At 50.9% G+C, this 53,511-nt stretch carries 67 protein-coding genes and 7 pseudogenes (2 of these 74 only partly in view); 28 read left to right on the top strand and 46 right to left on the bottom strand.

What is annotated here, in order from left to right; genetic code table 11:
- Window positions 1-1,198 carry the 3' portion of an MFS transporter gene (locus tag HV302_RS10875; RefSeq protein ID WP_181627328.1) on the top strand. Its footprint begins 176 nt before the window's first position, so 1,198 of the gene's 1,374 nt are visible here — the last part of the coding sequence; its start codon lies beyond the left edge, outside the window; it ends in the stop codon at window positions 1,196-1,198.
- Window positions 1,199-1,247: 49 nt separating this feature from the next.
- Here HV302_RS10875 and icd read toward each other — a convergent pair whose 3' ends face one another.
- Window positions 1,248-2,498, bottom strand: a complete 1,251-nt coding sequence (gene icd / locus HV302_RS10870) for an NADP-dependent isocitrate dehydrogenase (RefSeq protein ID WP_003030769.1) — start codon at window positions 2,496-2,498, stop codon at window positions 1,248-1,250.
- Between the two features lie 202 nt (window positions 2,499-2,700).
- Here icd and rluE point away from each other — a divergent pair, with 202 nt between their 5' ends.
- From rluE to purB, 5 genes are read left to right on the top strand one after another with little or no spacing between them, the layout of a single operon-like run.
- Window positions 2,701-3,324 (top strand): 23S rRNA pseudouridine(2457) synthase RluE, encoded by a 624-nt coding sequence (gene rluE / locus HV302_RS10865; RefSeq protein ID WP_016156800.1) that lies wholly within the window; start codon window positions 2,701-2,703, stop codon window positions 3,322-3,324.
- 13 nt (window positions 3,325-3,337) lie between these two features.
- On the top strand, window positions 3,338-3,799 hold the full coding sequence (locus HV302_RS10860; protein ID WP_016153407.1) for an NUDIX hydrolase: 462 nt from the start codon (window positions 3,338-3,340) through the stop codon (window positions 3,797-3,799).
- 53 nt (window positions 3,800-3,852) lie between these two features.
- Window positions 3,853-4,959, top strand: a complete 1,107-nt coding sequence (gene mnmA, locus HV302_RS10855) for a tRNA 2-thiouridine(34) synthase MnmA (protein ID WP_003832402.1) — start codon at window positions 3,853-3,855, stop codon at window positions 4,957-4,959.
- A 34-nt stretch (window positions 4,960-4,993) separates the two neighbouring features.
- Window positions 4,994-5,635 carry a high frequency lysogenization protein HflD gene (gene hflD, locus HV302_RS10850; RefSeq protein ID WP_016153409.1) on the top strand — a complete coding sequence of 214 codons (642 nt, stop codon included), beginning with the start codon at window positions 4,994-4,996 and terminating at the stop codon, window positions 5,633-5,635.
- 3 nt (window positions 5,636-5,638) lie between these two features.
- On the top strand, window positions 5,639-7,009 hold the full coding sequence (gene purB / locus HV302_RS10845; RefSeq protein WP_016153410.1) for an adenylosuccinate lyase: 1,371 nt from the start codon (window positions 5,639-5,641) through the stop codon (window positions 7,007-7,009).
- Window positions 7,010-7,083: 74 nt separating this feature from the next.
- Here the strand turns inward: purB and ruvB are convergent, their stop codons facing one another.
- From ruvB to aspS, 6 genes are all read right to left on the bottom strand, one after another.
- The gene (gene ruvB, locus HV302_RS10840) at window positions 7,084-8,094 is read right to left on the bottom strand and encodes a Holliday junction branch migration DNA helicase RuvB (protein WP_016153411.1); all 1,011 of its coding nucleotides are present in this window, start codon (window positions 8,092-8,094) and stop codon (window positions 7,084-7,086) included.
- A gap of 8 nt (window positions 8,095-8,102) precedes the next feature.
- On the bottom strand, window positions 8,103-8,714 hold the full coding sequence (ruvA, locus tag HV302_RS10835) for a Holliday junction branch migration protein RuvA (protein WP_181627327.1): 612 nt from the start codon (window positions 8,712-8,714) through the stop codon (window positions 8,103-8,105).
- A gap of 80 nt (window positions 8,715-8,794) precedes the next feature.
- Complete coding sequence (ruvC, locus tag HV302_RS10830; protein WP_003034867.1) at window positions 8,795-9,316, bottom strand: crossover junction endodeoxyribonuclease RuvC; 522 nt, start codon at window positions 9,314-9,316, stop codon at window positions 8,795-8,797.
- Between the two features lie 34 nt (window positions 9,317-9,350).
- Complete coding sequence (locus HV302_RS10825) at window positions 9,351-10,094, bottom strand: YebC/PmpR family DNA-binding transcriptional regulator (protein ID WP_016153413.1); 744 nt, start codon at window positions 10,092-10,094, stop codon at window positions 9,351-9,353.
- A gap of 28 nt (window positions 10,095-10,122) precedes the next feature.
- Window positions 10,123-10,566: a dihydroneopterin triphosphate diphosphatase gene (nudB, locus tag HV302_RS10820; RefSeq protein ID WP_016153414.1), complete on the bottom strand. Its 444-nt coding sequence runs from the start codon at window positions 10,564-10,566 to the stop codon at window positions 10,123-10,125.
- A gap of 1 nt (window position 10,567) precedes the next feature.
- Window positions 10,568-12,340, bottom strand: a complete 1,773-nt coding sequence (aspS, locus tag HV302_RS10815) for an aspartate--tRNA ligase (protein ID WP_016153415.1) — start codon at window positions 12,338-12,340, stop codon at window positions 10,568-10,570.
- Between the two features lie 264 nt (window positions 12,341-12,604).
- Between aspS and HV302_RS10810 the strand changes: the two genes are divergently transcribed.
- From HV302_RS10810 to HV302_RS10805, 3 genes and pseudogenes are all read left to right on the top strand, one after another.
- Window positions 12,605-13,171, top strand: a complete 567-nt coding sequence (locus HV302_RS10810; RefSeq protein ID WP_016153416.1) for a hydrolase — start codon at window positions 12,605-12,607, stop codon at window positions 13,169-13,171.
- Window positions 13,168-13,263 (top strand): annotated as a pseudogene (locus HV302_RS28290) (DUF72 domain-containing protein); the annotation flags it as partial. The gene HV302_RS10810 and the pseudogene HV302_RS28290, both read left to right, overlap by 4 nt.
- Window positions 13,264-13,493: 230 nt before the next feature.
- Window positions 13,494-13,892: pseudogene (locus HV302_RS10805) on the top strand (SOS response-associated peptidase family protein); the annotation flags it as partial.
- A gap of 8 nt (window positions 13,893-13,900) precedes the next feature.
- On the opposite strand, the gene HV302_RS10800 reads toward HV302_RS10805, so the two are convergent.
- A protein-coding gene (locus tag HV302_RS10800; protein ID WP_094461488.1) for an IS3-like element IS911 family transposase occupies window positions 13,901-15,069 on the bottom strand; the annotation gives its coding sequence in 2 pieces (ribosomal slippage) (window positions 13,901-14,820 and window positions 14,820-15,069; 1,170 coding nt in all).
- A gap of 71 nt (window positions 15,070-15,140) precedes the next feature.
- Here HV302_RS10800 and HV302_RS10795 point away from each other — a divergent pair.
- A pseudogene (locus HV302_RS10795) lies at window positions 15,141-15,413 on the top strand (SOS response-associated peptidase family protein); the annotation flags it as partial.
- Here HV302_RS10795 and HV302_RS10790 read toward each other — a convergent pair.
- Together HV302_RS10790 and HV302_RS28570 are read right to left on the bottom strand one after the other, a co-directional pair.
- Window positions 15,414-15,803, bottom strand: coding sequence for a HumD family translesion DNA polymerase (locus HV302_RS10790; RefSeq protein WP_112029012.1), 390 nt, complete (start codon window positions 15,801-15,803; stop codon window positions 15,414-15,416). It lies immediately after the preceding pseudogene.
- A 2-nt stretch (window positions 15,804-15,805) separates the two neighbouring features.
- Window positions 15,806-16,003 carry a DNA polymerase V gene (locus HV302_RS28570; RefSeq protein ID WP_441550365.1) on the bottom strand — a complete coding sequence of 66 codons (198 nt, stop codon included), beginning with the start codon at window positions 16,001-16,003 and terminating at the stop codon, window positions 15,806-15,808.
- Here HV302_RS28570 and HV302_RS28565 point away from each other — a divergent pair.
- Window positions 15,950-16,365, top strand: a pseudogene (locus HV302_RS28565) (DinI family protein). The gene HV302_RS28570 and the pseudogene HV302_RS28565 overlap by 54 nt on opposite strands.
- Window positions 16,366-16,495: 130 nt before the next feature.
- On the opposite strand, the gene HV302_RS10775 reads toward HV302_RS28565, so the two are convergent.
- The 3 genes from HV302_RS10775 to gpJ all read right to left on the bottom strand — a co-directional run bounded on the left by HV302_RS10775 (window position 16,496) and on the right by gpJ (window position 22,423).
- Window positions 16,496-17,773, bottom strand: coding sequence for a tail fiber domain-containing protein (locus HV302_RS10775; RefSeq protein ID WP_181627326.1), 1,278 nt, complete (start codon window positions 17,771-17,773; stop codon window positions 16,496-16,498).
- Between the two features lie 58 nt (window positions 17,774-17,831).
- A complete protein-coding gene (cor, locus tag HV302_RS28285; protein ID WP_191212447.1) occupies window positions 17,832-18,071 on the bottom strand; it encodes a phage exclusion lipoprotein Cor in 240 nt (79 codons plus the stop codon).
- Window positions 18,072-18,763: 692 nt separating this feature from the next.
- On the bottom strand, window positions 18,764-22,423 hold the full coding sequence (gpJ, locus tag HV302_RS10770; RefSeq protein ID WP_181627325.1) for a TipJ family phage tail tip protein: 3,660 nt from the start codon (window positions 22,421-22,423) through the stop codon (window positions 18,764-18,766).
- A 144-nt stretch (window positions 22,424-22,567) separates the two neighbouring features.
- On the opposite strand from gpJ, the gene HV302_RS28280 reads away from it, so the two are divergent.
- On the top strand, window positions 22,568-23,200 hold the full coding sequence (locus tag HV302_RS28280; protein WP_044703935.1) for a hypothetical protein: 633 nt from the start codon (window positions 22,568-22,570) through the stop codon (window positions 23,198-23,200).
- Window positions 23,201-23,246: 46 nt separating this feature from the next.
- Here HV302_RS28280 and HV302_RS10760 read toward each other — a convergent pair whose 3' ends face one another.
- Genes HV302_RS10760 through HV302_RS10740 form a run of 5 tightly spaced genes read right to left on the bottom strand, consistent with a single transcriptional unit; the run spans window position 23,247 to window position 29,107 of the window.
- Window positions 23,247-23,834, bottom strand: coding sequence for a tail assembly protein (locus tag HV302_RS10760; protein ID WP_062779625.1), 588 nt, complete (start codon window positions 23,832-23,834; stop codon window positions 23,247-23,249).
- A complete protein-coding gene (locus HV302_RS10755) occupies window positions 23,834-24,544 on the bottom strand; it encodes a C40 family peptidase (protein ID WP_062779623.1) in 711 nt (236 codons plus the stop codon). The genes HV302_RS10760 and HV302_RS10755 overlap by 1 nt, the downstream gene beginning before the upstream one ends.
- 2 nt (window positions 24,545-24,546) lie before the next feature.
- Complete coding sequence (locus HV302_RS10750) at window positions 24,547-25,305, bottom strand: phage minor tail protein L (RefSeq protein WP_062779621.1); 759 nt, start codon at window positions 25,303-25,305, stop codon at window positions 24,547-24,549.
- Window positions 25,302-25,640 carry a phage tail protein gene (locus HV302_RS10745; protein ID WP_181627324.1) on the bottom strand — a complete coding sequence of 113 codons (339 nt, stop codon included), beginning with the start codon at window positions 25,638-25,640 and terminating at the stop codon, window positions 25,302-25,304. Before HV302_RS10745 ends, HV302_RS10750 begins: the two co-directional genes overlap by 4 nt.
- Before the next feature lie 2 nt (window positions 25,641-25,642).
- Window positions 25,643-29,107, bottom strand: a complete 3,465-nt coding sequence (locus HV302_RS10740; protein ID WP_181627323.1) for a phage tail tape measure protein — start codon at window positions 29,105-29,107, stop codon at window positions 25,643-25,645.
- Between the two features lie 85 nt (window positions 29,108-29,192).
- Here HV302_RS10740 and HV302_RS10735 point away from each other — a divergent pair, with 85 nt between their 5' ends.
- Window positions 29,193-29,612, top strand: coding sequence for a hypothetical protein (locus HV302_RS10735; protein WP_060570048.1), 420 nt, complete (start codon window positions 29,193-29,195; stop codon window positions 29,610-29,612).
- Window positions 29,613-29,632: 20 nt separating this feature from the next.
- Here the strand turns inward: HV302_RS10735 and HV302_RS10730 are convergent, their stop codons facing one another.
- The 15 genes and pseudogenes from HV302_RS10730 to HV302_RS10660 all read right to left on the bottom strand — a co-directional run bounded on the left by HV302_RS10730 (window position 29,633) and on the right by HV302_RS10660 (window position 38,567).
- Window positions 29,633-29,911: a phage tail assembly protein T gene (locus HV302_RS10730; protein ID WP_181627322.1), complete on the bottom strand. Its 279-nt coding sequence runs from the start codon at window positions 29,909-29,911 to the stop codon at window positions 29,633-29,635.
- 8 nt (window positions 29,912-29,919) lie between these two features.
- On the bottom strand, window positions 29,920-30,303 hold the full coding sequence (locus HV302_RS10725; protein WP_181627321.1) for a phage tail assembly chaperone: 384 nt from the start codon (window positions 30,301-30,303) through the stop codon (window positions 29,920-29,922).
- Window positions 30,304-30,335: 32 nt separating this feature from the next.
- Window positions 30,336-30,755, bottom strand: a pseudogene (locus tag HV302_RS10720) (phage tail tube protein); the annotation flags it as partial.
- 59 nt (window positions 30,756-30,814) lie between these two features.
- On the bottom strand, window positions 30,815-31,162 hold the full coding sequence (gp17, locus tag HV302_RS10715) for a tail completion protein gp17 (RefSeq protein WP_181627319.1): 348 nt from the start codon (window positions 31,160-31,162) through the stop codon (window positions 30,815-30,817).
- A complete protein-coding gene (locus HV302_RS10710; protein ID WP_181627318.1) occupies window positions 31,159-31,608 on the bottom strand; it encodes an HK97-gp10 family putative phage morphogenesis protein in 450 nt (149 codons plus the stop codon). The genes gp17 and HV302_RS10710 overlap by 4 nt, the downstream gene beginning before the upstream one ends.
- Complete coding sequence (locus tag HV302_RS10705; protein WP_181627317.1) at window positions 31,605-31,943, bottom strand: phage head closure protein; 339 nt, start codon at window positions 31,941-31,943, stop codon at window positions 31,605-31,607. The genes HV302_RS10710 and HV302_RS10705 overlap by 4 nt, the downstream gene beginning before the upstream one ends.
- An 8-nt stretch (window positions 31,944-31,951) precedes the next feature.
- A complete protein-coding gene (locus HV302_RS10700) occupies window positions 31,952-32,272 on the bottom strand; it encodes a head-tail connector protein (RefSeq protein ID WP_094158645.1) in 321 nt (106 codons plus the stop codon).
- Complete coding sequence (locus tag HV302_RS10695) at window positions 32,269-32,481, bottom strand: hypothetical protein (RefSeq protein WP_136397987.1); 213 nt, start codon at window positions 32,479-32,481, stop codon at window positions 32,269-32,271. Before HV302_RS10695 ends, HV302_RS10700 begins: the two co-directional genes overlap by 4 nt.
- 37 nt (window positions 32,482-32,518) lie before the next feature.
- Window positions 32,519-33,727, bottom strand: a complete 1,209-nt coding sequence (locus HV302_RS10690) for a phage major capsid protein (protein ID WP_181627316.1) — start codon at window positions 33,725-33,727, stop codon at window positions 32,519-32,521.
- Between the two features lie 13 nt (window positions 33,728-33,740).
- The gene (locus HV302_RS10685) at window positions 33,741-34,394 is read right to left on the bottom strand and encodes an HK97 family phage prohead protease (RefSeq protein WP_181626125.1); all 654 of its coding nucleotides are present in this window, start codon (window positions 34,392-34,394) and stop codon (window positions 33,741-33,743) included.
- Complete coding sequence (locus HV302_RS10680) at window positions 34,381-35,610, bottom strand: phage portal protein (protein WP_181627315.1); 1,230 nt, start codon at window positions 35,608-35,610, stop codon at window positions 34,381-34,383. Before HV302_RS10680 ends, HV302_RS10685 begins: the two co-directional genes overlap by 14 nt.
- Window positions 35,610-35,795, bottom strand: a complete 186-nt coding sequence (locus HV302_RS10675; RefSeq protein WP_181627314.1) for a hypothetical protein — start codon at window positions 35,793-35,795, stop codon at window positions 35,610-35,612. Before HV302_RS10675 ends, HV302_RS10680 begins: the two co-directional genes overlap by 1 nt.
- A gap of 10 nt (window positions 35,796-35,805) precedes the next feature.
- Window positions 35,806-37,563: a terminase large subunit gene (locus HV302_RS10670; RefSeq protein WP_181627313.1), complete on the bottom strand. Its 1,758-nt coding sequence runs from the start codon at window positions 37,561-37,563 to the stop codon at window positions 35,806-35,808.
- A complete protein-coding gene (locus HV302_RS10665) occupies window positions 37,563-38,060 on the bottom strand; it encodes a phage terminase small subunit P27 family (RefSeq protein ID WP_181627312.1) in 498 nt (165 codons plus the stop codon). Before HV302_RS10665 ends, HV302_RS10670 begins: the two co-directional genes overlap by 1 nt.
- Window positions 38,061-38,216: 156 nt before the next feature.
- Window positions 38,217-38,567 (bottom strand): HNH endonuclease, encoded by a 351-nt coding sequence (locus HV302_RS10660; RefSeq protein WP_048217952.1) that lies wholly within the window; start codon window positions 38,565-38,567, stop codon window positions 38,217-38,219.
- Between HV302_RS10660 and HV302_RS10655 the strand changes: the two genes are divergently transcribed.
- Window positions 38,543-38,773, top strand: coding sequence for a hypothetical protein (locus tag HV302_RS10655; protein WP_181627311.1), 231 nt, complete (start codon window positions 38,543-38,545; stop codon window positions 38,771-38,773). The genes HV302_RS10660 and HV302_RS10655 overlap by 25 nt on opposite strands.
- A gap of 29 nt (window positions 38,774-38,802) precedes the next feature.
- Here the strand turns inward: HV302_RS10655 and HV302_RS10650 are convergent, their stop codons facing one another.
- The 13 genes from HV302_RS10650 to HV302_RS10595 all read right to left on the bottom strand — a co-directional run bounded on the left by HV302_RS10650 (window position 38,803) and on the right by HV302_RS10595 (window position 47,455).
- On the bottom strand, window positions 38,803-39,477 hold the full coding sequence (locus tag HV302_RS10650; RefSeq protein WP_136398002.1) for a phage tail tip fiber protein: 675 nt from the start codon (window positions 39,475-39,477) through the stop codon (window positions 38,803-38,805).
- An 87-nt stretch (window positions 39,478-39,564) separates the two neighbouring features.
- Window positions 39,565-39,681, bottom strand: a complete 117-nt coding sequence (locus HV302_RS28015; RefSeq protein ID WP_233592382.1) for a YnfU family zinc-binding protein — start codon at window positions 39,679-39,681, stop codon at window positions 39,565-39,567.
- A gap of 183 nt (window positions 39,682-39,864) precedes the next feature.
- The gene (locus tag HV302_RS10645) at window positions 39,865-40,398 is read right to left on the bottom strand and encodes a DUF2514 domain-containing protein (protein WP_136398000.1); all 534 of its coding nucleotides are present in this window, start codon (window positions 40,396-40,398) and stop codon (window positions 39,865-39,867) included.
- Entirely contained in the window at window positions 40,395-40,943 is a 549-nt protein-coding gene (locus tag HV302_RS10640; RefSeq protein WP_136398001.1) for a lysozyme, read from the bottom strand. The genes HV302_RS10645 and HV302_RS10640 overlap by 4 nt, the downstream gene beginning before the upstream one ends.
- Complete coding sequence (locus HV302_RS10635) at window positions 40,915-41,193, bottom strand: phage holin (RefSeq protein WP_003832349.1); 279 nt, start codon at window positions 41,191-41,193, stop codon at window positions 40,915-40,917. Before HV302_RS10635 ends, HV302_RS10640 begins: the two co-directional genes overlap by 29 nt.
- Window positions 41,194-41,237: 44 nt before the next feature.
- Entirely contained in the window at window positions 41,238-41,726 is a 489-nt protein-coding gene (locus HV302_RS10630; RefSeq protein WP_071701194.1) for an HNH endonuclease, read from the bottom strand.
- A 545-nt stretch (window positions 41,727-42,271) separates the two neighbouring features.
- A complete protein-coding gene (locus HV302_RS10625; protein ID WP_000423994.1) occupies window positions 42,272-42,769 on the bottom strand; it encodes a hypothetical protein in 498 nt (165 codons plus the stop codon).
- 206 nt (window positions 42,770-42,975) lie between these two features.
- A complete protein-coding gene (locus tag HV302_RS10620; RefSeq protein WP_181627310.1) occupies window positions 42,976-43,812 on the bottom strand; it encodes an antitermination protein in 837 nt (278 codons plus the stop codon).
- On the bottom strand, window positions 43,809-44,120 hold the full coding sequence (locus HV302_RS10615) for a hypothetical protein (protein ID WP_181627309.1): 312 nt from the start codon (window positions 44,118-44,120) through the stop codon (window positions 43,809-43,811). Before HV302_RS10615 ends, HV302_RS10620 begins: the two co-directional genes overlap by 4 nt.
- Window position 44,121: 1 nt before the next feature.
- Window positions 44,122-45,993 (bottom strand): toprim domain-containing protein, encoded by a 1,872-nt coding sequence (locus HV302_RS10610; protein WP_178317575.1) that lies wholly within the window; start codon window positions 45,991-45,993, stop codon window positions 44,122-44,124.
- Window positions 45,994-46,099: 106 nt separating this feature from the next.
- Window positions 46,100-47,023 (bottom strand): helix-turn-helix domain-containing protein, encoded by a 924-nt coding sequence (locus tag HV302_RS10605; protein WP_080100504.1) that lies wholly within the window; start codon window positions 47,021-47,023, stop codon window positions 46,100-46,102.
- The gene (locus HV302_RS10600; protein WP_080100505.1) at window positions 47,020-47,217 is read right to left on the bottom strand and encodes a DUF4222 domain-containing protein; all 198 of its coding nucleotides are present in this window, start codon (window positions 47,215-47,217) and stop codon (window positions 47,020-47,022) included. Before HV302_RS10600 ends, HV302_RS10605 begins: the two co-directional genes overlap by 4 nt.
- 1 nt (window position 47,218) lies before the next feature.
- Window positions 47,219-47,455 (bottom strand): transcriptional regulator, encoded by a 237-nt coding sequence (locus HV302_RS10595; protein ID WP_220131624.1) that lies wholly within the window; start codon window positions 47,453-47,455, stop codon window positions 47,219-47,221.
- Window positions 47,456-47,551: 96 nt separating this feature from the next.
- Between HV302_RS10595 and HV302_RS10590 the strand changes: the two genes are divergently transcribed.
- The 14 genes and pseudogenes from HV302_RS10590 to HV302_RS10530 form a co-directional block, all read left to right on the top strand.
- Window positions 47,552-48,259, top strand: a complete 708-nt coding sequence (locus HV302_RS10590) for an XRE family transcriptional regulator (RefSeq protein ID WP_016150506.1) — start codon at window positions 47,552-47,554, stop codon at window positions 48,257-48,259.
- A gap of 280 nt (window positions 48,260-48,539) precedes the next feature.
- On the top strand, window positions 48,540-48,743 hold the full coding sequence (locus HV302_RS10585; protein ID WP_016150507.1) for a hypothetical protein: 204 nt from the start codon (window positions 48,540-48,542) through the stop codon (window positions 48,741-48,743).
- A complete protein-coding gene (locus HV302_RS10580; protein WP_094542907.1) occupies window positions 48,740-48,931 on the top strand; it encodes a hypothetical protein in 192 nt (63 codons plus the stop codon). The genes HV302_RS10585 and HV302_RS10580 overlap by 4 nt, the downstream gene beginning before the upstream one ends.
- The gene (locus HV302_RS10575; RefSeq protein ID WP_071701006.1) at window positions 48,928-49,353 is read left to right on the top strand and encodes a hypothetical protein; all 426 of its coding nucleotides are present in this window, start codon (window positions 48,928-48,930) and stop codon (window positions 49,351-49,353) included. The genes HV302_RS10580 and HV302_RS10575 overlap by 4 nt, the downstream gene beginning before the upstream one ends.
- A gap of 61 nt (window positions 49,354-49,414) precedes the next feature.
- Window positions 49,415-49,708 carry a hypothetical protein gene (locus HV302_RS10570; protein ID WP_181627308.1) on the top strand — a complete coding sequence of 98 codons (294 nt, stop codon included), beginning with the start codon at window positions 49,415-49,417 and terminating at the stop codon, window positions 49,706-49,708.
- A 99-nt stretch (window positions 49,709-49,807) separates the two neighbouring features.
- On the top strand, window positions 49,808-50,164 hold the full coding sequence (locus HV302_RS10565; protein ID WP_032948002.1) for a hypothetical protein: 357 nt from the start codon (window positions 49,808-49,810) through the stop codon (window positions 50,162-50,164).
- Window positions 50,164-50,416: pseudogene (locus HV302_RS10560) on the top strand (hypothetical protein). The gene HV302_RS10565 and the pseudogene HV302_RS10560 overlap by 1 nt, the downstream one beginning before the upstream one ends.
- Before the next feature lie 19 nt (window positions 50,417-50,435).
- The gene (locus HV302_RS28275; RefSeq protein WP_420022591.1) at window positions 50,436-50,606 is read left to right on the top strand and encodes a ParE family toxin-like protein; all 171 of its coding nucleotides are present in this window, start codon (window positions 50,436-50,438) and stop codon (window positions 50,604-50,606) included.
- Complete coding sequence (locus HV302_RS10555; protein ID WP_088902159.1) at window positions 50,603-51,109, top strand: hypothetical protein; 507 nt, start codon at window positions 50,603-50,605, stop codon at window positions 51,107-51,109. Before HV302_RS28275 ends, HV302_RS10555 begins: the two co-directional genes overlap by 4 nt.
- A 26-nt stretch (window positions 51,110-51,135) precedes the next feature.
- Window positions 51,136-51,951 carry a BRO-N domain-containing protein gene (locus HV302_RS10550; RefSeq protein WP_407056775.1) on the top strand — a complete coding sequence of 272 codons (816 nt, stop codon included), beginning with the start codon at window positions 51,136-51,138 and terminating at the stop codon, window positions 51,949-51,951.
- Window positions 51,948-52,514 carry a hypothetical protein gene (locus HV302_RS10545; protein WP_181627307.1) on the top strand — a complete coding sequence of 189 codons (567 nt, stop codon included), beginning with the start codon at window positions 51,948-51,950 and terminating at the stop codon, window positions 52,512-52,514. Before HV302_RS10550 ends, HV302_RS10545 begins: the two co-directional genes overlap by 4 nt.
- Window positions 52,511-52,735, top strand: coding sequence for a hypothetical protein (locus HV302_RS10540; protein WP_024262723.1), 225 nt, complete (start codon window positions 52,511-52,513; stop codon window positions 52,733-52,735). The genes HV302_RS10545 and HV302_RS10540 overlap by 4 nt, the downstream gene beginning before the upstream one ends.
- A gap of 467 nt (window positions 52,736-53,202) precedes the next feature.
- Window positions 53,203-53,361 (top strand): annotated as a pseudogene (locus HV302_RS28270) (ATPase); the annotation flags it as partial.
- On the top strand, window positions 53,361-53,511 hold the 5' portion of the coding sequence (locus tag HV302_RS10530; RefSeq protein WP_121540172.1) for a hypothetical protein. It continues 161 nt past the right edge of the window; only the first 151 of its 312 coding nucleotides appear in the window; its start codon is at window positions 53,361-53,363; its stop codon lies off the right edge, out of view. The pseudogene HV302_RS28270 and the gene HV302_RS10530, both read left to right, overlap by 1 nt.

Below are 53,511 nucleotides of genomic sequence, written 5' to 3'. Positions count from 1 at the left end.
CTATCAAATCGCGATCGTCGTTTCGCTCCTGTCCCTCTCTTTTTTAGGCGATATGTTCGGTTACCGGCGCATTTATAAGTGTGGCCTGGTCGTGTTCCTGCTTGCATCGCTATTTTGTGCCTTGTCAGATTCGTTGCACATGCTAACGCTGGCTCGCGTCGCCCAGGGTTTTGGCGGCGCGGCGCTAATGAGCGTGAATACGGCATTGATCCGACTTATTTATCCCCAGCGTCAGCTCGGGCGAGGGATGGGGGTTAACTCTTTTATCGTCGCGGTCTCCTCGGCTGCGGGTCCGACCATTGCCGCAGCAATTCTTTCTATTGCCTCCTGGAAATGGCTGTTTCTGATTAACGTCCCGCTGGGAATAGTCGCCCTGTTGCTGGCGATGCGTTTTTTGCCAGCCAATGCGTCCCGCGGCACTAAACCACGCTTTGACCTGCCCAGTGCGGTAATGAATGCCTTAACGTTTGGCTTGTTAATTACGGCGCTCAGCGGCTTTGCACAAGGACAGTCGCTAAAACTGATTGGTGCCGAGCTTGTGGCGCTTATGGTGGTGGGTTTTTTCTTTATCCGACGCCAGCTCGCGCTGGAGGTGCCGTTACTGCCGGTAGACCTGTTACGCATTCCACTATTTTCACTCTCGATTTGTACCTCGATATGTTCATTCTGCGCACAAATGCTGGCATTGGTTTCCCTGCCCTTCTTTATGCAAACGGTGCTCGGACGCAGCGAGGTCGAAACAGGCCTGCTGTTGACGCCATGGCCACTGGCAACCATGGTGATGGCGCCGCTGGCGGGATATCTGATTGAACGCGTTCACGCCGGGCTGTTGGGCGCACTGGGCATGGCGTTGATGGCCAGCGGGTTGTTTTCGCTGGTGCTGCTGCCCGTTTCCCCCTCCGATTTTAATATCATCTGGCCGATGATTCTGTGCGGCGCAGGCTTTGGCTTGTTCCAGTCCCCAAATAATCACACCATCATCACCTCCGCGCCTCGTGAACGCAGCGGTGGGGCGAGCGGTATGCTGGGGACGGCGCGCTTGCTGGGTCAGAGTACCGGGGCCGCGCTGGTCGCGCTGATGCTAAACCAGTTTGGCGACAGTGGAACGCACGTCTCGCTGATAGCCGCAGGCATTCTGGCCTCGCTGGCAGCAATTGTGAGTGGATTACGCATTACGCAACCGCGAGTTCAGGCATAAAAAAACGGGAACCTCTCGGTTCCCGTTTTCACACAACCCAGTATCTGGATTACATGTTTTCGATGATTGCGTCACCAAACTCAGAACATTTCAGCAGCTTAGCGCCATCCATCAGACGTTCGAAGTCATAGGTTACGGTCTTGGCGTTGATTGCGCCTTCCATACCTTTAACAATCAGGTCAGCCGCTTCTACCCAACCCATGTGGCGCAGCATCATTTCAGCGGACAGAATAATGGAACCTGGGTTCACTTTATCCTGACCTGCATACTTCGGTGCAGTACCGTGGGTTGCTTCGAACAGCGCACATTCGTCACCGATGTTCGCGCCCGGCGCGATACCAATACCACCAACCTGTGCGGCCAGCGCATCAGAGATGTAGTCGCCGTTAAGGTTCATACAGGCAATCACATCATATTCAGCCGGACGCAGCAGGATCTGTTGCAGGAACGCATCGGCGATAACATCCTTAACCACGATCTCTTTACCGGTTTTCGGGTTCTTGATTTTCACCCATGGACCGCCGTCGATCAGTTCACCACCGAATTCTTCACGCGCTAACTGGTAACCCCAGTCTTTGAACGCGCCTTCGGTGAATTTCATGATGTTACCTTTGTGTACCAGGGTAACAGAATCACGATCGTTAGCGATGGCGTATTCGATCGCCGCACGAACCAGACGTTTAGTCCCTTCTTCAGAACACGGTTTGATACCAATACCGCAATGCTCCGGGAAGCGGATTTTCTTCACGCCCATCTCTTCGCGCAGGAATTTAATCACTTTCTCGGCATCTGCAGAGTCCGCTTTCCATTCGATACCTGCGTAGATATCTTCGGAGTTTTCACGGAAGATGACCATGTCGGTCAGTTCAGGGTGCTTAACCGGGCTAGGCGTGCCCTGGTAATAACGCACCGGGCGCAGGCAGACATACAGGTCAAGTTCCTGACGCAGGGCAACGTTCAGAGAGCGAATACCGCCGCCAACTGGGGTGGTCAGTGGGCCTTTGATGGCAACACGATATTCACGAATCAGATCAAGGGTTTCAGCAGGCAGCCAGACGTCCTGGCCATAAACCTGAGTGGATTTCTCGCCGGTGTAGATTTCCATCCAGGAGATTTTACGCTCGCCTTTATAGGCTTTCTCGACAGCAGCATCGACAACTTTGATCATCGGTGGGGTTACATCAACGCCGATACCGTCGCCTTCAATGAACGGGATAATCGGATTTTCAGGAACGTTGAGTTTGCCGTTTTGCAGGGTGATCTTCTTACCTTCCGCCGGAACAACTACTTTGCTTTCCATTCACCTCTCCTTCGAGCGCTTCTGGTTCTGCTCGTCTGTCATCGCGCTGCATGTGCGTTTGCGTCCTGCTGCACGAATGCGTTAGAGCAATTTTTTGTTAATGTTTTGTAATGAGCATGTCAATACTACCCTAATGTTCGTCGCCATGAAAGACACTCGTTCTTAGGCTATAATGCGGCAATTGATATAATCTGAAAATACCATGCAAAAAACTTCTTTTAGAAATCACCGGGTTGAGCGATTCAGCTCACGACAAGTCACCAGGCAGCGTAAAGAAAACCAGCCAAAACGCGTGGTTTTGTTCAATAAACCCTACGATGTTTTGCCACAATTTACTGACGAGGCGGGCAGAAGCACGTTAAAAGATTTTATTCCCGTGCCGGGAATCTATGCTGCGGGCCGACTCGACCGGGACAGCGAAGGACTTTTGGTGCTGACCAATGACGGCGCGCTGCAGGCGCGGTTAACGCAACCCGGCAAGCGTACGGGGAAAATCTATTACGTCCAGGTCGAAGGCGAGCCGACAGCAGAAGCGCTGGATGCGCTGCGTACCGGGGTGACGCTCAATGATGGTCCCACGCTGCCCGCAGGTATTGAAATAGTAGAGGAACCCACCTGGCTGTGGCCGAGAAACCCGCCTATTCGGGAACGGAAAAATATCCCCACCAGTTGGCTGAAAGTTACTTTATATGAAGGCCGTAACCGCCAGGTTCGTCGTATGACAGCGCATGTTGGATTCCCGACGCTGCGCCTCATCCGCTATGCCATGGGAGATTACACGCTGGAAAATCTCGCCAACGGTCAATGGCGGGATGCAACTAACTGAATAAGGAACAGGTATGTTCAAACCGCACGTCACGGTCGCCTGCATTGTGCATGCAGAAGATAAGTTCTTAGTCGTTGAGGAAACAATCAATGGCAAAGCCCTGTGGAATCAACCTGCAGGACATCTGGAAGCGGATGAAACCCTGGTGCAAGCCGCCGCTCGCGAACTGTGGGAAGAGACGGGCATCAAAGCGCAGCCGCAACACTTCATCCGGATGCATCAATGGATTGCGCCGGACAAAACGCCCTTTTTACGTTTTCTGTTTTCTATCGAGCTTGCCAATATGTGCGCTACTGAACCTCATGACAGCGATATAGATTGCTGTCGCTGGGTCAGCGCAGAAGAGGTTCTCTCAGCGCCAAATCTGCGCTCGCCGTTGGTTGCGGAGAGTATTCGTTGCTATCAGAGCGGACAGCGCTACCCGCTGGCGATGATCGGCGAATTTAACTGGCCGTTTACAGAGGGTGTCAAGTAAGGGGCTGCGTGCTAGAATATGCCGCCTTGAAGTTCAATGTCGTGAGTATTCCTATGTCTGAAAGCCCAAAAAAAGTGATCGTCGGCATGTCCGGCGGTGTCGATTCCTCCGTTTCTGCCTGGCTGTTGCAACAACAGGGTTATCAGGTAGAAGGCCTGTTCATGAAGAACTGGGAAGAGGACGATGGCGAGGAATATTGCACAGCGGCCGCCGATCTTGCAGATGCGCAGGCTGTCTGTGACAAACTCGGCATTGAACTGCATACCGTCAACTTTGCTGCAGAATACTGGGACAACGTCTTTGAACTGTTCCTTGAAGAGTACAAAGCGGGCCGTACGCCAAACCCCGATATTCTGTGCAATAAAGAAATCAAGTTTAAAGCCTTCCTCGAGTTTGCCGCCGAAGATTTAGGTGCCGATTATATCGCCACCGGTCACTATGTGCGCCGCGCCGACGTCGACGGCAAAAGCCGCCTGCTGCGTGGACTTGATGGCAATAAAGACCAGAGCTATTTCCTCTACACGCTCGGTCATGAACAAATCGCGCAGAGCCTGTTCCCGGTAGGCGAACTGGAAAAACCGCAGGTGCGTAAAATTGCCGAAGATCTCGGTCTGATTACGGCCAAGAAAAAAGACTCAACCGGTATCTGCTTCATCGGCGAACGTAAGTTCCGCGAGTTTCTCGGTCGTTACCTGCCGGCTCAGCCTGGCAAAATCATCACCGTTGATGGCGAAGAGATTGGCCAGCATCAGGGGCTGATGTACCACACGCTGGGTCAGCGTAAAGGTCTGGGCATTGGCGGGACGAAAGAAGGCACGGAAGATCCGTGGTACGTGGTGGATAAAGATGTCGAGAACAACATTCTGGTTGTTGCTCAGGGTCATGAACACCCGCGTCTGATGTCCGTTGGCCTGGTGGCGCAACAGCTGCACTGGGTCGATCGCGAACCGTTCACCGGCACAATGCGTTGCACGGTGAAAACCCGCTATCGTCAGACCGACATTCCGTGCACCGTTAAGGCGCTGGATGCTGAGCGTATTGAAGTCATTTTCGACGAGCCAGTCGCGGCGGTAACGCCGGGTCAGTCGGCTGTCTTTTACAATGGCGAAGTGTGCCTCGGCGGCGGCATTATCGAACAACGATTGCCTCTGCCGGTATAATTACTTACACATCTAATACAAGGAAGCAGTGAACGTGGCAAAGAATTATTATGACATCACCCTCGCTCTGGCAGGCATTTGTCAGTCGGCACGCCTGGTGCAGGAACTGGCGCACCAGGGGCATTGTGATGCCGATGCATTGCACGTTTCACTGAACAGTGTCATCGACATGAATCCCAGCTCTACGCTGGGCGTGTTTGGCGGCAGCGAGGCCAACCTGCGTTTAGGTCTGGAAACGATGCTCGGCGTGCTCAACGCCAGCAGTCGTCAGGGGCTGAACGCGGAACTCACCCGCTACACGTTAAGCCTGATGGTGCTGGAGCGTAAGCTGTCAGCCGCTAAAGGCGCGATGGACACGCTGGGAGACCGCATCAACGGCTTGCAGCGCCAACTGGACCATTTTGATTTGCAGTCAGAAACGTTGATGAGTGCGATGGCAGGCATTTATGTTGACGTCATCAGCCCACTCGGCCCACGTATTCAGGTTACGGGCTCCCCGGCCATCCTTCAGAGCCCACAGGTTCAGGCTAAAGTACGCGCTTCCCTGCTGGCTGGCATTCGCGCTGCCGTGCTCTGGCATCAGGTTGGTGGAGGCCGTCTGCAACTCATGTTTTCTCGTAATCGCCTGACGACTCAGGCTAAACAAATTCTTGCTCATTTAACCCCGGAGTTGTGATCTATGGAATTATCCTCACTGACCGCCGTTTCCCCTGTCGATGGACGCTACGGCGATAAAGTCAGCGCGCTGCGCGGGATTTTCAGCGAATACGGTTTGCTGAAATTCCGTGTACAAGTTGAAGTACGCTGGCTGCAAAAACTGGCCGCGCACGCAGCGATCAAGGAAGTTCCTGCTTTTGCTGCCGACGCAATCGGTTTCCTTGATGCGATTGTCGCTAACTTCAATGAAGAAGATGCTGCGCGTATTAAAACCATTGAGCGTACGACCAACCATGACGTGAAGGCAGTTGAGTATTTCCTGAAAGAGAAAGTGGCGGATATCCCGGAACTGCACGCTGTTTCCGAGTTCATCCACTTCGCGTGTACCTCAGAAGACATCAACAACCTGTCTCACGCGCTGATGCTGAAAACCGCCCGTGACGAAGTTGTTCTGCCGTACTGGCGCAAGCTTATCGACGCGGTGAAAGATTTGTCCGTACAGTATCGCGATATTCCTCTGCTCTCCCGTACCCACGGTCAGCCAGCAACCCCGTCTACGCTGGGCAAAGAAATGGCTAACGTGGCTTACCGTATGGAGCGTCAGTACCGCCAGCTCAATCAGGTCGAAATTCTCGGCAAAATCAACGGTGCAGTCGGTAACTATAACGCCCACATCGCCGCTTATCCGGAAGTGGACTGGCATCAGTTCAGCGAAGAATTTGTCACCTCGCTGGGCATCCAGTGGAATCCGTACACCACGCAGATTGAGCCGCACGACTACATTGCCGAGCTGTTTGATTGCATCGCCCGTTTCAACACTATCCTGATCGACTTCGACCGCGATGTCTGGGGTTACGTGGCGCTGAACCATTTCAAACAGAAAACCATCGCGGGTGAAATTGGCTCCTCCACCATGCCGCACAAGGTGAACCCAATCGATTTCGAAAACTCCGAGGGTAACCTGGGCCTGTCTAACGCGGTTCTGCAGCATCTGGCGAGCAAACTGCCGGTCTCCCGCTGGCAGCGCGATCTGACGGACTCTACCGTTCTGCGTAACCTGGGCGTGGGGATTGGCTATGCACTGATCGCTTATCAGTCCACGCTGAAAGGTGTGAGCAAACTGGAAGTGAACCGCGATCATCTGCTGGATGAACTGGATCATAACTGGGAAGTGCTGGCAGAGCCGATCCAGACCGTGATGCGTCGCTATGGCATTGAAAAACCATACGAGAAGCTGAAGGAACTGACCCGCGGCAAACGCGTTGACGCCGAAGGTATGAAGCAGTTTATCGACGGTCTGGCGCTGCCTGAAGACGAGAAAACACGCCTGAAAGCAATGACGCCGGCCAATTACATTGGTCGCGCCGTCACCATGGTTGATGAACTGAAGTAATCTGTTTTACGCCTGTCAGGCCTGCATCATATCGTAGGCCTGCCAGGCGTAGCGCCATTAGGGATTATTGGATCTTATGGCATTTCCGGCGGTGTAATGCCAAAGTGGTTCCACGCCCGCACCGTTGCCATACGTCCGCGCGGAGTTCGCTGCAGAAAACCTTGCTGAATCAGATACGGCTCCAGCACGTCCTCAATGGTTTCACGCTCTTCCCCAATCGCCGCCGCCAGGTTATCCAGTCCTACCGGTCCGCCGAAGAATTTATCGATAACCGCCAGCAGCAGCTTACGGTCCATATAATCGAATCCTTCCGCATCCACATTGAGCATATCCAGTGCCTGAGCGGCGATATCTGCTGAAATTGTGCCGTCATGCTTCACTTCGGAGAAGTCGCGTACCCGGCGTAATAAACGGTTGGCGATACGCGGCGTACCACGGGCGCGGCGTGCCACTTCCAATGCGCCTTCATCGCTCATTTCCAGTCCCATAAAGCGGGCGCTGCGTCCAACAATGTGCTGCAGGTCTGCCACCTGATAGAATTCCAGGCGCTGTACAATACCGAAGCGGTCACGCAGCGGAGACGTTAACGAACCGGCGCGCGTCGTCGCCCCGATCAGGGTAAACGGCGGCAGATCGATCTTAATCGAACGTGCGGCTGGTCCTTCGCCAATCATGATATCCAGCTGATAATCTTCCATCGCCGGATACAGCACCTCTTCCACCACCGGTGACAGGCGATGGATTTCATCGATAAACAGCACATCGTGCGGTTCAAGGTTGGTGAGCATTGCCGCCAGATCGCCCGCTTTTTCCAGTACCGGACCGGAAGTGGTGCGCAGATTAACGCCCATTTCATTGGCAACAATATTGGCAAGCGTGGTTTTACCGAGACCTGGAGGACCGAAAATCAGCAGGTGATCGAGGGCTTCACCGCGCAGCTTCGCCGCCTGGATAAAAATCTCCATTTGCGAACGCACCTGAGGCTGGCCAATATACTCTTCCAGCAATTTGGGGCGGATCGCGCGATCCACCAGATCTTCAGGGGTCGTGCTGACAGCCGAAATCAGGCGATCTGCTTCAATCATCCTTTACCTCACAATGCCGCGCGAAGCGCTTCACGAATCAGGGTTTCACTGCTGGCATCAGGGCGAGCAATTTTGCTCACCATGCGGCTGGCTTCCTGTGGTTTATAGCCTAACGCCACCAGCGCAGCAACCGCTTCCTGCTCGGCGTCATCCGTTGCAGGACTGGCCGGAGAGGTCAGGACCAGATCCGCCGCCGGCGTGAAGAGATCGCCATGCAGGCCTTTAAAGCGGTCTTTCATTTCCACAATCAAACGCTCTGCGGTTTTCTTACCGATGCCCGGTAATTTCACCAGCGCGCCAAGCTCTTCGCGCTCAACGGCATTAACGAACTGCTGTGCAGACATACCAGAGAGGATCGCCAGCGCCAGCTTCGGCCCGACGCCATTGGTTTTGATTAACTCTTTAAACAGCGTGCGTTCTTGTTTGTTGTTAAAACCATATAGCAGTTGAGCGTCTTCACGCACCACAAAATGGGTGAAGATAATCGCTTCCTGCCCGGCTTCCGGCAACTCGTAGAAAAAGGTCATCGGCATATGGACTTCATAGCCTACTCCGCCGGTTTCCAGAAGGACCAGCGGGGGTTGTTTTTCAAGAATGATGCCTCTGAGTCTGCCTATCACGTGACGCTCCTGCGTTAAGGGCTAAAAGGTAATGCGCTATCATAAAAAAAGGCTGGATAGATATCCAGCCTCATTTGTCACTAACGTAACCGACCTCGCGCCAGATTCAGCCGCGACTCGCTCATTTGCATGGCGTTCTGGCTGACGTGGCAATGGGTAATAGCAATCGCCAGCGCATCCGCGGCATCCGCCTGCGGATTTGCCGGGAGTTTTAGCAGCGTGCGCACCATATGCTGAACCTGGCTTTTTTCCGCGCTGCCGATACCTACCACGGTCTGTTTTACCTGGCGGGCCGCGTATTCAAAGACCGGAAGATCCTGATTGGTAGCCGCAACGATCGCCACGCCGCGCGCCTGCCCCAGCTTTAGCGCCGAGTCGGCATTCTTCGCCATAAAGACCTGCTCAATGGCAAAATAGTCGGGCTGGAACTGGGTGATGATTTCCGTCACGCCTGCATAAATCAACTTCAGACGTGATGGAAGATCGTCGACTTTGGTGCGAATGCAGCCGCTACCGAGGTAGGTCAGCTGTCTGCCGACCTGACGGATTACGCCATAACCGGTGATGCGCGACCCCGGATCAATGCCGAGAATGATAGACATCACGCATCTCCTGTTAGTTTATGGCTTAACCACATCATTCGAGCGTTGCAGCAACCTCATCGGAGATTTCGCCGTTGTGGTAAACTTCCTGCACGTCGTCGCAGTCTTCCAGCATATCGATCAGACGCATCAGCTTCGGCGCCGTTTCTGCATCCATATCCGCTTTGGTGGAGGGGATCATAGACACTTCAGCCGCGTCCGCTTTCAGACCAGCCGCTTCCAGCGCATCACGCACTTTGCCCATCTCTTCCCACGCGGTGTAAACGTCAATCGCGCCGTCGTCGAAGGTCACAACGTCTTCAGCGCCCGCTTCCAGTGCCGCTTCCATAATGGCGTCTTCGTCGCCTTGTTCAAAAGAGATCACGCCTTTTTTGCTGAACAGGTAAGCTACGGAACCGTCGGTACCGAGGTTGCCGCCCGTTTTAGTGAATGCGTGACGCACTTCCGCAACGGTACGGTTACGGTTGTCAGACAGACACTCAATCATAACGGCTGTTCCGCCAGGACCGTAACCTTCATAGATGATGGTTTCCATGTTCGCATCATCGTCGCCACCAACACCACGCGCGATTGCACGGTTCAGGGTGTCACGGGTCATGTTATTTGCCAGCGCTTTATCAACCGCGGCGCGCAGACGTGGGTTAGCATCCGGATCGCCGCCGCCCAGTTTGGCTGCCGTCACCAGCTCACGAATGATTTTGGTGAAAATTTTACCGCGTTTAGCATCCTGCGCTGCTTTACGATGTCTGGTGTTGGCCCATTTACTATGACCTGCCATAAATAATCTCTCCAAAAAGCGCGCCTTTTCAGGCGACGTTAATTACAAACTCTTCAATCGCCTGCCGGTTACTCCACGACTTGGTTAACTGCGCGGCTTCGTGCGCATTAACCCAACGGTAGGTCAGATGTTCGGTGAACACGATCTCTCGTTCAGAGGGAAGTGCCAGGCAAAACCAGGATTCAGTATTACGCTCAATTCCCGGCGCATAGCGATGACGTAAATGGCTAAAAATCTCAAATTCCACCGTGCGCTGACAGTCAATTAAGGTCAGTTGCTCAGTCGCAACATCAATGGCGACCTCTTCCTTTACTTCGCGCATCGCGGCTTGCGACGCGGTTTCACCCTCTTCAAGACTGCCGGTGACCGACTGCCAGAAATCAGGATCGTCGCGTCGCTGTAACATCAGCACTCTCCCGGTGTCCTTTGCATAAATCACGACTAACACCGAGACAGGCTGTTTGTATCTCATATCAGTTATTCTCGGCCTTCTTAACAACCTGAATGCTCAGTTCCGCCAGCGCGGCTTCATTGGCAAAGCTTGGCGCTTCAGTCATCAGACACGCTGCAGCCGTGGTTTTCGGGAAGGCAATAACGTCACGAATGTTGTCAGTACCGGTCAGCAGCATAGTCAAGCGATCCAGACCAAACGCCAGGCCCGCATGCGGCGGTGTACCGTATTTTAGCGCATCCAGCAGGAAGCCGAACTTCTCGCGCTGTTCTTGCTCGTTAATGCCCAGAATGCCGAATACGGTCTGCTGCATATCACCGTTGTGAATACGCACGGAACCACCGCCCACTTCATAGCCGTTGATGACCATATCGTACGCGTTGGCAACCGCGTCTTCCGGCGCAGCTTTCAGCTCAGCGGCAGTCATGTCTTTTGGCGCGGTGAACGGGTGGTGCATCGCGGTCAGCCCGCCTTCACCATCGTCTTCAAACATCGGGAAGTCGATAACCCACAGCGGCGCCCATTTGGCTTCGTCGGTAATGTTCAGGTCTTTGCCCAGTTTCAGACGCAGCGCACCCATCGCGTCGGCCACCACTTTCTTGTTGTCGGCACCGAAGAAAATCATGTCGCCGTCTTGCGCACCAGTACGCTCCAGAATCGCGTCTACGATTTCTGCGTTCAGGAACTTAGCAACCGGGCTGGTGATGCCTTCCAGGCCTTTCGCACGCTCGGTGACTTTGATGTAAGCCAGACCTTTCGCGCCGTAAATCTTAATAAAGTTACCGTAATCGTCGATCTGTTTACGGCTTAAGCTCGCACCGCCCGGTACACGCAGGGCAGCCACACGGCCTTTCGCGTCGTTCGCCGGACCAGAGAACACGGCGAACTCAACGCCTTTCACCAGATCGGCAACGTCAACCAGTTCCATCGGGTTACGCAGGTCTGGTTTATCAGAACCGTAACGACGCTCGGCTTCGGCAAAGGTCATGATCGGGAAATCACCCAGATCCACACCTTTAACTTCCAGCCACAGGTTACGCACCAGCGCTTCCATCACTTCACGCACCTGCGGCGCGGTCATGAAGGAAGTCTCAACGTCGATCTGAGTAAATTCAGGCTGACGGTCAGCACGTAAGTCTTCATCACGGAAGCATTTTACGATCTGATAGTAGCGGTCAAAACCGGACATCATCAGCAGCTGTTTAAACAGCTGAGGAGACTGCGGCAGCGCGTAGAACTTACCTTTATGAACACGAGAAGGAACCAGGTAATCGCGCGCGCCTTCTGGCGTAGCTTTGGTCAGCATCGGAGTTTCGATGTCGAGGAAGCCGTGATCGTCCATAAAACGACGCACCAGGCTGGTAATTTTTGCACGCGTTTTCAGGCGCTGCGCCATTTCAGGGCGACGCAGATCCAGGTAGCGATACTTCAGTCGCGCTTCTTCGGTGTTTACATGGTTAGAGTCCAGCGGCAGCGAGTCTGAACGGTTGATGATGGTCAGATCGGAGGCCAGCACTTCAATTTCGCCAGTCGCCATATCGGCGTTGACGTTTTTCGCGTCACGCGCACGCACGGTGCCCGTAACCTGGATACAGAACTCATTACGCAGTTCGGAGGCCAGCTTTAACGCATCCGCACGGTCCGGATCGAAAAATACCTGCACGATACCTTCGCGGTCGCGCATATCGATAAAGATCAGGCTACCAAGATCACGACGACGGTTGACCCAACCACACAGAGTCACCTGCTGCCCCTCGTGGGACAGACGTAGCTGTCCGCAATATTCTGTACGCATGAGATATCCCTTAACTTTGCCGCAGGCGGATTGTCACCTGTCTCGCAGGTGACGAAGTCGCAGCTTTAGCTGAATGTCACAACTGAATGAAAAAAGGCGGCTATTATACTGGAAATTCTGCCGCACGATAAGTCCGGTACTGACTGTACGCCTGTTTCCTGGACGGGCATTGCGTAATCTCACAAAAAATAACAAAAATTGTCGTCCCTTTCACACTGATTCGCGATTAAGGTGTAACGGAATTCTTTTTTTACTGGAGTGATCATGCTGGAACTGAACGCAAAAACAACCGCTCTTGTTGTTATTGATCTACAGGAAGGTATCCTGCCTTTCGCTGGCGGCCCATACTCGGCAAACGACGTGGTTGCCCGCGCCGCGCAGTTGGCGGAAAAATTCCGTGCCCACGGTTCCCCGGTGGTAATGGTGCGCGTCGGCTGGTCTGACGATTATGCCGAAGCGCTGAAACAGCCAGTTGATGCTCACGCTCCGGCCAAAGCGTTACCCGAAAACTGGTGGAATTACCCGGGCGCTCTGGGTAAATGCGCCAGCGACCTCGAAGTGACCAAACGCCAGTGGGGAGCTTTCTACGGCACCGATCTGGAATTACAACTGCGTCGTCGGGGCATCGAGACCATCGTCCTGTGCGGCATTTCCACAAATATTGGCGTGGAGTCAACGGCGCGAAATGCGTGGGAGCTGGGTTTTAATCTGATCGTTGCAGAAAACGCCTGTAGTGCCGCCAGCGCTGAGCAACATCAGGGCAGCATGACGCATATTTTCCCGCGTATCGCACGCGTACGCAGCGTGGATGAGATCCTGCAAGCGCTATGATTTATATCGGTTTACCCCAGTGGGCGCATCCCAAATGGGTGCGTCTGGGGATCACCAGCCTTGAAGAGTATGCCCGCCACTTTAACTGCGTGACGCGGGCATTTTAAAAATCACTAAAGAACGCCCAAGAGCATGTGTTTTCTTTAGTATATTCAAAGCATTAAAAAATAGCATCACATGAAATTCGGTAAACTTCATGTGTGCAATAATGTCCCATTCATGCCCCATAACTGGCATTTTTGTCCCATCCTTGCCCCATAAACCGACCGTCCGCTGCCTATAACTTCTATACTTTCTGTATGTTGTAAATTGGGAGGTTTCTATGTGTGGACGCTTTTCACAGTCAATGACGCGTGAAGACTATCTCGTTCTGCTTACTGAAGAAGCAGAACGCGATATCCATTACGATCCCGAACCGATCGGACGTTTTAACGTCGCGCCAGGCACCAAAGTTCTGCTTCTGAGCGAACGTGACGAGAAACTCCATCTTGATCCAGTTATCTGGGGATACGCCCCCGGATGGTGGGATAAACCACCGCTAATTAACGCACGCTCTGAAACTGCGGCCACCAGCAGAATGTTTAAACCACTCTGGCAGCATGGTCGTGCCATTTGCTTTGCTGATGGCTGGTATGAATGGAAAAAGGAAGGTGACAAAAAGCAGCCCTACTTCATTCATCGAGCCGATGGCCAGCCGATATTCATGGCGGCGATCGGCAGCTGAAGTGGTCAACAAAAACTGGCCACCGAGTTAGAGTTTTTCCAGTATCGATTTTCCGATTCGTTTGGGGGTAACCCACCGTTATATTCGTGCGGTCTTAGTGCGCTGTAATATCCAACGATATAATCCGTTATGGCGTGAGCTGCCTCGCTGAAGCTTACGTAACCCACCACCGGTATCCATTCGTTCTTCAGACTTCTGAAGAAGCGTTCCATTGGGCTGTTATCCCAGCAATTTCCGCGCCGGCTCATACTCTGCCTGATCTGGTATCGCCACAATAACTGCCGGAACTGCCTGCTCGTATAATGACTGCCCTGATCGCTGTGGAACATCACCCCGCCGGGCTTACCACGGGTTTCCCATGCCATTTCCAGCGCTTTCATGGTGAGCCTGCTGTCCGGCGAGAACGACATGGCCCAGCCCACTGGTTTTCTTGCGAACAGGTCGAGAACAACGGCGAGGTACGCCCAGCGCTTACCCGTCCAGATATAGGTCACATCACCGCACCACACCTGATTTGGCTCGGTCACGGCGAACTGCCGTTCAAGGTAGTTAGGGATAGCAACATGTTCATGACCACCACGTTTATACCGGTGAGTCGGCTGCTGACAGCTGACCAGCCCCAGCTCTTTCATGAGCCTGCCAGCAAGCCAGCGTCCCATCTGGTAGCCTCTCCGGGTTGCCATTGTGGCGATGCTTCTTGCTCCGGCCGAACCGTGGCTGATGCCATGTAGCTCAAGTACCTGACTGCGTAATACAGCCCGTCTGCCGTCTGGTTTTTCAGGACGGTTTTTCCAGTATCTGTAGCTGCTGCGATGAACCCCGAACACATGGCAGAGTGTGACCACAGGATAATGCGCTCTGAGTTTCCCGATTATCGAGAACTGTTCAGGGAGTCTGACATCAAGAGCGCGGTAGCCTTTTTTAATATTTCATTCTCCATTTCAATGCGTTGTAGCTTTTTCCTCAGCTCACGTATTTCGATTTGTTCTGGTGTTATCGGAGAGGCTTTTGGTGTTTTGCCCTGACGCTCATCACGCAGTTGTTTGACCCATCTTGTCATTGTGGAAAGGCCAACATCCATAGCTTTGGCGGCATCTGCCACCGTGTAGTTCTGGTCAACAACCAGTTGAGCGGATTCGCGTTTAAACTCTGCGCTGAAATTTCTTTTTTTCATTGGAGCACCTGTGTTGTTCTGAGGTGAGCATATCACCTCTGTTCAGGTGGCCAAATTCAGTGTGCCACTTCAGCACACCATTTGAACGTGGAGATGAAGCAGAAGGATTTCTGATAGTGACGGCAGTTGCAGACAAAGGACTGGTAGATATTCACGACAGGCGACCACTGGTACTGTCACCAGAAGCCGCTCGAGAATGGATGAGGCAGGACATTGGAGGGAAAGAAGCGGCGGAAATTGCAGCCGACGGTTCCGTGCCGGCTGATAAATTTATATGGCATGCCGTGACGCGTGCCGTCGGGAATGTGAAAAATCAGGGCTCCGAACTAATACAGCCAATATGATTACATCACCGGGCAGTCATCAAACTCCGCGTTCCTGGCATCATTAATGATGTACGTGATCACCCCGAATATAGCGGGTGCAGAACTGTAACCGTCATCATCTGCTGGCAGCGCTTCCCTTCTCCCGTTCTCCAGATTAACCAGGTGGGGCTGAGGATGAGTCCGATATCGCTTGATCCTGAATTCTCCGTCGATTGCACATATCAGCAGTGAACCATCGCAGGCAGTAAGTGACGCATCCACAACAAGCAACGCTCCCTGGATTATCCCTTCCCTGAAATGTGAACGCGATGCCCGCATGAAATAAGTCGCTGCGGGCTGACTGATTAGCTGCTGATCGAGGGAGATTCGTGTTTCAACATAATCTGCCGCAGGTGAAGGAAAGCCCATAGCTATAGTCCTCCGTTTGGATTGAACAGCTGAAAGGTACGGTTTTCGCCTTCCTGCGTTGATACATCGCGGAACGTTGTCACATACCACTCGATCCATTCATTGGCCTGTTTCATCGTCCAGTTCCAGTTAACCTTGCTCAGTTCCTGAACAAATCGCTGTGTGGTGACAGTCTTCCGGCCATTCGGTTCTTGCTGTATCGAAGCATACCAGGCTAATTCAATATCGCTACGTCGTGGCATCATTTAACCCCTCTTGAACACCGGATAAAAACACAGTATAAATACTGTATATCCATACAGTAAAGGAGCAATGTTCAATGTTCGTGGAACTCGTTTATGACAAAAGGAATTTTGATGGTCTGCCCGGTGCAAAAGATATCATTCTGGGCGAGTTGAGTAAGAGGGTTCACCGGATCTTCCCCGATGCTGATGTCCGGGTTAAACCGATGATGACACTGCCGGCGATCAACACTGACGCCAGCAAGCATGAGAAGGAGCAGATAAGCCGTACTGTTCAGGAAATGTTTGAAGAGGCTGATATGTGGCTGGTTTCAGATTAAACGCCTTGAACCGTCATATTGCTTAAGTACAATCCGCCATGACTGGCAATCATTCAATACTCGCACTATCGAACGTTCGCCAGTCGGCCGCAATCATGCTCTTGCATACGGTGTGGTTGCGGCATCCATATCATGGCTGCACAAAGCTATTTTTTAGCCCCGTTAATTCTTTCTGCGTATTTTCAAGTTGCTTAATGACGTAGTTAAGCGCCAGCATCGTATCGAGCAGAAGTACATTGGTATCAAGAGCCAGTAAGCTTGTTCCGTCTAAGCGGTTCGGCACCTCCTTCACATACTCCTCATCAATCTCACGGATGTCCTGGGCGATCACCCCCCGGCGGGTACGCCCTTTCTTGTCATCCTTATAGATAAAGGTACAGGGCGATAATTTTTTGACGTTTTCATAGGACCGCAAGCCATCGTTGTACTTGATGTCATTCTTAAGCTCTCTGGCAGACATTGCAGCTTTTGTAAAAATATACGACCCCCCCTGGTTCCCGAAGCCGTTACAAATTAAATCCCCGGTAGACATCGAGAACGTCCAGATTCTGGCACCATAAGCAACGTTATTTGCAGCCTGCATCAGAACTGTTGAAGGCCATGCACTAGTGCCATTACCTACCGCGCCAAACCCCGTAGTTAACGCAAATCCACTACCATTGCTATATTCGAATGAATTTCCGAAAACCGCGCTTGTCGCAGAGGAATCGTTAACTGGCGGTTGTTTGTACCCAGGACTGGCGAGCGCGGTTTCATACGTCCCGGGGGTTCCTCCGTTAGTGACTAACTTATCGTTTATCGTTACTTTGCTGGTGATCGTCCCACCTGTTTTATTGTTGACGGTACCAAACCGCGAATCATCGCCTGCGGCCACCGTTCCTGCAACTGTTCCAACGCTCATCGTGGCACTGTCTCCTAAATCGAGGTTTGTGCGAGCGCCTGATGCGGTTGTCGAACCGGTACCGCCCTGGTTCACAGGAACGGCCCCGCCGCTCTTGGTCGCCATATTGTCAGACAGATATTTCCATGACGGGCCAGTGAAGGAACTGCCATCGGGCAACTTAAATGTTGCGGTTGCGGGGTTACTAAATATCTGCTGCCAGTTCTGTTTGTCGTAGTTCAGCCCGCGCAGAGCTTCGGCGCTCTGAGTTACCAGGGCCGCAGTTACCATGTTCAGAGCTACCCGCGGAACAGCTGACCAGGCTGCACCGGCCTGAGTAGGTCCGGTAAAGTTACTGACCAGTGTCAGTGCTGCGCCGCTTTCCACGGATTTTACCGGGAGTGTATAGGGAATGCCGCCGACAGTAACAACTATAAAATCTCCGCCCGCCAGATCTGTGGTGAATGACGTTCCTGCCCCTGACACCGCAGCAGAGTTATTCGTCAGGGTTAAAGTTCCTGCTGACATGGATATCTCCTGAATTCAGATAATAAAAAACCCGCCGGTGCGGGTTATTTTTGGTATTTCATTGAAGGCAATTCGAACGGGTGAAGTTATTTTTATTCACCCATCGCCAGTTAAATGGATAACCGGCTCTGTACTCAGTCTGATTTGCAACTTTTCGCACACCGTAAATCTGTACTAACTGTGGCTGTCCGCCAAGTACAGACTCAGCCTGACAAACTGGTTTCTGTTTCTCCAGAACAGGAGCCGAACACGCTGAAAGCGCCAGACAAACAATAACGGGAATAATTATATTTTTCATTTCGATACCAGAGTTAATTATTTGAACAAAAATAACCAACGACACTGAATATTAGAAACAGTTTTAATAGATCAATATTCTTAAATTGATCGTTTAAATCGATCAATTTAATCATATGCAGTTGTGTTTATCGCCGTAATCACAATTCCGCTATTCGTTGTTCCGACAGAGGAACCACTTGCAGTGGTTGAACTTTGCCCCCTAATCCTTGTACCACCAGTGTCGTCATGGCAACCCGTCCCCACATCAACAGACTGAAATATTGGCTGCCCACCGGGTGCCGAACCAGCATGGAGGATGACAGAACCCAGCCCCATCGGATTTACGGCCCATTTGCCAGCCATGTATTTATCAATGTTAAGCCCACCACTTACAGCACCTGGTGAGCCAATAGTTGTAAGGTCGCTTAATACCCGGGACTCATTCGTAAGTACCAGTGTCCCTTCAGCATCCCATATAGCCACACCCCAGGCCGGAAGGGTAAGCGGATATATGGCAAAGAAATAGGCCTCAAGGACAAAAGCCGATCCCCTGTAATTAGACGCATCAACACTGAACGTATTGCCACTTTTTGAAGCTGATATCAGCCCAGGCCCCGCCGCCATACCCCCTGGATGAAACCGTGAAGCTCAGCGCCTGCTCAAATACCGGCTCCATCGCATCGGCTCTCCATCTAACTGTGTCGCTCCTTATTAACTAAAGAATCTATCTGTTGCAGGGGAGACGATTACTGTAAATCGGTTTACAGTAAAGTAAAGCGTATTTGGTTGTCCCCCTTGCACCTTCCAGACGTTGACTGTGATTGGTACGTTGACCGCGCCTGCAGGTACATCCACATAACCTACAACGTTTCGGAGGATTGAGGTGGTATTGTTGAACGTTTCATCAAACATAACTACTCCGTTTATCGTTAGCTGGACCCTAAATTGGTTATCTGGTCTAGAAACGCCCATTGAAATGGCTGAATATGGTATGCAAATACGAGCAGGATAATTCAGGCCACCTCTCCAGTATAATGTCTGGCTCCTTCCGTCCCCTCCTGCTATAGACATTTGCGGGAAAGTCCAAATTGCGCAAACGTCACCCTCTATTTTATTAGCTCGGACCGTCCCATTAAAATATCCGTCATTGCCGTAAATTGTACCGCGGACTGTTACGTTATTGAATTCACTATTTCCATTTTTATTGATATGCCAGCCTACCGAACCTGTAACATAGTTGTTGGACTGGATGTAGTTGCCGATTTTGGCGTTACTGATGGTGCCATCGCCTATCACCGTATCCCTGATAATCACCTGACCATTAACAACAGCAAAGGGTGAATATTGCGTATCACCGCTACCACTCATCAGGACGAACTGATTGGCGTTAAATCCGATACGAGTTACCACCGGCTGGCCTGGCTGAGCCAGCGCTGCGATGCTCATTCCGGCGTTATATTCCTGCCCGTTAATACGCAAACCAACCTTCAGCGTATGAATCGCCGATGCGCCAGTGCTGTCTACCATGGCAGTCAATTTGTCCTGTAGCACAGCTGTTACCTGGGAATATTGCTGGCTGGTAGTCTGCCCGAGTATATCCACTTTTCCGTCAACCGCAGAGACTCTGCCATCCACTGTTGACACTTTCCCATCAACTGAAGTGAGCATCGTGCCCTGCGCCTGCACCTGCGTGGACATTTCCGCCATCGCCTGATTCACATCGGCGATGGTCGTTTTGACCACCAGAATATCCGCGCGCACTTCGCCGTACTGCGCCCACTGGTGTTCCACGGTTGCATGGTTGGCCAGCGCGTTCTGCAATGCGGCTTCGAGGTTGGTATCAATGTCGCTTGTCAGGCGGTCACCGTCTGCAGACGTCAGGAAGTCATCAGCAATATCACCCAGGTAGTCGTCAGCATTCGCGTTGGATTGGCCACGAACCCAGTCGGTCCAGCCTGATTCATTACCCGTTCTGTCTACCAGCTGCGCGCGGTACCAGAATATTTGACCTGCCTTCAGGCCCATCTGCTGATACTTGCGCTGCGGGTAAGGTACGTCGGCCAGCAGCATCGCATCGTCTTCGGTACCGGTCAGACTGTACTGAATTTCCGTCTTCAGCGTGTCGTCGGTATTCGCCGGGAAGCCCCAATTAAGCTCGATACCGAATGCCACGTTTTCAGAAGCGATTAAGCCAACCGGCTTCGGTGGATTTCCCACTTTGCCGGTAAGATTTACTTCTGATGATGTCGCCCAGACTGATGAAACGTCGCTGGCGTTCACCGCCCTGACGCGGACCAGATAGCGACCTGAGTAGACACCCTGCACTTCAAAGCCGAGAGAAGAGGTTCGGGGCACGCTTACCCAGTTTCCGCTGTCACGCCGCCACTCCGCCTCATACGCAACAGCACCCTGAACTGAATCCCAGGCAACGCGCATAGTGGTAATCGCAATGTTCTGGTTAACCGTTGAGTAACTGTCAACGACAATATTTTCTGGGGGAGCCTGAACCCCTGGTGGAATGACGCTGATCGGACGCTCGTCCAGTCTTGCGCCGGTATCAACGGCGGAATAGATGTCAGGGTTGTAAGTCGTCCCGGTGACTTCGAAGGTGCCGTCGTTGTTGTCCCGCGTTCCCGTTACACGGAAAAGCGCTATAGTCAGATCGTCAGAATCCACACCCCAGTTACATTCAGCCTCCGGCGTTTCACTGTAGGGCGTGGTAACTGTCACGATGCTTCCGTTAACGGCCTGAACGGTTCTGGCCTGAGCCATGCCAGATGGCAGGTTCAAAAACAGCCGGTTCCCGGCTTTCACATCACTAGCGCGATCGAGTGTTATGTTGCGGCCGTTAACCGCACTCACCCTGCCGCCGATAGTTCTTCCGGCCAGCTCGTTAGCAGCCACGCCAATTACCTCCCCGACAGGAGGAACATCCATACCAGTACTGAAGGTCACTACCTCGCCGATACCGTTAGTAAGCAGCGCCCAGCGCCCCCGCCGGTTTGCCTCTGACTGCCTGGTACAGCCGATTGCAGTCATTTCTAACTGACGATAATCGAAGCGCATGGCCAGATCGTTATCGTAAACAGGCTCAGGCGTGTCTTTGAAGTGGTTGGCTGGGTCTGACCAGTTCACCAGTGCGGCAGTATTTCGGGTGGTTTCACTCGGGTCCGCAAAGGTAAATTTTCCCTCAACAACGCTGGCATGGTTATAGATGTGCCACACATCGCGGGGCATATCAGCCAGGACATACATCTTATTGTCGCCCCAGTACGTCATGCCGCGAAATATACCCGCCAGATCACGAAGTACGGTCCAGGCGTCATTACGGTCCTGGATATAAACGTTGCAACGAAAACGAGGCTCCGTCCCGCTTCCGCCCTTGCCGTCTGGTACCTGCTGATCGCAATACTGGGCGATGCGATAAAGCTCCCATCTGTCTATCTGAGTTGCATCGATTCTTTGACCCAGCCCGAAACGCTCGTTCAGAATGATATCGTAATAAATCCAGGCAGGGTTATCCGTCCATGCCCATTTAAATACGCCCTCCCATGTACCAGAGTAAGTCCGGGTTTCTGGATCATAAGTGTCTGGTACACGGATGATTCTCCCCTTCGGATTGCACACAACCTGAGGAATGCCATTAGGAAACTGCTTTGCGTCAAACTCTACATACAGCAGCGCTGTGTTAACGTAGCGAAGTTTGGCGTCAATAATTTCAGTTACAGCTACAACGCGCATAGTGTCGACGATATTCACGCTCGTGGAATCCGGCGTGATTCTGCGAACCCGCAACTGCCATCCAGTCGAGGCTTTCGGAAGATTGACGCGGTGACTGCGCTCATAAAGCGACGTGGTTTTGTCATCAACAGCACCGTTAACCACCGTTTCATACAGCCCGCCATCGACCGACAGATCGATAGCATACTCGACGCGGGTGCCGACTTTATCACCGTTGTTTTTCTGGAGTAAAAGAGTTGGCCATCCCAGGCGAATTCGCAGCGCAGAGAGCTGCGTGTTGGATACCGCGCGCACGTACGGCACAGCCTGTTTCAGCTCGTATGAAACCTGAAGTTCGTTTTCAATGCCGGGGAAGCCCTGAATGTAGTCCTGGTCCTGAGTACCGGAACGGAACTCATATTTCACATTATTGAAGTTATAACTTCCGTCGGCGTTCTGAAGAGGCGTGTAGGAAGATGAGTCACCAAGAAAAATGTTTTTACCATCAAGCCCGCCAGCGAACTCACCCTCTCCAAGCGCAATCAGCACCTTTGCCCTTGCAATGGACTGAATGCTATCCGGTGCTTCCACGGGCGTTCGGGTCTGATTGCTGCCACCTTTACCGCGGCCTTTGATGATCGTCGTTGTCATATTTCGCCCATAAAAAAGCCACCTTAAGGTGGCTACTGTTTGAATATCAGGATGTTGATTCCTTACAGCCCTGGGTATGTTGATACTTTGCTGTAGTTACTAAATAAAACTTTCGTCTGGATCAAATAGGTTAAGGAAAGTGAAATGATTGTCGTGTCATCCTTTGAAATAACGGAATCCGGAAGACGTTCCCAACCATGGGGTGCAACCGAAGGACATCAGTATAAAGCGGGGAAATACTATAATTTTAGAGAGCACCCCGAACTCATCACTACACATTTAGAAGACTTTGTAGAGCACGCAGACCAAATATCGGTACAAAATTTTTACGATTTTATTAGATGGATAAACGGTCCAGGAAGTGCCCTGGAAAGCACCGACTGTATGCTCTCTGGAGAACCTAAGGATGATCCATCAGCAGCCTTATTCAGGTGTACACATGGAATAACAGGCCGCTTCGAATTTTTCCTTCGACAGATAGAAATGAATGCAAACAAAGAAGCAATCATATGGGTTTACGATAAATTATCGATATACCTTCAGATAGAAAGGTCCGATTTTAGAAAAGGCTCCTTCCGCATCAGCCCCCTCATAACGGACTACATCACCCCCGATGGGAACAAGTTGACCGGGCACAGATTCTGTATCTATTTCCAGGCTTACGGGAATGGCATCCAAGATGCCTGGCTCTCGCTTGAAACAATGTTTGATAGTCTCGTGAAAACCACAAAACGGCTGAACTCTGAAATCATCAGTGGCCAGGCTGTACCGCTGTAAAAATAGCTGTTTATCCATAACATCTCTCCGGCCTCAGGGATGAGGCTTATTGCTGATCTTCGGCATAAATCCCGGCTGAGATAATCGCGCCGCCAATTTCCCTTTGCCCATAAAGCAGGGGGACGGGATTGCCAGATGCTGTTGTGTTAACGGGCCCACCAAACGCATAAGAGGGTTTGTTATCAGGATCCTGCCGCATTCGCAGACCTGATACCTGAGGGGAGAGCATTTGCACCACGCCACCAACTGCCATAGAACCAGCTGCAGCATATAGCGCCATTTGTGTACCTGCAGCCCATCCTATTGGGTTCCACCAGGTGAAAGCCACAATTGCGGCGGCTGTAATAATTTGAAAGAGTCCCGCCCTTTTACTACCGCGTATGACAGGGATAATGCGAAGTTCATCGCCAGGCCCAAGAAGCTCATACTCTTCCTTTCCTATGTTTATTTGGTTTCGGAAGATGACAAAGTCCAGCCCTTTCGCTCTGGTCTCGCGCAGGTAAGCATCAAATCCGTCAATTGTGTTTGAAAGCGCCCTGAAAACTTCACTGGCGGACGTTAGCGCCCGGCGATGTGTCCTGCCAAATCGCTGGGCCATTGAGCCGCTGAGTTTGATAACGGTTTTTCTTTCCATTACATCAAATCCTTATAACGCAGAATTTTGATGGTACGGTCACGGTAATAGCCGCCGTAGGGAATACGCTGGCTTAGCTGGCCATACATGTGATGAAGTAGCATGCTGCCTTCCAGCAAAATCCCGGCATGGTTCGGGACGGTGGACTGAACCTGCATGATAACCATGTCACCGGGCTGAGCGGGACCGTCGTACTCACGGAAACCGCATTCCTGCCAGTTATCCATATAGAGGTTTTCACCCTGCTCCCACCAGTGGCGATCTACGCTGTAGTTGGGCAGTTCAATGCCGTGTTCGATGCGGAAATAGTCCATGATGAGAGACCAGCAGTCTGCATACCCGAGTACAAACTGGCGTCCTGTGAGGGGGCGGTCTCCGCGAGGCATGACGGTGCGAATGTCGCCCTCCGGCCACGATGCAATAATCCAGGGCAGTTCCGTGGCATCACACATCAGCATGTCGAGCTCGCTCGGCTGGGTTGTTGCCCCGTCGCCGGGGTGGCTGTGGACGATCGCCACCACAGTGCCCTGCTCTTCGGCGACCGCGTAATCCTCAGGATTAAGTTCGAATTGCTCAGTCGGCGACTCAGCCTGATTTTTGCAGGGGATGAACTTCTCCACCCGCCCCTTCTGGATAACTACGCCACAGCACTCTTCAGGGAAGGATGCGGCGGCATGCGCCAGAATGGCGCTAACTGTTTTCTCGCGCATTATTATCCTCTCAGAAGCGAAGCGCCGGGGAACCCGCCATAATCCAGCTGTTCATTCTCTCCGAAACGAGGTTTACAGCCCGTTGACAGCAGTCCGGAGCAAACATCCTTCGAAGGATCGTCTACCTGGTTCCCGTCTTTGTCGAACCAGCCGTTTTGCCCGGCGTAGGTGCAGCCATTTCCGGTTTTGTACCAGCCCCTCATGCACCATGTGCACATTGGCTGAATTTGCCGGGTCGGAATGAGTTGCCCGCGCAGATCGGCTGGGCTGGAAAGCTCAAACTCTACGGTTTCATCATCTGAGCCTGATTTACGGTCGATGTAATAAACCTGTTTGCGCTCCTCGTTGGGATTCGCAGTCGGATTCCCGCCAGGAAAATTTCTTGCATCCAGGTAGTGGACGAAGGTGTCATGGATGATCACCTTTGCTTTAGCCATCCCCTGAAACCTTCGGCACATCGCGCCAATCGTGCCGCTGATGTTTGCAACGGTGAGAGACGGTCGTGAACTCTGTCCGTCACTGCTGACAGATATGCCGGTCAGTTCATACGGCCACGCGCCATACTCCTGCCCCTGCCACCACACTGATTTCAGCTCAAGTTTTGACTCGTCGCCGCCTGCGGCGATGATTTCCGCCTCGGTGTGCGGGATTGTCTCGTTGTGAAAGCGAAGAATACCCGCACCGAAAGCTGATCCGTCCACCTCGATCAGGCGGACGCGCTTACCCGGCTCCAGTTTCTGGACATCAGATGAAATACTCATGGATGGTATGCCTGTATGAATGTGCTGCTGAGGGTGTATTTTTTGTTGCCGTGGGTAGATATCTGGAAGGATTCCGCGCGCCATAAGCCTGAGGGCTCAAGCGGCGGCTTCCAGATAAATGACTTCCACCCGGCATGACTGTTGAGAAAGTTTTTTATGGCATGAATGTAAGCCTCGTCGCCGGTAAAGCTCACGCTCCATTGAGGTGTTACCGGGTTGATACCGTCCCCTGCCACCTGCGTATAGCCATCGCCAAACTGTGCCTTTCGGGTACGAAAATTTGTATCAACCTGAGAGGCAACCTTTGGGCACCAGCTGAAGGTTTCTACTGTCATGGTTAAACTCCCTTGATTAATCGCCACAGAGGCGAGCCCGGCATACTGGCCTGTTCGTTAATGACGCCAGTGATGGCATCCTTAAGCTGCCTGCCTGCTGCTCCAGCAGTACCCTGACTGGCCGCCTGTGGATTTCCGCCCTGGATATTGATATCGCCGAAGTTAACTGAAGGTACACCGCCAGAGACCTGAGGGGTGCCAACTGCCCTAACGCCCAGCGAACCATCAGCGGCGCGCGTGAGCGGCATAATAGCTTCCGGACCCGCCTCGCCGAAAACGCCCGCCCCTTTGGCAAAAGCAAACAGCTGAGGCGTCTGAAAAACGCCATTGCTGTAAGCGCTAAGGGACGGAGAGTCGTAAACATTGCCCTTCGCATTAAAGGTAAAGTTCGCGCCAGCATTCTGAATAGCGGTACCGCTGCTGGCGGTAGCGGCTGATGAGGCGCCAAAACTGAACAGCGACCCAATTGAGCTGACGCCGTTAGCAACAGCCATGTTCACCAGAACGTTCTGGATAATCTTCAGTACGCTGACGCCCCAGTCCTTCCAGCTGTCAACGTTGCCATTGAGCATGTCGGTGATCGTGGTGACGGCGCCACCCATAGCCTGCTTCATGCCGTCAGCGGCCATGGAAGAATAATCAGTAGCTTCGTCCACCCAGTTCGCATAACCCTCAGACAGTCCCGTCATCCAGTCGTCACGCTGCGCATCAGAAGCTGCGTAATATCCCTCCTGGTCGCGCAGGCGCTCATCGAGATAGCGCTTATTAAGTGCCAGTCCCTGCTGATAGAACGTCTCGTCGATTTCACCAGCCTGACGCTGGCGGAGAAGATCGGTATTCTTTTGCTCGAGCTCCTTACGCAGATTGAACTGCTCCTGAAGTCTTTCACGGAACCTGGAGCCCTGCCCGTAGCCCAGCAGTTGCGCTTCATTGGCTGCGCGGGCGCTGGCGTTACTGTCAGCAAGGTTGGCTTCGTAATTTCGCAGTTGCTCACGTAATTTAACCTGGTCAATCAGCGCAGCATTCTGCAATACCGTCTTTTTCTGGGCTTCTGTCAGAGAAGCAAGTTCGCCCTGGCTGACCTGGTATTTAACCTTCGCCAGTTCAGTATTCTGGCCTTGCAGAGCAATCTGCTCTTTTTGCTGCTTGATAAGGCGCTTATACACATCCTCGGTTTTCTCGCCTTCGGTTTTACCACCCTTCGCCTTAGGTTTGTTGGACTCATTATTCCGCCATTCAGCAAGACCGTTATTAATCAACTCCTGACGGCCTGTCTGGAATTGCGGATCACTGGTTAACCCCAGGTCATCGGCTGCATAACTCAGACGCAGGCGCTCTTTGGCCTCACCCTTCAGGCGTGACAACTCCAGATCCCGGCGGCTCTTTTCGAGGGCATCAGTTTGTTTTTTGTCGAGGTCGGCCTGGGGAAGTCTGAGCGGGACGTTAGCCAGCCCCTGACGAGCCATAAGGAGCTGATTACCCAGCCCCAACAGGCGGTTAAATTCAGTATGCTGACCATTCATCATGATCATCGACTGATATACCGCATTCTGTCGCCAGGCTTGTTCGCGAATTAAATCATTACGACGCCGTTCAATTTCTTCGAGAGCCTGCTGTATGCCGCGAGATTTATCTCGCATGTCATTTAATTTTCCCTCTTCAACAGCAAGCTGATCCGTAACAATAGCTATCGCTCTCAGTATATTTGCATCGTTCTCGCTGGTAATGCCCGGTTTTCCACGCGATGCATTCAAATCATCGATCTGGGTCTTCAGCTCACCAACCTTTTTGGCTTGCTCATCAATCAGACGATTTTGCTCTACCAGAGCACCAACAGTCCTCCCCCTATTATCGTCTGTTTCAGACAAAGACATGCGGGAGGTTTTTTCTCGTATCTCGTCAATTTGACTGGCATATTCCTGAGCAGAACGCCGAGCCTGCTCCTGATTCTGATACATCGCATACCAGGCTCCTGCACCCAACATAACCAAACCAGGAACTCCACCGATGAGACCAAGTGCACCACTCATGAGCCGAGTGCCGACGGATGTCACGCTATTGAGATTGCTTTGAGCCGAAACACGGTTTGCAAGGTTCCGGTTTAAGGCAGCCTGAGCTGAAGCCAAACGCCTTTCAGCGACAGCCTGAGCGTCGGCATTTTTAGCTGCTACCAGCCCTGCCTGTGCACGCTCAAGTGCAGTTCTGGCCCTGACTTTTTCCGTAGCGGTGCCACTTGCAAGAGCGGTAGTCAGTCTGGCTTGAGCTGCTGTAACTTTTGCTTCAGCTGCTGCGACTTTTTCTTGCTGAGCTGCCTGAACATCTGCACTTCTTGAACTCTGTACTGCTTGCTGAGCACGGTAAACTTCAGCCCTTGAAGCTGCAACAGCAGACTGAGCCGCTTTATCTTGCGCAACAGCAAGTGCAACCTCTGACTTAGCCGCAGAAATTAGCGCGCCGGTAGCGCTCGTGGCGCTAGTTACCACTCCACTGAGATATCTTGCCAGCCCAACACCAACAAGCGCCCCAGCCACTGTTGTTATTGTGGACATATTGTCAGCAACGTCATTCAAGGCACCGCTAACAGCTGAAGAAGTGAACGCATCCAGAGTTTGGGCTAAACTATCCAGCCCGCCAGACAAACCTGCCGTTGCGCCGGTAGCCTGATCAATGCCGCCAACCCATTGCATGAATGAGTTAGTAACCTTCTGCAAGGAACCAGAAACCGTTTGTGGTAAGCTTTTGAACTCATCTTGCAAATTATCTAACTGGCCTACCAGAGCTGGAACAACCTTATCAATCGTAAGCTGCCCCTGATCGGCCATGCTCTTGAGGTCTTTGCGGGCCACGCCCATTCCGGCGGCAAGTGCGCGGATAACGCGGTCACCGGATTCGTTAACAGCGTTAAACTCCTCGCCACGAAGAACGCCCTGTGCCAGCGCCTGGCTGAATTGAGTGATAACAGAACTCGCTTCCTGGGTGTTAGCCCCCGAAAGTTTGAGGCCGGTAGAAACAGCTTCGGTAATTTTCAGGACTTCATCGGAGCTATACCCGTATTCACGCATTGAAGCCGCAGCGCGGGAAAAAAGGTTTGCATTATCTGCGAACGCCGTCCCAGTTCTTTGACTTATCTCCATCAACTGACGCTGAGAAGCTGCAAAATCGTCAGCAGAAGATGATGCCTGCTTGAGTCGCGCGTTTACGGAGTTCCACTCGTCAGCGATCTGAACAATTTTCCCGGTAGCAAACGCTGCGCTAGCAGCCGCGGCGGCTTTCCCTGCTGATGCAAATCCCTTAGTAAGATCAGAAAGTGCCCTCTCGCTTTCGCGGGCAGCGGCTGCTGATTGCCTCCCTCCATTTTGCATGGTTCGGTAATAATCTGCACCCATTCGTGAGGCGCGAGCAATCTCACTCTGGAAAGATTGAGAGTTCGCGGAGATTTTAATTATTAGTTCGCGTAGAGCCGCCATCTCTTGTACCTTAATAATGAAAATAGAATAGCCACTTGGACTAACAAATCAGAGGCTTGGCTTTTTTTTGCACATGGAGACATATATGTTGAGCTTGAACTTTGAAGTTCCCGGCAACCCGGATGACTACTACGAAGTTAGGGAAAAGGAAGACGGAACGCTTTCCTATAAGCCTAACCGATTAAAAATTAGAGGGTTAGCAAAAACTCAGTGTGATTATTTTGATTATATATCCTCTTTAGGTGAGAATATTCACATAGCCACACTTGAGAGCAATGATGTCATCAACGAATTTTTTGAAAATGAGCCGGAAGAGGCTCAAATTTCTATTTACAATACTCTTTCCGAAGAATTTAACGCTATTACTGATACCATTTTAGATAAAACTTCAGAATTGAATGCGCAGGCACAGCAGACAGAAAATGTAGCAGAGAACATAGGTAAAGTTATAGGGGCTATAATCCTTATAGGCTTTATAGTTTTTATATTATCGCAAATAAACTAAGTTACGGGCGGTTTACCGCCCTAATTTGATGCAGCAATTAAAGCCGCCTCAAACCCTGCAAACGGGTCCTTCGGTGCTGATTGCTCATCACCACCCCAGCGCAGGATCGCATCGTCCAGCGGTACTTTTGCCCCCTGCGAGCCGTAGATGGCAGAGACGAGCTGGGCTGCCTGAATGTCGCCACGGATATCGCCAACCGGACTTTGCCTGTCGTACTCAATCCACATCAGAAGCTCGCTTGCCGTCATATTCTGTCGAAGCTCTGAGAGCGTGCGCCCCATACGGAGCGCAAGCGACATCAGAAACTTTACGCCGGGGGTTGAGACTTTTCCCGCGCTTCGTCCGCGTTATTGATCAGGTCAAGCGCCTGTTTGAGAAGGCGTGAATGGACGGGGCCGTAGATTTCACGCACCTGCTCTTCTTCGTCTACGCTGAATACCGGTTGCTTATCGGTGTCGCACAGGACGTCAATGAAGAGCACCACGTCAGCGCAAAGATTACGGTGTGCCTTTTCCGATACCGACACATTTTCATCATCAGTACCCGCTTTCACCACCTCCTGCCAGCGCAGCCAGGCTTCACCTGACGGCTCACGCAGAACCACTTTGACGCCCTCCCACTCATGAACGGCGACCGTCTTATGACGAAATCCCGACATCTTAGCCAGGGCGAGATTTTTAATATTCTTCATGAGACCTCTCAGGATCCAGATTCGATGTTTTCAGGCTTACCTTTCAGGCGCAGGGAGAACGTTGCCGCCACTACGCCGTTGGTACCGGAAGACCAGGTGTGCTGGCGGATTTCAGCCAGGAACTTAAAGCCCTTGCCGGACGGGAAGATAACCTGGAACGCGTAGGTCGTATCGTTGTCATACGCTTCACGCAAGGCGTCCTGCGCCGGATTCTTGTAGAAGTTACCGGATAGAGAGATTTCTGACGGAGAAGGCAGGCCGTTGATGTTCTCCTGCTCGGTAGAGCAAAGCGTTGTTACGTCGATATCCTGCTTCTGACCACCGGTGAATTGAATTTCCTTGATGGTGCAACTCAGATCGAGCAAGGTTGCGGAGTCCATCGTTTCCTTGGTGGCTGGCAAGGAGGAAATAAGGATCTTCGTCAGTTGCGATTTTTCATAAAGTGCAGACATAGCTGTCTCCTGGAAAAAGAAAACCCGCCATTAAGCGGGTTCATTGGGTGAATGATTTATCAAGGTGTAACTTTAAAATCCAGGGTGGCACGGTATAGCCGATAATATGGCTCGTACCCGGGGATTTTTACCACCTCTGTAGGGTTTAACTGCTTAAGCGATGCGAGCGCCAAATTTCTCAGGGATCGTGATTCAGTGATCGTTGTGGCATACACATCGACCTGAACGGAAACCCTGCTCTCTGCCTGGCCACACAGTACGTCAGCGGAAACATCATCGACGATGGAAAAGATAATCCAGGGTGGAGAGACAGACGGTTTCCCGTCACTACCTAATGGCGCAACATAGGGATATACCCGTCCTTCTGCCAGGGGAGAAAGCAAAGCGTAGATATCATCTTCATTCACTTGCTCAACACCTCATCAATAGCCTGATTCATCCTAGCAATGGCGACGCTGGCGGCCTCTTCCTCGCGCGTATCGTAAGCGGGTCGCACAAAAGGATGCGCAGGCATGTTCGCAGTGCCAAGCTCCACAAAGCGCCAGTAAAAGGCGTTTCTCGGGTTACTCGCCTTCATTGTGTTGTCGCTATTACCGGTTCGCATGTTGCGGCCACGGATGTGAATACCGGAAGAAATTTCCCCGCGGCGGCGGCTTTTTTGGGTCACCACCACCACGTTTTTTTTCAGTTTGCCGGTTCGTTCAGGTGCCCTTTCTATCACCTCATCTTTCAGAACCTCAGCACCAGCTCGAGTGGCATCACGCAGAACTTTGTTGTTTTCGGCACGGCTCAGTAATTCCAGATCGCGGGATATCTCTTCAAGGCCAGAAAAATCCAGAGTGATATCAATCATTTTTCCGCTCCATTTTTACAGAGTATTTCCAGCCTGGTGGCTTTACTGTCGGGTATGGGGGGGCTGATGATATTCAGTACCGCGCCTTTAAATGGCCCTGTGAGCACCTTTAATCTTGACGCAGCAGTCACATCACGCCGGAAACGGACCCACACCCGGATCGTTGCCTGCGCCGTTTCCGCCCCCGATTGCAACTGCTCCCTGCCACTGATACCCAGCACTTCCGCCCATATGGTCTTTCCCTCCTGCCACTCTTCAACCGGCTGGCCTGTCGTATCGCGAAAAGAAGAAAAGTTCAGGATAGTGATACGATGGCGTAATCGACCTGCCTGCATAATCCCTCCTACGTTCCCGGTCTTTTGCGGTGCTGTTTGAGAATCGCCTCAACACCGAATGGAATAGTATTGACGCTGTCGTGACTTACTGGCTCTCTGTTCTCATACCAGTGCGATACAAGCAACATCAGGGCCAGCTTGACATCGTCATCAATTACCAGTCCATCCGGGTCATCTTCCGGAACAGCGTCATCATAAAGATGGCGATTAACAATTTTTTCGGCATGTTTCAGAGAGGCATTAAGGTACAGTTCCAGCATTACATCTTCGGCATCGTCATCACTGTCGATGTGGCATTGGTAGCGAAGCTCTTGTATGGATGGCTTCATTTGGTTTTCCCGCGTTTTGTTACCGCTGGCTCTGGATCTGACTCTGCAGCGACATGAACATCGCCACCACCAAATTTAATAATGCGAAGTTCGGCAGCAATTTCCTCAGCGCGAGCAGGTAGCTCACCGTCCGAATACACCCCAGCGGGAATGGATTCGACAATACAACCATCTGGGGACCACTTAAGTTCACGCAGTAATTCAGGCATAAATCACCTCGAAAATCGGGGCCGAAGCCCCACAGAATTAAGCGCCAGTGCCGATCTGCAGCAGTTTAATGGCCTGAGAATCCACCAGCATTCCCCCGGTGCGTTTGGTGGTATAGAAACCAACGAATGGTTTTTTGGTGTAGGGGTCACGAAGAATGCGGGTGCCGATGCGGTCAACAATGGTGTAACCACGCTTGAAATTGCCAAAGGCAATTGCTTTAGCATCAGCCGCGATATCCGGCATCTGTTCGTTCTCTGCCACACCGTACCCGGCCAGAGAGGAAGGCTGACCCAGTTCCAGACCAGGACGCCACAGGTAGTTGCCTTCTGAATCTTTCAGGATTCGGATAGCAAACAGACTGTTGTTGTTCATCATGAACTTAGCGCCATTACGATGCACTTTACGCAGCGTGTAGACCAGTTTGATGATCGCATCAGCCGTTACGCCTGCCGCAGCGCCAGAGAGAATGTGCTGGAGAGTACCAAATGCACGAGTCTTGTCCGGATCAAGCGTGGAAGCGTATGCCAGAAAACCTTTCGGCTTCTTCGTCCCGTTACCGCTGGTAAAGGCGATTTCTTCCTGCTCTGCAAACTCAATTACCAGTTCGCTGTTGATCCAGTCTTCGACATTGAAAAAGGCATCATCCAGCATGGTTTGAGTCGCCTGCGGGTTACCGTAAATTTCTCCCATGAACGGTTCAATCTGACCGAGTTTAGACGCATCGGTTTCCGGGCGGGCATCAGTTTCACCAACCCAGCCGGAAGCCGTACCGCCGAGATTAACCAGTTTTTTATAGTTAGCGCCGCCGACTGTGATGGTTGTCGCCTCCTGGCGCATCACCACTTCATCTTTCAGAAGATTAAGGATCGTGCGATCCAACTCTTCCGGCACGGCGTAGCCACCATCTTCATCCACACCGACCTGCAGAGCTTTGCGTTCAAGTTCGCGCAGCCCGTCATCTTTACCCTTACGCATAAAGCCAATGAAAGCGGTTTTATGTTCGCTTGCGGCTTTGCTCTGAGGACCACCGGCTGGACGTTTAACCTGCTTCAGTTCCTCTTCCAGCGCAGATTTAAGCTCATCCAGTTCAGACAACTTGCCGTTTAAGGTTTCAACCTCCCCCGCCAGCTTGCCCTTTTCCTGTTCAACTGCTTCCAGGCGCTTATCGTTCTTTTCTTTGAACGCATCAAACTTCGCCTGCAGTTCCTGCGCGACCTGCTCTACGTCTTTAACGTCAACTGACATAATTAACTCCTGATTAAAATTTGATGTTTTTCAGTGCATCCAGTGCGGTACTCACTTCATCAACATCACGCTGTGAAAGTGAGCTATAACCCCCGGCCATGAATGCTTTAGCCTGGGTGCGTGAGAGCCCAACATCGCGCAGGACTCGTTCAATACTTTTTTGAGAAGGGATTTCTCCGCGGGAAAATGCGCTTTTGACATCACTTACACGCGCTTCATCGTTCGACGGAAACGTGACGAGACTGACTTCCCACAGGTCGATCTCTTTGAGAAGGAACACGCCCTTAACACGGTCATATTCCCAGTCTTTCTGCATGTAACCAATAGAAAGGCCGGTTAAAGAACCGGCCTTCATGTGGGCGTGTGCGCGTTTCGAAAGAGGATCGTCATCAATGAGTAACCGGCCTTTAACATAAAGGCCAACCTCATCCTCTTTCATCTCAGTGTAAATACCGATGGGTTCATCCATACGGTGCTGCCAGAGTAATGCAGGGAGAGCATTCTTTTCTTTCCATGCCTGAAGGGAGGCCGAAAAAGCGCCTGGCACGACAACATCATCGTAGCTGTCCTTTACGCCAAAAACAGAGCCATAGCCTTCAAACTCCCCGCTGTCGCTGACAGACTTTAGCTGTAGCGGAATGTCCAGCCGCTGTTTAGTCATCGGCATTATGTTGTTCCTCTGTTGTTTTGTTCTTGCTGCTGTCTGACGGCTTCGTCGTCATGTTCATTGGCGTAAGGTAAATATCTCCGCCTGCGCGTGGGTTAAGTTCTTCAAGTTCCCGGCAGTCATTTGGTGAGTAAATACCCCAGTTAATGCCTGTTGAATACGCCTCAAATCGCGACTTCATATCCCCGCGCAGCAATGCGCCGGCATTGAATTTTGCGTAGTACACACCCTGCTTTGATACCTTCACCAGCCCAATGTTGATTCGCTGCTCAATGCGGGTCATATACGGAACGAGTGAATAATTGATAAACCCCATGCCGAGGTTTTCAATATTGTTAAACGTAGAGCGGTCAGTGTTCTGCACCATGTGCATCGGCACCCGGAACAGGCGGCATATTTCCTCCAGCTGAAATTTTCTGGTCTCAAGGAACTGACTGTCTTCCGCATTGAGCGCCATCGACTTCCAGTCCAGTCCCATTTCGAGAATCATTGGTCGGTGCGCGTTGCTCAGCCCGAGGTGACGATCCTCAAAATCCTTTTTCAGCCTTGCGTAAGCAGCATCAGTGAGCGTTTGTTCAGTACGGAGTACGCCGGAGGTAACCGCGCCATTTGAGAACAACCGCGCCCCATGTTCCTCTGTTGCCATTCCCAGAGATATTGCTTCTCTTGCATAGGCTATGGGGTTCAGCCCCACCAGCCCGTCAAAGGTAAGCGTTCTGACATGCCAGATATCATCCTGCCCAAGCACATCTGTTGAGCCATCGGGGAATGTTACCTGGTAAACCGGCTGCCACTGGCTGTTAAGCTTTGGTTCAACACACCCAGGGTCAATGGGAAGAAGCTCCACCACCTCGCCAAGCGCTTTAACTTTGTAGGCGTAAAAATTACCGCGAAGACAAAGACAGACAATGACCAGTTCCCAGAACTCCTGGGGGGTCATGTAATCATTTGGCTTCATCGTCAGTAATTTATGCAGCCTTTCAGAAGTCGCTTTTTGTTTACTGTTTCCGGTTATCTTGTACAGGTTACAGGGCAGCATGCCCATCGACTCAGCAAGAACCCTGATACAACCGAAAACTGCTGTAAGCCGCATGGCTTTCTGGCTGCTTACCCTTTTCCCTGTATAGGTGTCGTAAGTCATTCCCACTGCTTCAGCGAGTTCTGCCGGAGTAGTGACAGGGGTGTCACTTTTTTTGAACATTCCGGGGAAAAACATCAGTCAGCCCCTCCTCGCAATGTTTTCCGGGACAGCGAAAGCGTGCGGGAAACCAGCCATGACCAGATAAGGCAAAGCATACCCGCACTGATTAAGCCTCCTGGCGGATAAATCATCCATACACCAAACGAAAGCAAAATAGCGCCCATCACCCCGATCAGTGGGGCGAGAATCATCAGGATCATAACTGCCTCTTTATAATGAACGGACGCCGTAACTTTCCAGATGGTCAGAGAGGCTGTCCTGTTGTTCGCCGCCGTTTACAAGCATGCGGCTCATTGCGGTAAACAAGGCGGCAGGCCCGTCTATTTTCGCTTCTGGAGTGGATTTGTTCGGAAAGATATTGTCGTTTTTGTCAGGCTTGACGGTGACGTTAGACATCATCCAGTTCATAACCGGATGATTGCTGTGATGAAAACGCCCGCCATAAACCAGAGACTCCACCTCTTTCATTGACTCAGAAAAGTTTCTGACCGTCTGCGGAACCTCCACCAGCGGTACCCCCTCTTCTGCCAGAGCCAGGCTAAACTGCGTTGCGCTCCAAGGGTCGAATCCTGTTTCCTTCAGGTTTTCGCCACTAATCCATTCCAGAAAATCAGCTTTAATCTGCGCATGATCGATAACATCACCATCGGTCAGTTCCAGCTTCCCAAGCTCAGCCCATTTGCGATACATCTGCGCCATTTGAGCGGAACATTTTTCCAGTCGTCCTTCGGGTAACCAGAATTTAAAGTCTGCGTGCGCATGACCGTTATCTGCCCGCCAGAGTTTTACTGCTGCGCAAATATCAATCTTGTGGGCCAGATCCACGCCAGCCCACATCGGGTAGGTTTTCAGCTCATGACGGGGGGCTATGAACTCACATTTTTCCCACTTAATCATATCCATCCAGGCTGACTCAGCGGTTACACAGATATTCATGTGTTTGGTGAAGAAGTTAACCCTGGCAGAAACCTGTTCTTTGGCCTTCTTAGCCAGGCGGCGAAGATCATCCCAGCGCTTACAGATACCCAGCCCGGGGTTAGCCTTTTGCCAGACCGTTTCATCAAACGGATCATCATCTTTATCCAGGGTGAAGATGATGGCGAAAAAGGTGTCATCCTTCACCGCGCCTTCCACTTCGCTGTTATAGCCACGCAGCACCTTAATGGCATAATCGCGCAGCTCGTAACAAATCCCTTCTTTGTTAAACCCGGCTGTCGTTATGCCAAACAGAAGAGACTGCAATCGTGCGCCGGTTGCAGTCTCCAGAACGTCCCAGACATCACGGGTCTTATGCGCATGAAGTTCGTCGACGATGCCACAATGGATATTGAGACCATCAAGATTGTTGGCATCAGAAGAAAGCGGTTCAAACTTGGATGCTGTCTGCTCCTGGTAGATCGCCAGTTTATTGAATTCAAACAGTCGCCCCAGTGTAGGTTTCGCTTTTTTAACCATGTTTTTCGCATCTTCAAAAACGATGCGAGCCTGATCCCGCGTTGTCGCTGCGGAATAAACCTCTGCCCCGCCCTCACCATCGGCGCCTGCCATATAAAGACCAACGCCAGAGGATAATGTCGATTTAGCATTTTTACGGGCAACTTCGTTATATGCCGTGCGAAACCTGCGGACCATTACCGGACGACCGCTGCCATCATTACGCAGCACAACTTCGCCTGTTTCTTCATTTACCAGAGGTATAACAAAACCGAAGATGTTGATCAGAATGAAAACATGCCAGTCCATCAACTCAATCGGCTGGCCTGCCAGTGCTCCTTTAACATGAGGCACGAATTTATAGAAATTGAGGATGTGCTGTGCGCGGGGCTCGCTGAAATAGATGCCACGTTCTTCACCGTGCTTCAGATCATCAAGAAATCGCTGACAGGAAAGACGGACAAATTCACAGGCAATAACCTCCCCGGCAACGACGCGTTCGGCGTAACGTATGCCATCAGTAACTTTTGCCATCAGTCCCTCGAATTTAGAAATTGACTTAACAGATCATCATCGTCTGGTTTGTCTTTACTGACCTTAGACCTGCTGGAAGGAGTCATACCAAACTCCGCTAACATCGCGCGAAGTCGCTTCCAGGCATCAGCTTTCATCATGGCTGCCGGATGCGGCTTGATCATGCGTATTTCACGTTCTTTCCCTTCATCAGCATCATCGTCGCTGTATACCGCATAGGTATAACCTTCCCGATCCAGCGTTTCACAATGATGGCGGTATTCCGTATATGCCTCTACCAGCAACTCCAGAGCCCTGGCATCCAGCTGAGATATGACGCCAATGGCATCAAGTTCTTCGGCCATCCGCTTAAACCAGTACTTCCCCTGCTTGTCGAAATGCTTGGGAATTGGGGGGACCCCTTTAGGTGGCTGCGGCTCGTTTTTGTTGATTGGTCGTTTGGAAGGGTTACCCCTCACCAAACGCAGATGGGTAGGGGTTTTCGGCGGTCCTGACATAATCGAAAACTCCTATTAATCATCGGCTGGGGGAACCCAAAAAAAGTTTTCTAACCTGCGGCGATGTGAAGAAAGGCTAGGCGGCGGTCCTTTGGGCTCTCGGCTACAGGGATTTGACCTCCCCCTCCCCTCCTCGCCCATTGATGATAATCACTATCATTTGAAGCGTTCGCGCCCTGTTTTCGAGCGGTGGCAAGGCCAGCACAGGCTTTCAAGGTTCGAATCATCATCGGTCCCCCCATGCGCCTTAGCCTTGATATGGTCAACGGTTGTGGCCGCGACAGCGCGTCCAGTACGCAGGCAGTTCTGACACAGATGGTTGTCACGCTTCAGGATACGGGCTCGTTTGATATCCCACTTACTGCCGTAGCCACGCTCATGGCGACTCTTACCCTGCTGGTGCTGTTGCCAGCCCTCATTGCGATGCTGCTCACAGTAGCCTGAACGGTCAGTAGTCGTACCGGGACAACCTCGCTTGCGACATGCGCGAGGGATTAACGCTGGCATGGTTCAATCCTCACGGAACCGTAAAGCGTTTGCCGCTTCACTTCACCGTTATCTGTCGTCATATAACCACGCTCATCGAGAACAGCAGCGATTACTTCGCCCTTCTCATCGTCAGCAGTGAAGACATGTTTAACTTCAATACCATCGAGAAAAACAGCGTATCGCTCTACACCGAGATTAATCTTCCTGCCGGGATCGTCATCTAATACAGTGAGACGCATATGACCTCCACAGGCTATCGACGGCACTGCTGCCAGATAACGCCACCGGGGAAACATTCCATCATAATGGCCTTGCGGACATGGGAAGTTAATTCATCCATTGCTTTCTTGTCTGCTGCCATTTGCTTTGCGACATCCAGCGCCGCACATTCAGCAGCATTTTTCAGCGAGTTACCAAGCACCGCTTCGAGATTGGTATCGACGCCAGAGTTAACTTCGAATTTGTCGGCGCTGATGGTTACCTGGTTCTGTGCCGGTTCATCACTGCGAGCACCAAAATTGATGTTGTAGATATTGGTCACCGGCTGAGGCTTTTCTAATTCGGCAGCGCGGATAGAACCACCAGCGATATTGGCTTCCTTGATGAATACCTCACCGTTCTTCACAACAAATGGTGAGGTATCAATCTCAACGCCAAGCGTCATCGAAGTGCAATATTGCTGCTTACCAAAACGCGTATTGACCAGATGTTCAACGGCAAATTTCTGACCTTCTGACGTCAGAAAGGTAAAGTGATTTTCTTTCTGGTATTCGGTTGCTGTGTGTCTGGTTTCAGCAAAACCAAGCTCGCGCAATTCGGCTGTGCCAGATTTAGAAGGCAGATCACCAGACAGCAACGCGCCACGGAAAAACAGCGCATAAAGCACTTCATTAGCAGCGCCAGATAGCGTAATGATTTTGTTACTCATGGTATTTTTCCTTTTACATGTGGATGTGTGATACGCATAAAAAAGCCCCGCTATTGCGAGGCCTGGGGTTATTTGTATCGCGACCCACTACCTGTGAATGACAAACAGCGATTTACATTTAGGGCAAAGTAACGCCTGTTGCTGGCGTACTTTCGTGGTCGAGTGTGTGGATTTATGTCCACATATCGGACACGTGACAGTCATATTGGCTACAAGCCCAACACGCTGCATTGCGTAATCGAAGAATGACATGATGGCTGACCTTTTAATGAATGTGGTTTATCATACCGCATTCCGTTCAATTATTAACCAATTACTGTCGTCCAACTAGCAAATGTGGATGCATAATGTACTCATGCTCAATAGCCAGTACATGCTTATTTTCTTTCATCTGGCGACTGCTGATTGCGAAGCTAATTGTTGGTTATTTGACTCTCTCACCGAGTCATGAATCCGCTCACACGTCATTCCAGCGCGGTAGCTTTCGTCAGCTCGTCCAGCATAATATCGAGCTTCTTCTGCAAGGCGTCCGAGCATGTCGGCGAGCAATCCTGCGTCGGCTCCGGCTGTTTTGCTTCTGACGGCAGCGGCAAGATCTGCGGTGTGCTTTGCGGCGTCCAGGCGGGCGGCAAGCTTTGTTGCTTCGGTACGCAACTGGCTAACAGTGGCAGACAGGCCAGCAGCAGTGGCAGCAGATTTTGCGGCTTGTGCTTGTGCATCTTTTACAGCCTCATCACGGGCAATAATTCGCCCTTGTTCAATCATGCGGGCGGCAGTCTGCGCGTTCGCGGTTTGCGACGATTCCACACCGTCACGCTCTGCCCACTTCTTTTCCCAACCGCGGCTGCTCCATACACTACCGGCGATGAATGCAACGGCCACCAGCAACGAAATAGCAATGAACTGATAGCGCAGGTTCACTGGTCTATCCCCCAGCACGTCAGCGCGCTTTCCTGATCCCGCCGTTCTACCTGTCCGTAGCAACCATTCTTCTGCCCTTTGGTCAGGCGACAATCGCGGCCACCGTCTTTTATCCACCAGCGGATCGCTTCACAGGCTCCTTTACGGTCGCCAGCATTGATGCGCTTATAGAACGTAGACGGGAAACATTTTCCGGGGCCGATGTTGTATGGACAGAAAGACGCGATCCCGGCTTTCTGTGGTTCGGTCAATGGTACCTTGATATTTCGCTCAACCCACGCCAGCGCTTTGTCGCGTTCTATGGCGTTTACCTGGGCGCATTTCTCAGAAGACAGCTTCATGCCCTGAACTACTGGCTTACCATCAACCATCGTGGCGCCACGGCAAATGGTCCAGAGTCCGCCACCGTCGCGGTATGCCGTAAGGCTATTACCCTCTTTCTCATTAAGAAACTGATCGAGAATAACGGGCGCGGAAGCCCCGGCAAGAATCAAACCAACGACCGCTGCGCTCAGTTTATTCTTCAGCTTTGGTGACATTGCCATTAAGCCGGTCCTCCCTTTCCTTTTTCCGGTAATACCAGTTCACTGCACAGGTGATTACCGTGCATGCGATACCGACAATAATTGCCCAGTCGCTCAGGCTTAACCCTGCAATTCTGTCGGCCAACATCCAGGACACCTCTTTTGCTGTTTTAGCTGTTTCGGCGTATGCCTTCGCTGATACACCGCAGCCGGTCAGCGTGGTTCCTGTTCCATATGAAAGTCTGCTGTAAATGGTGCTCATTCTGGTCATAGCCTCACCTCCGATTTTTCGGATGGCGCTGTAATAGTGGGAAGTTAGCCATAATTTGCATAGCTGCCATGTAAGTCAGCCCGCTTAGCGTTAAGCCATGCCATTAGCTCGGATAAATCATAAGAATACTTATGCCAACGTCGACCATTGCGCTGTATGTGAGCGACGTACCCACCGGATTTAAATGCGCATATGCCTTTTGGAAAGTAGGGGTCACCGTTGCTTTGCTTCCTCCTGTTCCAAGAGTTTTGACTCAGGGTGGCTAACCTTAGGTTCTCAATGAGATTGTTAGTCTTATTCCCATCGATATGGTCTATGCAAAACCCATCAGGTATCTCGCCGCGCGTGACTCCCCAGATAAATCGATGCAACTGGAATTTTTTATTTAATACGGTGATGACCAGATACCCAGATGGATGCATCGTGACCGCGGGAAATTCCCCGGACCTTTTCCGCCCAATATTTTTCTTACATATCAAAAATGATGGCGAACCTGGGTGATAGGAAAAATAATCTTCGTATTTGATTTCCATGCGTGACCCTTTAGTGAATAAGTCTCGTTGCCCAGAAACACCGCCCACAGAGAAGCCGCCGCTTATAACGGTGGTCCTCCGAGACTCATTCCTGAAAGGCTCTGTGTTGCTGAAGCGCCGGGCATGGCGCTGTGTGTGATGAAAAGGTCAGGCTTCACGGGCTGGATTTATCAACAAAGCACGTAGCGGATGATTCCCGTGAGCCTGAAATAGAAAAGGCCACGCAAATGCGCAGCCTGTAACCAGAAATCAATATTGTCTTTACATCAATTTTTCTTAAGGTTAAATTCTTCTGACAAGTTGATGAAAGACAACTTGAATATTAGCTATTTGTTCTCTGTTATGCCCGCAACCCAATGCGGGCTTTTTTTCGCCCTGCTAAAAGTTCCACCGTTGTGAGCCTTTTTGCTATGCAATAATGGATGCGTGGTGCCGGGTGTCTCCCGGTGATCCTTTGGCTGACAACCCATGCCTCACGAACATTTCACAACGGGATATAGAAAAGGCCATGCATTTGCATAGCCCTGAAAGATGTTTATGCTTTATTAATTCGCTGGAATATCTGGCATGGCGCGATCCATAGAAGAGCTAATTAACGCCTTAATAGCGTTGCATACCTGATAAAATCCACCCAGCTGAGATGAGACAGAAAAACGGGAGACGTCGTCTCCTGAGCCTACTTCAGCATAAAATGATGAGTTCTCATACCAGAGTGAGATGCTTACGCCCTGCCTGTAGCCACCTGTTAGCGGAGAATCATCAAGAGTGGTTGCAATCACGAAATTCAAGTGGTAACGGCTGTCCATATTGAGTTGGGGGATTAAGACAGGAAAGAACTTCCCCTCCTCCTCCCAAATACCAATGTCCACATAAGGCCATCTTGTTCCGTCAGAACCAGTCCACTCACGAGATGTAAGATCAAGAGAACCTGAATACTCTCGTAGTAGTTCGCTCGCCTTCTCCTGAAGTTTATCCTGTAACTTCCATTGCGCCTCGACCAGTTTAGTGCGTTTTTCTTTCAGATCCTTAAATGTTAATTCCATGCCACTCTCCAGACAACTTTTGAAAGGAATCTGCATAGTAACTCACCCTGAAAGCACATGGTTATATTTCACTTACACTGAGTGCGGAAAGCAAAAACCCCGCCGAATGGCAGGGTTCATAATCAGTTTCATTTGGATGCACGTATCCATGATTAGAAGCATACACGACAACTTCGGACAAAATCAAGTCCTGCGTCGCGAAAATGCTAAATATCACGCGTATCGTCACACAAACTGGTCATATACTGAAAAGCTGAATCAGCTTTACGTTCTTCCCTGCGACAGATATCTACCAGCGATTCCATAAACGGTTTCCAGTTGCGGGTCCATGTTCTGACGTGCAGATCCGGGACACGCTTCAGAATCGCTTTATATGCCGCAGTAGACGGCACCGATGAAAAACCGTTTCCAGAGCAGCGCTCACAGGTTTTAAACACCGGCGCACCACGTTCTGTTGTCGCGATGCGGTCGAGCACCTCCCCCTTTCCACCACAACGGCATCGGGCGCTTATCGTTCCTTTCCCTTCACAAGCGTCACAGACAGCAGGCACAATCTCTGTAACTTCTGTCCACAACTCCCAGTCTGACGGACGAACTGCGCGAGAGCAGCTGGCCCAGTATGGTGCTTTACCCCACGGGTAAGATACTTTGCGCGTGGTTTGTGTGCGGGATGTTCTCCCGCTGCCGCTGCAGGTGTGACACATCACGCTGGTGGCCGCCGAACGCGAGTATTCAGCAAAGGCAAATTGCGCCAGCATCAGCATGCACCATCCCAACTCACCATCGGCTGCTTTGCGCACATTCTTTGGTGCCGTCTCCATTGCGTGGCGTGCCAGCGCCTGAACTGCGAGCTGCTCATCGCTTTTACTGATCCCGGTCTTACCAAAGAAGGCAGCCAGACCAAACCGCGCGCGGCTGCTGGTGGTACCAATGGCCGCCATAACATCAGTGCCGGTGATACGATCCGGAGAGGTTCCTTTCACGTCGTCGCTGATGTGCATTCCCTGAGGGCTGAAATGTTTGAGTGATGCTTCCAGTTTCATTGGGTAGTGTCTCCCTTCTCGGCAGTGCCAAACCATCCAGGATGCGCCCACTGAATATCGGTAACTTTATGGCCTTTCCCCCATAGCGATATCGATCGCATTGCAACGTAGTGCATAATGATTTTTTCATGCTCTCGCCACTCATCATCAGGAGTGTCTTCAACAAATTCAGCGATGGCGTCAGCAATAAGACCGAAACACTCAGGGAAATCACTATGACCGATTGCGATGTCTTTTGCTGTTTCCTGAAGCTCCAAAAAACGCTGCTTGGTAAAGAGATACGACATTTCTCTAATTAGGCGATCCATTTTAATACCTCGTTGCGTTGGTGGCTTCCCACTCAATATCAAGTTCACTTTGCTGTTTGCCGGCCAAGTAATTGAAGGGCCCTTTATCACCCTCGATAAACTGGTGTGAGCGGGAATCAAAGTTAGCCCCTATGTCTCCGATCCAGCCCTCCCCTTCACGTTGTTTCAACAGGCGAATCATCGAGGCGGGCATTTGGATAGCAGTCTGTTCGTCCTTATCAAGACTCTCATACCCCATTCTTTCAGCTTTGCGCTGGGCCAGTTCGCGCGGGATATTACGCCAGACCGCCATAACGTTGTCGGGCATGTCAGTTAAAGCGCCAGTGCCTTTAACATCCATTTTCCCGGTCGGTGCCGCTTCGTTGGTTTTGCGGGCGTGCGTCACCAGAAGGACGTGACAGTTATGTTCGTTTTTGAAGTCACACAGGGTGTCGATAAATTCTTTCTGTCCGCCGTAGTCCTCCTCATCGAGCCCGCATTTCGCCAGGTTGTCGATAACGAACAGATCGATTCCATACCGACGCCGGGCATAGGCGAAGATTTCCAGCAGACGGCCAGCTTTCGCGGTGCCGGTGAGTTTGAACACCCACAGACGATCGGAGAACCATTCGTTCGTCATAACGATTTCTTCGCGCTTCGGTGATGCGGTACAGATAGTCTGCCGCGTCAGACGAGCCAACATTTTCCCTGGCTTCAGTTCCAGAGAGGCGATGCACGTCCGAATCCCCTGATTCATAGCAGCAACTGCGATATGGCCAACCAGTTCGGTCTTGCCGTGACCATTCACGCCATTTACCAGCGTCAGTTCTCCGGCGCGAAATTTGAAATTGTAATTCAGCGAGGTCCATGGGCTGGTGAACAAGCCAACATCGCGATGCTCAAACGCTTCAATGGTTTCCTGAAGTAAATCACCTGCCGAGCACAGTTCATCTGGATCGAAAAATTTAGCGCGTTCCATGTGCTCCAGGATGGACTCACTGTCCATGCCGCTCATCAGGCAATCGTTGATATCCTTGTGCGGGAGTTCAACCAGGCGGCAGCGATGCTCGCCAAGTCGTCTGGCAATTTCCTTTGCAGCTTCACGGCCGACATCGTCGTTATCCAGGCAAAGCCAGATCTCCTGAAAGCGATCCAGATTGTGGTACTCATATTCAATCCACTGCTGTTTGGCACCCTTGCCGCCGCCAAAGGGAACAGAAAGCGCGTCGTAACCAAGCTGCGTGAAAGTCATACAGTCAATCTCGCCTTCGCACAGAACAACCAGACGCGTGGATTTGTCCAGGGCCTGCCAACCAAAGAGACATGGCTCGCAATCCGCCTCAGCCATAATTATCTTTTTGCCGTTTGGTCTTTCAGTACCTATGCGTTTTACTTGCAGCAGTTCGCCATTCCGGATGTACGGGAATGCCACGGCGGGTACTTCTCGATTTTCTTCGTGATACCAGACCACCGCATCAGACACACGGAACAGATCCGCCGTCTCGCGGGTGATTCCTCGCGTAGCCAGGTAGTCGTAACAATTGCTCGCTTTTTTCACGCCCTTCTTCGTCGGCCTGGAGAATGTTTTTTTCTTCGCCTCGAAATGGTGATCGTCGTCTTTCAGACCGAGAAATTCTTTTGCCTCACGCATCGCATCATGCAGCTGGCAGTTGCGTACCAACACCCACAAATCAAGCAGATCACCACTGTCGCCGCTGGCGAAGTCTGCCCACGTTTTTTTGCCACCGATGTTAATTTTAAGGCTCTTTCCGGCGTCACCGTTGGTATTCCCAACACACCATTCTTTGCCTTCCAGGTGACCTTTTGGCAGCAGGTACTTTGCAACCCTTTCGGCGTTGTCCCATAATTTTTCTGAAAGTTCGGCGGGCGTCATGCTCACTCACTCCGTAAATCAAATTTAACAAAACACCATGTCACGAATTCCTCGCTCAGAACGCCGTGGTTATAACCTGCAATCAGCACGCTCTTGAGGAATGGTTTCATTGGCGATACCCACCGCGCTTCATGCGCTCGATAGCGGCCTGGTTGATAAATACCTCCGCTGTTCCATCTCCAGATGGTGTGCACCATGACCCAGCTGGCGGTTGACTTGCGGTCAGCGTTTCGTTTTCAGCTAGTGACATTGCGGGCTTGTTGGGCACACGATCCGGGAACAATCCCTGCCAGCCTCCAGCAATTGAGCGTCGGATCACTTCATCGGCATTCTGATGGCCTGCAAGCTGCTTAGCCTGGTATGCGCAGGTTGTTTCCGTCAGCGGTTGACGCTTCTCCCGGCGAAATTTAATCCAGTCCAGCCAGATTTCAGCGCTGACGTTTTCAGGTTTTAGCCATGCAGGGTCGAAAGAAGATTTTTTCTGGCGCTTTGCGCGCACTTCTTGTGGTTCATGATCTTTTACTTGTGGATCATGTTTTAAACCTTGTGGATCATGTCCCCCAGAATCTGACGGGTCAAAATGGTTGTTTTTGCCAGAATCTGACGGGTCAAGTGCACTTGAGTCACTCATTTCTGACGCGTCAAAATCTGACTTGTCAGAATCCGATACGTCAGAATCTGACGGGTCAAAATGGTTGTTTTTGCGTCGTTCCAGACGAAGAGCAGATCTCTCCCGAAGTGCAATTTCTTCAAGTTTTTCGACATTCAGAAAGTACATATTTGATGTATTGCGGTTACCATTCCGGCGATTCTCACGTCGAAGCCATTTCTCTGATTCAAGTTCAGCAATGGCTGTTCGTATGGTGCTCTCCCCCGCGCCAAGTTGGCGGGCAATGGTTTTTATGCCAGGATAGCTTTTCCCATCATCACTGGAATAATCAGCCAGGCGTACCATAACCATTAGCCGCGTCCCCTTGACACCAGAAACAGCGCAGGCATCCCAGACATAGCCCTGTAGTTTGCTGCTCATGATGTTAACCTCTTGAAATACTGTTGAAACTTCCAGACCGGTTGCATGCACTCATGCGGGTATCCGGGCCGAGTGAAATAAACCTGCTGCTTTTCCCGGTTCCATCCGGTGACATGCACAACAACACCTCGCGGATCGCGATAATCGATATCGAGTGACTTAATCGGATCTTGTGATGTGTTCGCGTGTGACATGTCACACCTCTGAGGAGGGATGTGGGAATAATTTAGGTTTATCCGGCCTTAACTCATACGCTGGGATTCCAGTCAAAGCTGAAACATCAGGCACATGATCCACCCCAACAACACCAACCTTCCTCCAGCGAGAAACGGATGGCTGCTTAACACCTATCGCGCGGGCTAAAGCATTAACCCCGCCAGCAGCGTCAATAGCTCTCTCAATTGCTGATTTCATTTTCTTTACCCACTCCATATGATTGCTATCGATTGATAATAGCAATTGCTATTGGAATGAGCAATAGACTTGTTTATCATGCGAGACTAGAATGCAATAGCGGAGGCTATAAAAATGCAAGAGAGTAAACTTAAGACACTGGCTGACAGACTTAATTACGCAATGAATGAGATGGGCATGAGCCAAGGGCAATTAGCCAAAGCAGCAGATATGGCTCAGCCAACCATATGGCGCATAACATCTGGCAATGCCAGAGGAACAACAAAAATCGTTGAAATAGCGAATGCTTTAGGTGTTCGCTCGGAGTGGTTGTCAAACGGGACTGGTCCAATGAGAGTTGATGCCAAACGAGCAACCTCCGAAATTACCAACAAAACAGACCCAAACATCTTCAGAGTTGACGTACTAGACCTCACGGTTAGTGCAGGCCCAGGAATAATTAACAGCGAATTCGTGGAGGTGTTGCGCTCCGTGGAATACTCAGTTGAAGATGCACGTCAAATGTTTAACGGACGAAAACAGGAACAGATACGCATCATCAACGTTCGCGGCGATAGCATGTCCGGAACAATTGAGCCTGGTGATCTGCTTTTCGTCGATATCAGCGTTCAACACTTTGACGGCGACGGTATTTACGCATTCATATACGACGATACGTCGCACGTTAAGCGTTTGCAGAAGATGAAAGACAAGCTCTTGGTTATCTCTGACAACCATACCTATCGACCATGGGACCCAATCGAGAAAGAAGAGATGAACAAAATATTCATATTCGGAAAGGTGATCGGCAGCATGCCACAGACGTACAGAAAGCATGGTTAAACCAGGGAAAAGACAATGACACTCCCAGCAACAGAAAGTGAATAGAGTCCAACCCGGCCGCCGTGCCGGGTTTTTATTTACCTCACTCGCTACCTATTCAGCTCCCCATAATTTCACAACGTTGGACGCTATCCGCAATTCAACAAATGCCAATACCTGTTTTTTATTTTTGATATCAATCACATAAAAAATAATAGCAATACATATAGCAATACCTATTGCAATAAGTAATAGCAAGTTCTATCATTAACCCATCAAGTTAACGTAGAGGTGATAGGAAATGACAGAAGCGATAAAAACATTTAAGGGGCTATCCACTCGCCCACGCGATGCTTTCAAGAATATGTCCTTAATCATTGAAGCTGCTAGTTTGTTATCTGCAACTAACGATGACAAGTATCGTGAAATCAGCGACACCCTCCTTGCATTTGTTTGTAATTATGCAAATGAGGCCCACCAGAACGAATCTGAGAAACGCCAATGAAAACCTTCAAAGGGCTCACCCTAGAGCCGGAAACCGCTTTTCGTCAGATAGCCGCGATGATTGAAACTGGATTAATTATTTCGGTTATCGATATAGAAGAAAAATCGGATCTTGGTGATTGTATTTTTTACTTAGCAAAGCAATACGCTGAGGCTGCTCATGATTACGCAATGGAGAATAGAAAATGAAAACTCCCGTCGAAATAGTCGAAAGTGTCGCAGCTGATATTGTGGAAAACACCTCGTTACTTGAGGTTATTTATCGTAACTACGAGCTTCCGCCAGAAGCCGATAACGCAATTGCATGCCTTATTCGCTCAATGCAGAAAACACTGGATGGTGTTAATGAATACGTCACTATGCTACCCCCGGAAAGCATTACCCGGAACGCCAGCGCCAATAATTCATCCGCAGGAGCAAGCAAGAGATTAACATCTGGCGTGCTTAACAACTGGGCTACAGAAGCCGGAAACTGCAAAATGGCGGTTTGTAATGCGATGGACTGCATTCCGCAGGAATTATCTGCAATAGGAACTCTGACTATCGTTTTTGAAAAGCTCGACGAGCTACAAGAAGTAATCAGCAAGAAAGCTGAAAAAATAAACTCGTAATTAACAAATAAATAATTAACGCCTTAACTGGTGTGGCATCACTCACCCTGAGGAAATGCAAATGAATATTATCGTCAGAAGTGAAATCGTGAATAACAAAGTCCATCCAGCCAATCAGGATGGCGACTTTCTTTACATAAATAAAGCCCACAAAACAGCAGAGTGTGCCAATAAATATGCGCATGAGCTGCGTGCTGAATTTACCCAGTTACTTATGCCCGCAATCACACGCACTGATGTGAAGGTAGCAGGAAGATTCACCTCGTTACTTAATGAGCTTTGCTTCATGACCCAAATGACCATGGAGAACACCTCAAAAAATGGGGGGGGCAATAATGACGTTTCTGAAAGATAAAGCAGCACACAACACAGCAAAACTTTTTGCCTCTTATGGAAATAGTTATCTGCATATTGCAAACCTTTTTCTGCGCAAGGCTTACGGGCGGTAATGACAATGAAAAACAACACCATTGAAATTTATCGCCGCCGCATTGCTATTGCGACATTAAATCGAATGAAGCGTAAGACAGGAGGTTATTGCCTATCCGTAAATATGCCCGATAACAATATTCAGGTTATCGAGATTAACGAAGAATCAATGATGAAACTTTTGCTGCGCTTCGAAAAACAGGCTCGGACTGAATTCAACACAGAAGCGGAAACATTTCTTCGCCAGACGTATATGAAAAGCGTCGATATCAATGGACACACCGAATATCTGACCGAAACCGGAAAGATGATTGTTGACGAGATTTTTGCGGAATTAATTAAACACGCGAAAGAGAAATACGTATGTGGAGGAATTAACTGATGGCCTCACAACAAACAATTATTCACGGAATGCAGATCCCCCCCCCCAGTCCTCAACGTGGATCTGCATGTGCTTCCGGATTTCACCGGACGCGTGGTTCTTTACATCGAAAAAGGGCGTGTGACATGCGACCGCCGGCTGCTCGACGACGAACATATTTGCGCACTGGACACTTTTATCGAAATGGCCCGCGAAGCCGGGTTACGTATACAGGAGCTAACTGGTGGCACTGACAGCAATTCGAATACCTGAACGCGTACACCTGCAGGCGATGCAGGTCCTGCTGCGATACCGGCGGAAACGAGTATATGCACGACGTATGCGACGCACCGGATTTCTCAGTCTGAAGGTTAATCCGCGCTGGCGGATGCTATCGAAAGACAATGGCCGCAATTGGGAAGTAATGAGTCATGAAACATATAACGGAGAATTAAAACGATGAGTACCAACAAAAACGACAACGTAAAGCAGCTAGTTGCCCGACTGAAAGAAATGCAGGAGCAGTCCGGTACGCACATCCCCGCGTGGATGCTCGATGAAAATCGTTACGGCAAAGGTACGCTGACAACTGAAGAACAGCATGAATGGGCTGAAACCGTTTGTCACTCCATGCGCGGAACTGTTGCCCTGCTTTACCTGATTGAATGTGAAAAACGCTGGGGCCTCCGAGACGGTGAGTATCAGTTTAAAACCGGTGAGTTTGTTTTTGGCTTAACGCGGGGGCTTATCGAGAACCTGCTTATTGAACACGTAGAAGGCGCACTGATCGAGCAAAAACCACAGGAAAGATATCTGGCTGTATTCAAGTTCTACTCCGCCAACGATCAGCGCATGAAAGAAGATGGTCATTCGTGGTTTGCAGAGTTTTTAGACGACATCTTTACGGATCTTGCCACTCGCGTTCGCGCTGGGGAAGTAACACCCGTTCAACACATTTTACACTGAGGGAAATAACGATGAATAACCAACTAATGACCTTCAGCTCAGAGGAACTCAATTTTTCTATGAGTGGAATTCTTTATGAGGGAAAACCAGCCTTTGACGCTGTAAAACTGGCTAAATCCCTCGGTTATACGAACCCAGCAAAAGCGCTGAAAGACCACTGCAAGGCGTTGATTAAACTTGATTATAACGAATCGTTAGAATTGGGTTTTGGTGAAAAACCGCGCGGTACTCAGCTTGCTGGTCAGGCTGATTTGTTCCGGCTTATCCTGCGCAGCCAGCTTCCATCCGCTGAACGTGTGCAGGACTGGGTTTGCGAAGATGTTCTCCCATCCATCATGACAACCGGAACTTACAGTAAAGAAGCGTCAGGCGTTCAATCAACACAACAGGAAATCAGTATGAACCATGACATTCTTTCACTGGCCCGCGTAGTGGCCGAAGCAACCGCATCAGCGACGATGAAAGCAGTAATGGAAGTGAGTGGCGCCAACCTGGTTGCTGCTTCGCCTGTATCTTCCTCTCTACCACAACGGCGCATTAGTTCGACTGAATTCGTGAATACCGATGCTGAGTTCGTTCCGGTGCATAAAATCTCGTGGGAAACAGGGCTTTCCGATCCTTCCTGTCGTCGGCTTGTTCGGTTCGCAAACCTGCCATCAATGCAATTACCTGGCGTTCGCGGTCTGTGCGTGCATCGTGAATCATTCCTGCACGCATTTCAGGTGCTGCTGGAAGAATCCGTTCGCCCAAGCGGTAAACGCAAGCGCTGGCAGCACCCTGAGTTTGGCGGCTTCATTCTACGTAAAGATCCGAAAGAGATCTTCGGGGAGGTGGAGGCATGATCATCCAGTCGAAACTCATTCGCGCAGCTCTGGTATGCGCTGCAAAAAATGATGTCCGTTACTACCTGAATGGTGTGCACATCACTCCGAAATATATCGAGTCAACTAACGGGCATGTAGCACTGCGCATGGAGCACGGCATCCGGACGAAGAAAAACATCATCGTCCAGTTTGAAGGACCGGTTCCGGCGAAAGCGGAAACCACTGAACTGGTATTCAACAAAGAAGCCTTTGCCATTCACCGCGACACGTTCGAGCGTCGGATCTCGATCACTGGCATCAAACTTGTTGATGGTCGTTTTCCTGATATGGAACGCGTCATCCCGAAAAAAGTGGATTTCAGTATCAATCCGGTTATCCAGGCTGAAAACCTCAGCTATCCGGAAAAGATGTTTGGTCGCGAGCGAAAGTTTATTCCCATCCAGTTACGCCCTTCCGGTGAGGCTGGAGCGGTACGCATTCAGTTCGATCCAGTGATCAACACTACATACGGTAACCCTGAGTTCGTCGTGATGCCATACCGTGATGATGCTTTCAAAATTGTTGAGGAGCATCTGGCATGAAAATCCAATACCAGGACTACGGCGCCGTGGCGAACATCGTTATCACCAGCACGGTGTTTGAATTCCGTAAACATAACCGGGTGGTAGACGCCACGCTGATCTGCACTCCAGGAATAGTTGCAAACCGCAGTGGAATGTTCTTCATGAAGACGGTTTTGTCCGGAAAATCCCGCGATATGTTGCGAGCCCACAAGACAATCCAGCGAGAGGCGGCACGATGAGCAAAATTCAGAACCCTGTAGTACTTATCTATAAGCGCGAAAACAGTGATACCTACGCCGTTGCGATTACCAGCGGCAGCCAGGACTATCACGATGCCATTCTGATGGCGACGATGGAACCTGACATGACCGGCGATGATGTGGATACCTGGAGCAAAACCGGTTACTACATGGCCACGGAGATTGAGCGACTAAAACAAGCCCTGTCTTCTGCGGAAAGCAACCTGATTGATTCTGAATGTCATGTGGCTGAATTGATAAGCAGCAGAGACCGTGCCAATGGGTTGATTGACACATATGACTGGCAGCACCAGCGCCTCCATGAAGCCGCTGAGAAGGTCATCAAATGGTGCAGACAAGAAGCGGAACATCGTACCGGTGATCCTGACAAAGCAGAAAACTACGCGTGCGTTAAAGAACTACGCGACGCATTAACTTTTTGCGAAAGCTCTGGAGGTATCGGGAAGAAAACTCTGACTATCTCCCTGCCAGATATCACGTCAAAGGCGTTCTGGAGCGATACCGGGAAAAGCGAAGTATTCCATCCGGAAACCTATAAGCGCTGGGCGAAAGAAGCTATCGAGCGAGCTTGTGTCATTGCCGGGATCGGCGTGGAGGTGAAGTGATGACCACCACTACACCAATAATGACCGCCTCAGGAAGTGTGCAGTTTCGCCACTACATGGTGACTGTTCACGCTATTGAACGCTATATCGAACGCATTGGTGGCGATGTAGGAAATCTGATCCTCGATCTCAAAAACACCTGGGTATTTG

It is taken from the genome of Citrobacter sp. RHBSTW-00859, assembly GCF_013729795.1.
Lineage (GTDB): Bacteria > Pseudomonadota > Gammaproteobacteria > Enterobacterales > Enterobacteriaceae > Citrobacter > Citrobacter braakii.
The sequence above is the reverse complement of the archived record's forward strand: the minus strand, read 5'-3'. Positions and strand labels throughout refer to the sequence as shown.

Excerpts from the sequence above, each read along its gene's own strand:
- HV302_RS10630 (WP_071701194.1), bottom strand. The coding sequence starts at position 41,726 with ATGGAAATCAAATACGAAGATTATTTTTCCTATCACCCAGGTTCGCCA.
- icd (WP_003030769.1), bottom strand. The coding sequence starts at position 2,498 with ATGGAAAGCAAAGTAGTTGTTCCGGCGGAAGGTAAGAAGATCACCCTG.
- HV302_RS10670 (WP_181627313.1), bottom strand. The coding sequence starts at position 37,563 with ATGGCAAAAGTTACTGATGGCATACGTTACGCCGAACGCGTCGTTGCC.
- HV302_RS10665 (WP_181627312.1), bottom strand. The coding sequence starts at position 38,060 with ATGTCAGGACCGCCGAAAACCCCTACCCATCTGCGTTTGGTGAGGGGT.
- HV302_RS10705 (WP_181627317.1), bottom strand. The coding sequence starts at position 31,943 with ATGCAGGCAGGTCGATTACGCCATCGTATCACTATCCTGAACTTTTCT.
- HV302_RS10740 (WP_181627323.1), bottom strand. The coding sequence starts at position 29,107 with ATGGCGGCTCTACGCGAACTAATAATTAAAATCTCCGCGAACTCTCAA.
- HV302_RS10680 (WP_181627315.1), bottom strand. The coding sequence starts at position 35,610 with ATGTTTTTCCCCGGAATGTTCAAAAAAAGTGACACCCCTGTCACTACT.
- HV302_RS10710 (WP_181627318.1), bottom strand. The coding sequence starts at position 31,608 with ATGATTGATATCACTCTGGATTTTTCTGGCCTTGAAGAGATATCCCGC.
- HV302_RS10730 (WP_181627322.1), bottom strand. The coding sequence starts at position 29,911 with ATGTCGCTTGCGCTCCGTATGGGGCGCACGCTCTCAGAGCTTCGACAG.
- HV302_RS10750 (WP_062779621.1), bottom strand. The coding sequence starts at position 25,305 with ATGAGTATTTCATCTGATGTCCAGAAACTGGAGCCGGGTAAGCGCGTC.
- HV302_RS10640 (WP_136398001.1), bottom strand. The coding sequence starts at position 40,943 with ATGGCAATGTCACCAAAGCTGAAGAATAAACTGAGCGCAGCGGTCGTT.
- HV302_RS10810 (WP_016153416.1), top strand. The coding sequence starts at position 12,605 with ATGCTGGAACTGAACGCAAAAACAACCGCTCTTGTTGTTATTGATCTA.
- HV302_RS10790 (WP_112029012.1), bottom strand. The coding sequence starts at position 15,803 with ATGGGCTTTCCTTCACCTGCGGCAGATTATGTTGAAACACGAATCTCC.
- HV302_RS28015 (WP_233592382.1), bottom strand. The coding sequence starts at position 39,681 with ATGACTGTCACGTGTCCGATATGTGGACATAAATCCACACACTCGACC.
- HV302_RS10650 (WP_136398002.1), bottom strand. The coding sequence starts at position 39,477 with ATGAGTAACAAAATCATTACGCTATCTGGCGCTGCTAATGAAGTGCTT.
- purB (WP_016153410.1), top strand. The coding sequence starts at position 5,639 with ATGGAATTATCCTCACTGACCGCCGTTTCCCCTGTCGATGGACGCTAC.
- HV302_RS10570 (WP_181627308.1), top strand. The coding sequence starts at position 49,415 with ATGAATATTATCGTCAGAAGTGAAATCGTGAATAACAAAGTCCATCCA.
- rluE (WP_016156800.1), top strand. The coding sequence starts at position 2,701 with ATGCAAAAAACTTCTTTTAGAAATCACCGGGTTGAGCGATTCAGCTCA.
- HV302_RS10545 (WP_181627307.1), top strand. The coding sequence starts at position 51,948 with ATGATCATCCAGTCGAAACTCATTCGCGCAGCTCTGGTATGCGCTGCA.
- HV302_RS10565 (WP_032948002.1), top strand. The coding sequence starts at position 49,808 with ATGAAAAACAACACCATTGAAATTTATCGCCGCCGCATTGCTATTGCG.
- HV302_RS10755 (WP_062779623.1), bottom strand. The coding sequence starts at position 24,544 with ATGCGCGAGAAAACAGTTAGCGCCATTCTGGCGCATGCCGCCGCATCC.
- HV302_RS28280 (WP_044703935.1), top strand. The coding sequence starts at position 22,568 with ATGATTGTCGTGTCATCCTTTGAAATAACGGAATCCGGAAGACGTTCC.
- HV302_RS10635 (WP_003832349.1), bottom strand. The coding sequence starts at position 41,193 with ATGACCAGAATGAGCACCATTTACAGCAGACTTTCATATGGAACAGGA.
- HV302_RS10700 (WP_094158645.1), bottom strand. The coding sequence starts at position 32,272 with ATGAAGCCATCCATACAAGAGCTTCGCTACCAATGCCACATCGACAGT.
- HV302_RS10610 (WP_178317575.1), bottom strand. The coding sequence starts at position 45,993 with ATGACGCCCGCCGAACTTTCAGAAAAATTATGGGACAACGCCGAAAGG.
- HV302_RS10575 (WP_071701006.1), top strand. The coding sequence starts at position 48,928 with ATGAAAACTCCCGTCGAAATAGTCGAAAGTGTCGCAGCTGATATTGTG.
- HV302_RS10595 (WP_220131624.1), bottom strand. The coding sequence starts at position 47,455 with ATGGAGTGGGTAAAGAAAATGAAATCAGCAATTGAGAGAGCTATTGAC.
- HV302_RS10675 (WP_181627314.1), bottom strand. The coding sequence starts at position 35,795 with ATGATCCTGATGATTCTCGCCCCACTGATCGGGGTGATGGGCGCTATT.
- ruvC (WP_003034867.1), bottom strand. The coding sequence starts at position 9,316 with ATGTCTATCATTCTCGGCATTGATCCGGGGTCGCGCATCACCGGTTAT.
- HV302_RS10760 (WP_062779625.1), bottom strand. The coding sequence starts at position 23,834 with ATGGAAAGAAAAACCGTTATCAAACTCAGCGGCTCAATGGCCCAGCGA.
- HV302_RS10580 (WP_094542907.1), top strand. The coding sequence starts at position 48,740 with ATGAAAACCTTCAAAGGGCTCACCCTAGAGCCGGAAACCGCTTTTCGT.
- HV302_RS10655 (WP_181627311.1), top strand. The coding sequence starts at position 38,543 with ATGCGCGAGGGATTAACGCTGGCATGGTTCAATCCTCACGGAACCGTA.
- cor (WP_191212447.1), bottom strand. The coding sequence starts at position 18,071 with ATGAAAAATATAATTATTCCCGTTATTGTTTGTCTGGCGCTTTCAGCG.
- HV302_RS10745 (WP_181627324.1), bottom strand. The coding sequence starts at position 25,640 with ATGACAGTAGAAACCTTCAGCTGGTGCCCAAAGGTTGCCTCTCAGGTT.
- gpJ (WP_181627325.1), bottom strand. The coding sequence starts at position 22,423 with ATGACAACGACGATCATCAAAGGCCGCGGTAAAGGTGGCAGCAATCAG.
- HV302_RS10685 (WP_181626125.1), bottom strand. The coding sequence starts at position 34,394 with ATGCCGATGACTAAACAGCGGCTGGACATTCCGCTACAGCTAAAGTCT.
- HV302_RS10825 (WP_016153413.1), bottom strand. The coding sequence starts at position 10,094 with ATGGCAGGTCATAGTAAATGGGCCAACACCAGACATCGTAAAGCAGCG.
- mnmA (WP_003832402.1), top strand. The coding sequence starts at position 3,853 with ATGTCTGAAAGCCCAAAAAAAGTGATCGTCGGCATGTCCGGCGGTGTC.
- ruvB (WP_016153411.1), bottom strand. The coding sequence starts at position 8,094 with ATGATTGAAGCAGATCGCCTGATTTCGGCTGTCAGCACGACCCCTGAA.
- HV302_RS10735 (WP_060570048.1), top strand. The coding sequence starts at position 29,193 with ATGTTGAGCTTGAACTTTGAAGTTCCCGGCAACCCGGATGACTACTAC.
- HV302_RS10860 (WP_016153407.1), top strand. The coding sequence starts at position 3,338 with ATGTTCAAACCGCACGTCACGGTCGCCTGCATTGTGCATGCAGAAGAT.
- aspS (WP_016153415.1), bottom strand. The coding sequence starts at position 12,340 with ATGCGTACAGAATATTGCGGACAGCTACGTCTGTCCCACGAGGGGCAG.
- HV302_RS10605 (WP_080100504.1), bottom strand. The coding sequence starts at position 47,023 with ATGAGCAGCAAACTACAGGGCTATGTCTGGGATGCCTGCGCTGTTTCT.
- HV302_RS10775 (WP_181627326.1), bottom strand. The coding sequence starts at position 17,773 with ATGTCAGCAGGAACTTTAACCCTGACGAATAACTCTGCTGCGGTGTCA.
- HV302_RS10695 (WP_136397987.1), bottom strand. The coding sequence starts at position 32,481 with ATGCCTGAATTACTGCGTGAACTTAAGTGGTCCCCAGATGGTTGTATT.
- HV302_RS10625 (WP_000423994.1), bottom strand. The coding sequence starts at position 42,769 with ATGGAATTAACATTTAAGGATCTGAAAGAAAAACGCACTAAACTGGTC.
- HV302_RS10600 (WP_080100505.1), bottom strand. The coding sequence starts at position 47,217 with ATGTCACACGCGAACACATCACAAGATCCGATTAAGTCACTCGATATC.
- HV302_RS10725 (WP_181627321.1), bottom strand. The coding sequence starts at position 30,303 with ATGAAGAATATTAAAAATCTCGCCCTGGCTAAGATGTCGGGATTTCGT.
- HV302_RS10615 (WP_181627309.1), bottom strand. The coding sequence starts at position 44,120 with ATGGATCGCCTAATTAGAGAAATGTCGTATCTCTTTACCAAGCAGCGT.
- HV302_RS10585 (WP_016150507.1), top strand. The coding sequence starts at position 48,540 with ATGACAGAAGCGATAAAAACATTTAAGGGGCTATCCACTCGCCCACGC.
- HV302_RS10660 (WP_048217952.1), bottom strand. The coding sequence starts at position 38,567 with ATGCCAGCGTTAATCCCTCGCGCATGTCGCAAGCGAGGTTGTCCCGGT.
- HV302_RS10590 (WP_016150506.1), top strand. The coding sequence starts at position 47,552 with ATGCAAGAGAGTAAACTTAAGACACTGGCTGACAGACTTAATTACGCA.
- HV302_RS10620 (WP_181627310.1), bottom strand. The coding sequence starts at position 43,812 with ATGAAACTGGAAGCATCACTCAAACATTTCAGCCCTCAGGGAATGCAC.
- nudB (WP_016153414.1), bottom strand. The coding sequence starts at position 10,566 with ATGAGATACAAACAGCCTGTCTCGGTGTTAGTCGTGATTTATGCAAAG.
- HV302_RS10540 (WP_024262723.1), top strand. The coding sequence starts at position 52,511 with ATGAAAATCCAATACCAGGACTACGGCGCCGTGGCGAACATCGTTATC.
- HV302_RS10690 (WP_181627316.1), bottom strand. The coding sequence starts at position 33,727 with ATGTCAGTTGACGTTAAAGACGTAGAGCAGGTCGCGCAGGAACTGCAG.
- HV302_RS10555 (WP_088902159.1), top strand. The coding sequence starts at position 50,603 with ATGAGTACCAACAAAAACGACAACGTAAAGCAGCTAGTTGCCCGACTG.
- HV302_RS10550 (WP_407056775.1), top strand. The coding sequence starts at position 51,136 with ATGACCTTCAGCTCAGAGGAACTCAATTTTTCTATGAGTGGAATTCTT.
- HV302_RS28275 (WP_420022591.1), top strand. The coding sequence starts at position 50,436 with ATGCAGGTCCTGCTGCGATACCGGCGGAAACGAGTATATGCACGACGT.